Source organism: Pseudomonas sp. SWRI81 (assembly GCF_014268545.1).
Lineage (GTDB): Bacteria > Pseudomonadota > Gammaproteobacteria > Pseudomonadales > Pseudomonadaceae > Aquipseudomonas > Aquipseudomonas hamedanensis.
This window is the reverse complement of sequence record NZ_JABWQS010000014.1, coordinates 1-57,671: the sequence shown is the minus strand read 5'-3', so window position 1 is coordinate 57,671 and position 57,671 is coordinate 1. Positions and strand designations below refer to the sequence as shown.

Sequence of the window (57,671 nt, the reverse complement as noted above, 5' to 3'; positions counted from 1 at the left end):
GCCCACTTCGACGAGGCCAGCGACGACAGGCGCACGCGCAGACCGACCTGCGGCTTGACCTTCAGCGAGGCGGCTTCTTCGATTACCAGGCCGACTTCGGATTCTTTCTCGATCACGATAAAGACGTTGTGGCCAAGCTTCTGGCCCATCAGCGCCAGACGGATGAACTCGCGGTCCTTGTAGCCGTTGCAAACGATGGTGCCGCCCTTCGGCGCCAGTGCCAGCACGGCCAGCAGCTCAGGCTTGGAGCCGGCTTCCAGACCGATGGAAACATCTTTGGTGGCGATGATGTTTTCGATCACCGCTTCTTGCTGGTTGACCTTGATCGGGTACAGCGCGGTGTATTTGCTCTGGTATTCCAGGCGTTCGATGTTGGAATCGAAAGCGCCGGTCAACTGACGGACACGGTCTTGCAAAATGTCGGGGAAACGCACCAGCAGTGGCAGGGACAAACCGCTCTTGCGCAGTTGGTCGACTTGCTCGAACAGGTCGATGGGTGAGCTGCTCGGGCCGTTCGGACGTACTTCGACGCGACCGGCTTCATTGATCGCGAAATACCCGGCCCCCCAATGGCGGATCCCGTAAACGCTGCGGCTGTCCGCAACTGTCCATTGGCTGCCATCGTCTTTACGTGTGCGTCGTACGGACATCGAAGTCCCCTATAAAGAAGTCAGAGTGCGTCGCCTGAGGTGCAGGCCGGCGCAGTCTAAAGAATGAAAATGACGGTTCGTCAGTGCGGCGGTAGACCGCACTGACTGCGTGGAGTTTAGAAACCGTTCATGAACAGGCTCTGTGAAAACCATGGCGACGACGCCGGAATCGAGAACACTCGAAGCCGGATCAAGCCGCCGGAGGGTTTCACAGAGGCTGCTAGCCGCCGGACTTCTTCGCTTTGAAACCGTGCTTGATCAGCTCTGCCAAGAGTAGCTCGACGTGATCGCCCTGGATTTCGATGATGCCGTCCTTCAGCGCCCCGCCGGTGCCGCAACGTTTCTTCAACGTTGTCGCCAACTCTTTGAGCGCATCTTCGGCCAGGGGCACGCCGGTGATGGTGGTCACCGTCTTGCCGCCACGGCCCTTGCTCTCGCGTCGCACGCGGGCAATGCCGTCGCCGGCCGGGATCACGGTTTGTTTACAGATACAGGCGTCCACCGGCTTGCTGCATTCCGGGCAATGACGACCTGCGTCGGTGGAAAATACCAGGCCGCCCAGGGCGGCGAAGGATGCGGCTTTCTTGGCCACCGGCAATCCTCTCGGGAGGACAAAGACTGATCGCAACCTTGGGCAAGGTCAGCGACCGCGAAGCCCCACTCAGGCAGGGGCAGCGCTACTGCATCGGAAAGCTTTGAACGCTGGACTGAATATCTGTAGGCCAACCTCAAACTACTCGGTGCAGCTTGAAAAGGTCGCGCAGTGTAACGGCAAAAATCGCGATTGCTAAGTGCCAATCGGCGCCAATTCATGTGTTCTTTGCGACGCCGCTTTGCTGCGCCTTGAGATAGCGCTGCAACGCCGCCAGAGAGTCCGGGCAATAAGGCTTTTCGGTGATTTCCCGCATGACCTGCTCAACCGGAATGAATCGCGCTTCGAGGACTTCCTCCGGTTGCAGTTTCAGCGGGCCGTCCCACACGGCGGAAAACGCCGAACACCATAGGCGATTGCCGGTGTCTTCGAAGTAGAAATGGTCGTGAGCGGTGAGTTCGACGCCGCTGACGCCCAGTTCTTCCTCCAGCTCCCGCGCCGCCGACTCGGCGTAAGTTTCATCGGCCTGGACCATGCCACCCGCGGCGACATCCCAGTAGCCGGGATAAATCGCCTTGCTCAAGGTGCGCCGGTGGACGCACAGCTCACCGGCGGAATTGAACAACATGATGTAGGTGCCGCGACCGATCAGCCCGCGCTCGCGCAAATCGGAGCGCACCAAGGCGCCGAGCAGGTTGTCCTGCTCGTCGACCCAGGCGATCTGTTCGGCATCCGAAGCGGCGCGGTGCTCGGCCTCTCTGGCTTGTTGGTCCACGTATCAGCCCTGATTGAGCAATTGGCGCAAATCGATCACGGCAGCGTTAGCCCGGGAAATATAGTTGGCCATGACCAGCGAGTGGTTGGCCAGAACGCCGAAACCGCTGCCATTGAGAATCATCGGGCTCCAGACCGGCTCCTGCGAAGCCTCCAGTTCGCGGATGATCTGACGCACGCTCACGGTCGCGTTCTTCTTCGCCAGCACATCGGCAAAGTCAACCTCGATGGCACGCAGCAGATGCGACAGTGCCCAAGCCTGACCGCGCGCTTCGTAGAACACGTTGTCGATCTGCATCCATGGGGTCTCGACGACTTCTTCGTCAACCTGCGGCACTTCGCCGACGGCCGGGACTTCGGTTTTCAGCGCAGTGTTGAGCTTGACCCGTCCGACGCTGGCCGACAGCCGCTGCGACAGCGAGCCGAGACGGGTACCGACATCGCCCAGCCAGTTGTTCAAGTTGTCGGCGCGGGCGTAGAACAGCGCGTTTTTCTGGCTCGGATCCGACAGGCGCGCCTGGTAGCGACTCAGGGAGTTGATGCCTTCCTGATACTCCGACTCGCTGGACGGCAGCACCCAGCTCTTGTTGTCGAAGTTGAAGCGCGGTTCAGCCTTGGCCAGATCGGCGTCTTCGGCCGACTGCGATTGCGAACGGGCAAAATCCTTGCGCAGGGCGCGGGTCAGGTCACGCACCTGCACCAGCACGCCGTATTCCCAGCTCGGCGTGTTGTCCATCCACAGGCCCGGCGGGAAACGATCGTTGGAAATATAGCCGCCCGGCTTGTTCAGCAAAGTGCCGGCGACGGTCTTCAGGGTTTCGACCGTCGTGTAGCCGACCACCATCTGCTTGCCTTCCTTCTCGGCAGCCACTTGGGCATTTTGCGCGACGGGAAACAGTTCCGGCTCCTGACTCCAGTACCAGCCCAGGGCAATGGTCACCAACAGATAAATGCCTACCAGCGTGGCCAGCGCCCGGCTGAACAGCAGCCCGCCCACATAATTGCGGGTGGCCGACTTCGGCTCGGCGGCACGTTCAGGCGCGCTGCCCGCGCGGTTTTTCCAGTCCAGCATGGCGTTATCCTTTCGATCACTTGGGTTCAACGGTTCGACCACAACCATACAACATCGTGCTAAGGCCTAGCACCCGCCGCTAAAGATAAGCCGCAAATCGTGTGGACGAATGACGCTTCGCGCCGGACTAGGGGTTTCCCTTATATCCGGACCGCCGCTCGCCGCCTGGAGGGGATGCCGGACACATCCGAAATACGTGTTCGAGACACCGCTGCGAGGTTTGCACATCACCGACGCAAGCCTCCGGTTCATGGGCCTTTGCGCGACGTAAAGGTCGAAAATGAAACCGCTCGGTCAGAAACTGAATCGTACCGCGCAGCAGATTATTGACGTACGACACTCGTCTAAGGGAAAAGAGGTGCTAGCATAGAGCCACCAGTCGATCTCAGCATGCAGCCTAACTAGTAGTCAGGATATGACCGAGCCAGAAGACCCCAGCCGTGAGCGTCTCAAGCAGCACTTTGCCCAGCGGGTAATTCATCAGGCACGTCAGATTCTTGAGATATGGCAGCGCCTGCAACGCAGCGAGTGGTCCACTGTCGATCTCGCCGAACTGAGCGAGGCGAATCTGCGCCTGCTGCGTTTTGCCGAGCGTTTCGAACAGCCGGAACACACCCAGTTGGCGCACCACATCAGCCAGTCGCTGCAAGCGGTGGACGCCAATCGCGGCCGCCTCAGCAGCGGCCTGATCACCGACCTCAATCGTTTGATGCAGCGCCTGTCACGCACCGGTCTGCGCCACGGCGACCAACTCGACCAGACGTTTTTGCCGCCGCTGCGCAAACCGATCTACGTGATGCTGCAGGATCACGACCGCGCCGAACGGCTGGCCAAACAACTGGAATTTTTCGGCCTGAGCGCGCAAGCGCTGGACAGTGTCGCGGCGTTCCGTTCATCCATGGTCGAGCGTTTACCTGCCGCCATTGTCATGGACGTCGACTTCAGCGGCACCGGGGTCGGCCTGAAACTCGCGGCCGAGGCCCAGGTGGGTCTGGAAGAACCCTTGCCGCTGTTGTTCTTCAGCCTGCACGAAACCGACACGCCGACCCGTCTCGCCGCCGTGCGCGCGGGGGGCCAGGAATTCCTTACTGGCACCCTCGAAGCATCGAGTCTGCTGGAGAAGATCGAGGTGCTGACCTGCGTCGCCCAGTACGAGCCTTATAAAGTGCTGATCATCGACGACTCGCGCGCCCAGGCCCTGCACACCGAGCGCCTGCTCAACAGCGCCGGAATCGTCACCCGTACCCTGATCGAACCGATTCAGGCGATGGCCGAGCTGGCGGATTTCCAGCCCGATCTGATCATTCTCGACATGTACATGCCGGCCTGCACCGGCACCGAGCTGGCCAAAGTTATCCGCCATAACGACCGCTACGTCAGCGTGCCGATCATTTACCTGTCGGCCGAGGACGACCTGGACAAGCAGCTCGACGCCATGAGCGAGGGTGGCGATGACTTCCTGACCAAGCCGATCAAGCCGCGACACCTGATTACCACCGTGCGCAACCGCGCGGCGCGGGCGCGCAACCTCAAGGCGCGGATGGTTCGCGACAGCCTCACCGGCCTCTACAACCACACACACATTCTGCAATTGCTCGAAGACTGCTCGTTCCGCGCCCGTCGCGAGAACAAGCCGCTGAGCTTTGCCATGCTCGACATCGATCACTTCAAACGGGTCAACGACAGCCACGGCCATCCGATGGGTGATCGCGTGATCAAGAGCCTGGCGTTGTTTCTCAAGCAGCGCCTGCGCAAGACCGATTTCATCGGTCGTTACGGTGGCGAAGAGTTCGCCATTGTCATGCCCGATACCGATATTGAAGCTGCGCACAAGGTGCTCGACGAGATTCGCCAGCGCTTTGCCGAAATCCACTACCCGGCACAGCCGCAGGATTTGTGGTGCACGTTCAGCGCCGGCGTGGTGGAAATGAGCGATGACTGCGACAGCCTGATGATGGCCAGCCAGGCCGACGAGGCGCTGTACCGCGCCAAGGGTGCCGGCCGCAATCGGGTGCAGACCGCGCGACACTCAAAGCAAAGTGCCACCTTTTCATCGGAATCCACTGATTCGGTCATAACCTTGTAATAGAACCGCAATAAATTCAGGCGCTTACCATTTCTTGCCGTTGGTAGCCGTCATGCGCCTGAAGTTGCTCACCAATCTCAATACCCTGCTGCTCGTCGCCGTGTGCCTGGCACTCGGCGCGACGCTGTGGTGGTCGCAAAAAGCGCTGGAGCGTCCGTATCTGTTGATGGAGCGCTATCTGGGGTTGTCGCAGCAATTGCAGAATGAGGTCGCACGCAATGTCGAGGATTACCTCGCCAATGGCGACGCCTTGCGCTTGAGCAGCGCCGCCCAGGCCATCGAAGCGGTGCAGAAGGAACTCGGCGAACTGCCGCCAGCCCTCGCCGACACCCTGCGCCCGAGCCTGACGAGCCTTCAAGCGTTCAGCAAAAGCGACTTGCTCGCCGCCGGCAAACTGGCGGGCGACCCGCAGGCGCTGTTGCTACAGGCCGAGCGTGAACTGAGCGCCAGCCTCGACCAGCTCAGCGCGTACGCCAACGGCAATACAGCCTATCTGGCACCGCTGCTTGCGGCTTCGCAGCATCTGGGCAAACTGTCGCTGGCGCGAGACAAGCTGGTCAGCAGCGGGCGCAGTGAACTGGCCGCCGATGTCGAGCGCGAGGTGAACAACATGCGCGCCCAGGCTCAGGCGATTGATGCCCTGCCCTTGCTCGGCGTGGTTGCCGACAATCAATCGAGCAGCGACGATTTCGCCGCAATGATGGGCATCGAGAACACCGAAAAAACCGCTGCCGAAGACGCCGGCGTCGCTCTCAAGCGCGAGTTGAACAGCTTGTTGAGCCGTTATCCGGCAGAACTGGCACGCACCCGCGAACAGATCCAGAAGCGCGCCGAGCTCAGTGCCGCCACCCACGAAAAACTGGCCACGGTGCAGCACGCCATCGCCGGCCTGGAACCGGTGGTACGTGCGCAGCACGGGCAGATCCAGAGCGAAGTGCGCTTGATGCAAGGCGTGATGATCGGTCTGATTCTGCTGATCGCATTGCTGATCGACACTTTGCAGCGGCGCCTTGCCCGCACCCTGACCCACCTCGCCCCGGCGCTGTCGGTCTGGGCCGATGGCGATTTCAGCCGCGACATTCAACTGGGCAAGACCAATCGCGAATTGCAGGACATCGAAGCCTCGCTCAATCGCCTGCGCGCCTATCTGGTGGATCTGGTCGGGACCATTCGCGGCAATGCCGAACAAGTGGCGGGAAGCAGCCGTACTCTCGCCGAATTGAGCCACGACCTGCACAGCGGCGCTGAGCACCAGGCCGGCGATACCGCGCTTATTCGCGACTCGCTCGGCGAACTGGAGGCGACCATCCAGCAGGTTGCCGGCGATGCGCAGCAGGCCGCCGACGCCAGCCGTCACGCCGGGCAAGCGGTTGAACACGGCCAGCGCGTGATTGGCTTGAGTCTCACCGGTTTGCATGCGCTGGTCGGCGAAGTTCAGGGCAACGCGCAGATGATCGAACACTTGGCACAAGAGTCAGCAACCATCGGTGGCGTATTGACGGTGATTCGCTCGATTGCCGATCAGACCAATCTGCTGGCCTTGAACGCGGCGATCGAAGCGGCGCGCGCCGGCGAAATGGGCCGGGGTTTCGCCGTCGTCGCCGAAGAGGTGCGCTCGCTGGCACAACGCACCGCTGGCGCGACTGCCGAAATCCAGACGCTGATTGCCGGGCTGCAAACCGCCGCCCGCCAATCGGTCGAAGGCATGCGTGCGCAAGTCGAACACGCCGAAGCCACAGCCAATCAGGCGCAAGCGGCGGACGGCGCGCTGGACAAAATCGTCGGGGCGATTCAAACCATTGCCGACACCGCCGTGCGCATCGCCGAGGTCACCGCGCAGCAGAGTGGCGCGGTCAGCGAGATTCGCGATCACAGTGAGCGCATTCATCAGTTGGGTGGGGACAACTTGCTGCGGATCGGTCAGGGACGTGAACAGGGCGAGAATTTGCTGGTGTTGGGTGGACGATTGCATACAGCCGTTCAGGCCTTCCGCGTCTGATACACCGCTTTCGCGAGCAGGCTCACTCCTACAGGGGATACGCATTACAAATGTAGGAGTGAGCCTGCTCGCGATGGCATCAACCCAGACACCGCCGATCCCGCAGAATGACCGGATCTGAAATCACGGTCACATATCTCGCGCAAACATCGCCCATCGTGCGGCCTTTTGCATGGAACTGGACAGTCATAAAGGCTTTGCGGCATAGTCGCCGGGTTCTGACGACTGCTCATTGATAACAAGGACAATGCAGATGGCAACACTACTGGTGCTGCACGGCCCCAACCTGAACCTGCTCGGCACCCGCGAACCGGGCACCTATGGGTCGACGACCCTGGCGCAGATCAATCAGGATCTGGAACGCCGCGCCCGCGAAGCCGGCCACCATCTGCTGCATCTGCAAAGCAATGCCGAATACGAATTGATCGACCGCATTCACGCCGCGCGCGGCGAAGGCGTGGATTTCATTCTGATCAATCCGGCGGCTTTTACGCACACAAGTGTCGCATTACGTGACGCGCTGCTGGGAGTGAGCATCCCATTCATCGAAGTGCATTTGTCCAACGTGCACAAGCGCGAACCTTTCCGCCATCACTCCTACTTCTCCGATGTAGCGGTAGGAGTGATCTGCGGCCTTGGCGCCAGCGGTTACCGACTGGCCCTGGAGGCCGCACTAGAGCAGCTTGAAAACCAGGCAACAGCTTGAACGACAAGCGTTAAACGCCCCTGACCGACCCTTGGGAGTTGATGATTCATGGATATCCGTAAAGTTAAGAAACTGATCGAATTGCTGGAAGAGTCCGGCATCGACGAGCTCGAGATCAAGGAAGGCGAAGAGTCCGTACGCATCAGCCGTCACAGCAAGACCCCGGCTCAGCAGTACTACGCGCCAGCACCGATGCAGGCTCCGGCCGCTGCACCGGTTGCAGCCGCTCCAGTCGCTGCCGCCGCCCCGGCTGCCGCTGCCGCCCCAGCGTTGAACGGCACCGTTGCCCGTTCGCCGATGGTCGGTACGTTCTATCGCAAATCTTCGCCGACCTCGCCGTCCTTCGTTGAAGTCGGCCAGACCGTGAAGAAAGGCGACACCCTTTGCATCGTCGAAGCCATGAAGATGATGAACCACATCGAAGCTGAAACCAGCGGTGTGATCGAGTCCATCCTCGTCGAAGACGGCCAGCCGGTTGAGTACGACCAACCGCTGTTCACCATCGTTTGAACTGCGGAGAGCCTTTGATGACTGCGAAGTTGGAAAAAGTTCTGATCGCGAACCGCGGTGAGATCGCCCTGCGGATTCTGCGTGCCTGCAAAGAGATGGGCATCAAGACCGTCGCCGTTTACTCCAAGGCCGACAAAGAGCTGATGCACCTGGGTCTGGCAGACGAATCCGTCTGCATCGGCCCGGCGTCCGCCGCTCAGTCCTACCTGCACATCCCGGCCATCATCGCTGCTGCTGAAGTGACCGGCGCCACCGCCATTCACCCAGGCTACGGTTTCCTCGCGGAAAACGCCGATTTTGCCGAACAGGTCGAGAATTCCGGCTTCGCCTTCATCGGCCCGAAAGCCGACACCATTCGCCTGATGGGCGACAAGGTTTCGGCCAAGCACGCGATGATCGAAGCGGGCGTACCGACTGTTCCAGGCTCCGACGGCCCATTGCCGGAAGACGAAGAAACGGCGCTGCGCATCGGCCGTGAAGTCGGTTACCCGGTGATCATCAAAGCCGCCGGCGGCGGCGGTGGTCGCGGTATGCGTGTGGTGCACAAGGAAGAAGACCTGATCGCCTCGGCGAAACTGACCCGCTCCGAAGCGGGTGCAGCGTTCGGCAACCCGATGGTCTATCTGGAAAAATTCCTCACCAACCCGCGCCACGTCGAAGTGCAAGTGCTGTCCGACGGCCAGGGCCACGCCATCCATCTGGGCGACCGCGACTGCTCGTTGCAGCGCCGCCACCAGAAGGTTCTCGAAGAAGCGCCGGCACCGGGCATCGACGAGAAGGCGCGTCAGGAAGTCCTGGCTCGCTGCGTCAAGGCGTGCATCGACATCGGCTACCGCGGCGCCGGTACGTTCGAGTTCCTCTACGAGAACGGTCGTTTCTACTTCATCGAAATGAACACCCGTGTTCAGGTGGAGCACCCGGTTTCGGAGATGGTCACCGGTATCGACATCGTCAAGGAGATGCTCAGCATCGCCGCTGGCAACAAGCTGTCGTTCACTCAGGATGACGTGGTGATCCGCGGTCACTCGCTGGAGTGCCGGATCAACGCCGAAGACCCGAAGACCTTCATGCCAAGCCCGGGCACGGTCAAGCATTTCCACGCCCCAGGCGGCAACGGCGTTCGCGTCGATTCGCACCTGTACAGCGGTTATGCCGTACCCCCGAACTACGACTCGCTGATCGGCAAGCTGATCACTTACGGCGCGACCCGCGACGAAGCCCTGGCCCGCATGCGCAACGCCCTGGACGAAATCGTGGTCGACGGGATCAAGACCAACATCCCGCTGCACCGCGATCTGGTTCGCGACGAAGGCTTCTGCAAAGGGGGCGTGAACATTCACTACCTCGAGCACAAGCTGGCCAAACAGTCGTAAGGCTGCACGCGAAGTAACTAAAAAACCCGATCCGGCTGGATCGGGTTTTTTTATGGGAGCTCCGCCTGCAAACAGCGCGTTACTACAGCAGTACCAGCGCGAAAGCCTGGTCGTGAATCATTTCGGAGGTTACCGCCTTGCCATTCTTATCAACCACGACGCCGGGACGGTTCTCATACAGCGGCGTGCTGGCAACGCGCGCTTCAACCCTCAATACGCGCTGTGACAAGTTGTCCGCGGGCATGTGCGCTGGTAACGTGTGGGCAGCCCTCGATAATGGATTGTATAACCCGCGAACTGAATCCATGGAATGCTTGAACACTGTTGTGACCCCATTGCGCAGATTCAGCGACACGCCGAAAGTATTCCCCACGCAGAGAGAATACGACCAGTAATCCCACGTAGGCCGCACGCCGTTGCGTCGCAATTCGCTTCTGATCACCCCGCCGATATCACCACCGAACAGCCAGTCCCCGCCCACGAGGGTCGCACGAACATCCTTCGCTTCTCCGCCTATGCGCTTCACCACATCGTCGACCCGTGCCTTGATCAACGAACGAATATTGTGATCGATATGAATGACCGCGCCGATCTTCGTCGCCGGGTTGTACAACGATGCAACCACACACGTCTGGGCATTGACTGAAAACAGATAATTGTCCGCAGCTCCGTCGACCAGCTTCGCCACCACAGCTTCGCCCTGCAACGCGCCCCTGACCGGATCCGGACTGACACGCCCGGGAAAAGCCTCGCGCAGATCCGTGATGCTGCCCAGGTTGCGAACGGTATCATTCCCGCCTCTGAGCCCAACCCGCTCATGTGTCCACTTGCCACGCGGCGTCAGGCGTATGGGCCGATTGTAAATGGCGTTCGGGCGCTGGGCATCAATCAGACTCAGACCGTCGAAATGAGGGTTTTTCTTGACCTGGTAATATTTACCCTTGTGACGAATGTAGTACGCCGGTTGAGCTTGCGTCGTGCTGGGTGCACTGCGCCAGGTACCAAAAAAGACACTATCGTCGGTCACCCGCTGCAGCCGTTCGGGAGCCTTCGCAACCGCCTGTTTAGGCTTGAAGCGCACCTCTCGCACCATCGGCAAGGTTTCTTTCGTTCTTGCCGGTGCCCCGCTCTTCAGGCGCTCGGCCAGTAATGATATGGGCCTTACCGTCTGCTTCAGGCTTCTGAGTGCTTGCCCGAGGAGTTTGATCGCACTGCCCGCGCCGACCATGGCGAACAGAGCTCCCCAGGATGCTTCCAGCCAGTGCAACAGTGCTGCGTCTGTATCGCCCTCCTGATGAGCGCCAAGGGCTTGAGTGACGCTGGCGGCAATAAACGCGGCATCCAGCAGCAAAGCAAAGGGCGGGAAAACGATGCAAAAAGGCGCTGCTGCGAACACCAACCCCTTGACTACCTGCTTTTCGATCACCTCGGCGCGACTGGTGGTGATGTCTGCTACGTCAGTGACCGCCCGTTCAATGCAGGCATTGAACTCTCCCCGGCAATCACCCACACGCTGCCACTCGTATAGCGTATCGACGTGCATGTTCTTCGCCGTCAGTGCCCGCAAATAGCGCGAAACGGCTTGCCGCGCGCCCGCGGCCACTCGCGACATTACGTAGTCATTCAGCGCGCCTGCCGTTTCCCCGCAGAAACTCTCATATCGGCGAAACGTCACGCCATCGGGAGCGTCCGGCATGTAAAGCCAGCTAGCCGCATCAGGGTCAAACCAGACAAAAACATAAACCCCCAACACGATATGCCCACGAATCGCGAACCGGAACACGCCGTCATGGGCCACGATACTGGCTCCCGAGCCCCGCCCGCTCGGCAACTCCCCATTGCTCAACCGGGAGACTTGCCGGACCAGCGCAATGTAAGCCGTCTCAAGTATTTGATTTTTACTTCTGGCGACCCGCAGATCACGGTCCATTTTCGACAGCAACACATTGCGATAGGCATATCGGCGACTGTCATAGGCCGGATCGCCCGACTCGAGATATTTGCCGCGGATCTCCTTGGCGTAGGCGTCTCCCAGATACGCCCTGCGCAGATACAGCGCCAGCTCAGCACTGCGCAGCTGACTCAGGTCCTGGCCGACAGACGAGCGTACGCCGCGATCCGGATGGTTGATCCCCCTGTTTTCATCGTATCCGTAAATGGCCAGATCGAGCAGACTGGAGACTTTCGACTTGTAATCATTGCCGGGCTCACTGTGATCAATCAGGACCGTGGCAGGATCAACCGGCTCCAGCACATTGCGGCTGCGCAGATACGGTGTAATCGCTTCGGCGATGGTGCGTTTGGCAAAATCGACAAAGACCTCGTAGCCGGTCAGCAGCTCACTGAGAACCTGCTGATGAACCTCTAACTCCTGATTAAGGCTGCTGATGCGTCGTCGTGCCTCAAGCCCAAGCGCCGCGTACCAGCCTGGCGAGTGGTCCTGCTCAACCTGCTCGAGATTGTTTGCAAGGCCCATTTGCGCGGCGTCACCAACGCAATCGACGAACGTCTTTGTGCCGCGCCTGATGTCGCGGCTCATGCCCCACAAGCGAGGGTCGTTCGACACACTGAACAGATACGCCCGCGCTTTATCCCCGGTTGCCGGCGAGAGCTGCCGCAACAGATATTCACGACCGGACTCGGTCTGGGTCCATCCCCACAATTCACCGCTCAACTCCACAAGTGAAGGCAGCCGGACCCACTCCTGGCCGTCTGGCTTGTTGGGCGCATACAACAGCAGATCGCTAACACCGCCGGCAGCTTCTTCGCGATAGAACAGCAGCAGATCGGCACACTTCATGCCGTTGGGCAGCGTCAAACCGCAGACGCGCAAACGGGTTACCGACGCCTCGCCATCCCATACCTGTTCGAGACGCTCATGGTCGGCGACCGATAAATGCCCGGCACACCGGGCAACAAAAGCACTTTGCTTGAGTCGCTGCGAAAACCAGGCGCTCAATGCCTCTTTTACGTCTTCGCGCTTGTATTGCCGAACGAGCTCGTGGTGGTAGTCCGTGGGAAGATCCTGCGTCGCCAGCATGTCGGCAATGAAGGGCGATTCCAGTGGCTGATTACGCAGAGGCGTGTCACTGGCCAACCCCGCCACCGAGGCGAAATCCCGACCAATCGGCCCGCCGGCGAGCAGCTCGGTCAGGCTTCGGTTCTGCGTCCGCTCACCAACCGCCGAACGCCACGCCAACCGCACCAGGGTCGTGTCCGGTTCGACCTGCATGTCCAACTGCAACTGGATGAAGTCGATGGCTCGCTGTCGAGCGTAGGCCTGCAACGAACCGTAGCCCTCAAGCAGGTTGTCGAGCACGGCCTGGGCTTGCATGGTCTGTTCTTGATGGTCATGAAGCAAACGTCGATCGGGTTCCTTCAACACTCGCAACCAGTGCGGCAATTGCTCGAAGGCCAGCGCCTCGATAATTTTGCGCTCCCGGGGCGATGCCAGTGAGGTCAATCGATACCGGCGCGCGCCACGCGCCTGGATTTTTTCAATTCTGTCGCGCAGTCGAGCTGCCGTCAGTCCGGCAAGCTGCTCGGGATGGAAGAGTTTTTCGATGTCATCGATATATCGCTGCAGCTTGCGCTCGATCATACGGTCGAACCGTGGCTCCAGCTCCTTGGTCTGCCAGTGATCATGGAGATACTGCTTGTACTGCTCAAGACAATACGCAGCGACCGTATCAACGGTGCGGATGACCGTCTCTCGGCGATCGGCAGGTAACCCCGGGTCCGCCCCTCCGGGCCAGCGATAAGGTGCGTCCCTGACGGCGACGAAGATCAGCGGTTTGCCGTCTATGAGCTTTTGCAGCACGGCATCGACAAGGGAAATGACGAAACCCGGATCGATAACCCCATCAGGGTAATGAATGCGCAATTCGATCAATGCGAAGTGTTCAATCGCTTCCAGCAAGGTCATTTGGCTACCGAGGCGCTTGTCCGTCATCACCTGCCAGCGTGTCACCCGCAGCAGCACTTCCTGCGCTGTCCCCGCCGGCTCAGTCGTTGTCGGCAACGTGTCGCCTGCAATCCCTTGTTGATCCGTCATATCGCCCAGTCCTTTATGCCTTGAAGTGAGCCCTCACTCTATTGGCCGCCCAGCCGCCTGCGGCCATACATATGTATATCGAACCAGGGAATCTGTAACAGCAGACGGCCGTGTCCACTTTGCCGGCGACCTGGCGTAAACTGCGCGCTTTTGCAGCTTCGGGCTGCCCCACAGATTTTTTCAAAGGTGCCCGCCATGCCTTGGCTGCAAGTCCGTCTCGCCATCACTCCGGAACAAGCCGAAACCTACGAAGACGCGTTCCTTGAAGTCGGTGCCGTCTCGGTGACGTTCATGGACGCCGAAGACCAGCCGATCTTCGAGCCGGAACTCAACACCACCCCGCTGTGGTCGCACACTCATCTGCTGGCCCTGTTCGAAGGCGGCACCGAAGCTGCGCCGGTCCTGGCCCACCTCGAGCTGCTGACCGGCGGCCCGCTGCCCGAGCACCACAGCGAAGTCATCGAAGACCAGGACTGGGAGCGCAGCTGGATGGACGGCTTCGAGCCGATGCGTTTCGGCCAGCGCCTGTGGATCGTGCCGAGCTGGCACGCCGCGCCGGAACCCGACGCGGTCAATCTGCTGCTGGACCCGGGCCTGGCGTTCGGCACCGGCACCCATCCGACGACGGCACTGTGCCTGGAATGGCTTGACGGTCAGGACCTGAAAGGCTGCAACGTGCTGGATTTCGGCTGCGGCTCGGGAATTCTGGCGATTGCCGCGCTGCTGCTCGGCGCTAAAGAAGCCGTTGGCACCGACATCGACGTGCAGGCGCTGGAAGCTTCGCGCGATAACGCCGGGCGCAACAACATCGCCGACGAGTTGTTCCCGTTGTACCTGCCAGAGGATCTGCCGCAGGTTCAGGCTGACGTGCTGGTCGCCAATATTCTCGCCGGCCCGCTGGTGGCCCTGGCGCCGCAATTGTCCAGCCTGGTCAAGTCCGGCGGGCGCCTGGCACTGTCCGGCATCCTCGCCGAGCAGGGCGAAGAGGTCGCGGCGGCTTATGCGCAGGACTTCGACCTCGACCCGATTGCCAATCGCGATGGCTGGGTGCGCATCACCGGGCGTCGGCGCTAAAATGACCGCTTGCCTGAACCGGATCGCCGCATGACCGACAGTTTCGTCACCCAGTGCCCGCATTGCCAGACCAGCTTCCGCGTCAACCATGCTCAGTTGAGCGTGGCCCGCGGGGTGGTTCGCTGCGGCTCTTGCCTGCAAGTGTTCAACGCCGCCAGGCAGTTGCTCGAGCAACACGCCGGCAAGGATCCGGTGGCACCGTCGGTAGCCCAACCCGCTCCGGCAGCGCAACCACCGGCCGTCGACACAAGCGCACCGCGGGCGATCAGCCAAAAGCAATGGAGTGCCTCGGAGCTGGACCTGGACAGCCTCGATCTGGACGAGGAACTCGCCCGCCTCGAACAACGCGAGATCCAGCCGATCAGCGAATTCGGCCGCCCGCGCGAAGACGCCTTGAGCGCCCGCCGCGACAGTCCGGAACCGGACGAAGCCGTCTGGCCGGACAGCCTGTTCAGCGAACCTGCCAACGAACGTCCGCAAGACCTCGACAACGCCCCGCCGTCGGCGGAGATCGAGCCGGTCAAATCCGCGCGCACGGAACCCTCGCTGTCGCTGGAGCCGGTGGACCTGGATGACGAGCCGGCGATCCCGCAACTGCGCCTGCACGATCCGATCGATCCGAACGCCCGTCGCGAGCGCCTGTCAGCCGACGAAGACGACGACTTGCCCGCGATCGAACCGCAGCGCAAGAAACGCGGACGCGCCGAGCCCGGCGTCCGCGCCGAAGTGCTGCAAGACCTGACCGACGACCCGCTGCAACTGGACTGGCAGAAACGCCGTTCGCCGTGGGGTCGGCGCCTGCTCTGGCTGGTGCTGGTCGTGCTGGCAGCCGGCGCGCTGGCCGGCCAGTACATCGCCTATCACTTCGACGAACTGGCGCGCCAGGATCAATACCGCCCGTGGTTCCAGCAGGTCTGCCCGCAGATCGGCTGCACCGTGCCATCGAAGGTCGACATCGCCAAAATCAAAAGCAGTAACCTGGTGGTGCGCAGCCATCCAGAGTTCAGCGGGGCGCTGGTGGTCGACGCGATCATCTACAACCGCGCCACATTCTCCCAACCGTTTCCACTGCTTGAGCTACGCTTTGCCGATCTCAACGGTCACCTGATCGCCAGTCGCCGCTTCAAGCCCGGCGAATACCTCAGCGGCGATCTGGAAGGCCTGGCGGAAATGCCGCCGCAAACACCGATCCACATCGCGCTGGATATTCTCGATCCAGGCCCGAAAGCGGTGAATTACAGCCTGAGCTTCCACTCGCCCGAGTGAACGGCTGGACCGGCTCCGGATTGACGGCGGTTTTCTGACTGCACCCCATGCAACCAAACCGCTGGCGATAACGGAATAACTGTTCAGATTTTGTTCAATTGAGCCTTTAACCAGTCATCGAGAGCGGGTATCATGCCAACCCTTTTTCGAACTCTCATGATCCGGCCCCACTTCAGGGAAGTCCTATGTCGGCGGTACGCATCGGCCCATACACATTGCAGAACGGCTTGATTCTCGCCCCGATGGCGGGCGTCACCGATCAGCCCTTTCGTCAGCTGTGCAAGCGTCTGGGCGCAGGGCTTGTCGTCTCGGAAATGGTCACCAGCGACATGAGCCTGTGGAACACCCGCAAGTCGCGCATGCGCATGATCCACGAAGGCGATCCCGAGCCACGCTCGGTACAGATTGCCGGTGGCGATGCGCAGATGCTGGCGGATGCGGCCCGGGCGAACGTCGAGCTGGGCGCGCAGATTATTGATATCAACATGGGTTGCCCGGCAAAGAAGGTCTGCAACAAGGCCGCCGGTTCCGCGTTGTTGAAAGACGAAGCACTGGTGACCGAGATCCTGCAGGCCGTCGTGGCGGCAGTCGATGTGCCGGTCACCCTGAAGATCCGCACGGGCTGGGATCGCGACAACAGGAACGGCCTGACCGTGGCGAAAATCGCCGAACAGGCCGGGATCACCGCGCTGGCCGTGCATGGCCGCACGCGCGCCGATCTGTACACAGGGGAAGCGGAGTACGACACGATTGCCGCGATCAAGCAGGCGGTGTCGATTCCGGTGTTTGCCAATGGCGATATCGATTCGCCGCAAAAGGCCCGTTACGTGCTCGACGCGACCGGTGCCGATGGCCTGCTGATAGGCCGTGCCGCCCAGGGGCGGCCATGGATTTTTCGCGAGATCGAGCACTTCCTGCGTACCGGCGAGCAATTGCCGGCACCGGAGCTGATCGAAGTGGAACACATTCTGCTTGAGCATCTGGCCGCCCTTCACGCCTTCTATGGGGACGTGATGGGCGTGCGCATTGCCCGCAAGCATGTGGGCTGGTATCTCGCAACCTTGCCGGGCGCCAGGGAGTTTCGCGCCCGTTTCAATCGTTTGGATGGTACGGAAACACAATGCGCCAACGTTCGGGAGTTCTTCGCCGAGCGTTACAAGAGCCTGACAGGGGACGAAGAAGGGGTGGCCGCATGACGATGATGACCGAGACTTTAGTGAGTGGAACAGCACCCGTGAGCGACAACGTGAATTTGAAACAGCACCTCAATACGCCGAGCGAAGAAGGCCAGACCCTTCGCGGGAGTGTCGAGAAGGCGCTGCACAATTATTTCGCCCACCTTGAGGGCGCGTCCGTCACGGACGTGTACAACCTGGTGCTTTCCGAAGTCGAGGCGCCCCTGCTCGAAAGCGTGATGAACTACGTCAAGGGCAATCAGACCAAGGCCAGTGAGCTGCTGGGACTGAACCGCGGCACACTGCGCAAGAAACTCAAGCAGTACGATCTGCTGTAAGCATTCAATCAAACCAGAAAGGCGCCCGCGTAAAAAACGGTCGCCTTTTTTGCTGACTTCCTTTGCTTTTGATGGAAATTGAGATGACCGACCAGACTACCCGCCTGCCGATCCGCCGCGCCTTGATCAGCGTTTCCGACAAGACCGGGATCCTCGAATTCGCCAGGGAGCTTGAAGCCCTGGGCGTCGAGATCCTCTCCACCGGCGGAACGTTCAAGTTGCTGCGCGACAACGGCGTTGCCGCAGTGGAAGTCGCGGATTACACCGGTTTCGCCGAGATGATGGACGGCCGGGTGAAAACCCTGCACCCGAAAATCCACGGCGGCATCCTCGGTCGTCGCGGTATCGACGACGCGATCATGAGCGAGCACGGCATCAAGCCGATCGATCTGGTGGCGGTCAACCTCTATCCGTTCGAAGCCACCATCAACAAGCCAGGCTGCGACCTGCCGACCGCCATCGAGAACATCGATATCGGCGGCCCGACCATGGTCCGTTCCGCAGCAAAAAACCATAAAGATGTAGCGATCGTGGTGAATGCCAGCGATTACGCCGATGTCCTGCAAAACCTCAAGGCCGGTGGCCTGACCTACGCCCAGCGTTTCGACCTGATGCTCAAGGCCTTCGAACACACTGCCGCCTACGACGGCATGATCGCCAACTACATGGGCACCGTGAATCAGGCGGCCGAAACCCTGACCACCGAAGGTCGCAGCGAATTCCCGCGCACCTTCAACAGCCAGTTCATCAAGGCTCAGGAAATGCGCTACGGCGAGAACCCGCACCAGAGCGCGGCGTTCTACGTTGAAGCCAAACCTGCCGAAGTCGGCATCGCCACCGCGACCCAGCTGCAAGGCAAAGAGCTGTCGTACAACAACGTGGCCGACACCGACGCTGCGCTGGAATGCGTGAAGAGCTTCGTCAAGCCAGCCTGTGTGATCGTCAAGCACGCCAACCCGTGCGGCGTCGCTGTCAGCCCGGACGCCGAAGGCGGTATCCGTCAGGCCTACGAACTGGCCTACGCCACCGACACCGAGTCGGCCTTTGGCGGCATCATCGCCTTCAACCGTGAACTGGATGCCGAGACCGCCAAGGCGATCGTCGAGCGTCAGTTCGTTGAAGTGATCATCGCGCCATCGGTCAGTGAAGAAGCCCGCGCCATCGTCGCGGCCAAAGCCAACGTGCGCCTGCTGGCCTGCGGCGAGTGGTCGGCTGACCGCGCTGCTGCCTGGGACTACAAGCGCGTCAACGGTGGTCTGCTGGTACAGAGCCGCGATATCGGCATGATCAGCGCCGATGACCTGAAAGTCGTGACCAAACGCGCCCCGACCGAACAGGAAATCCACGACCTGATCTTCGCCTGGAAAGTTGCCAAATACGTTAAATCCAACGCCATCGTCTACGCCAGGAACCGCCAGACCATCGGTGTCGGCGCCGGCCAGATGAGCCGCGTCAACTCGGCGCGCATCGCTGCAATCAAGGCTGAGCATGCCGGTCTGCAGGTTGCCGGATCGGTGATGGCCTCCGATGCGTTCTTCCCGTTCCGCGATGGTCTGGACAACGCGGCCAAGGTCGGCATTACCGCCGTGATCCAGCCGGGTGGCTCGATGCGTGACGCTGAAGTGATTGCTGCTGCTGATGAAGCCGGTATCGCCATGGTGTTCACCGGCATGCGCCACTTCCGTCACTGATTCAACCGGAACGAAATGTGGGAGCGGGCTTGCTCGCGAAGGCGGTGTATCAGTCAAAGCTGCATCAACTGACAGGCCCATTCGCGAGCAAGCCCGCTCCCACATAAAGCGCACCTGCGGCGTCTACAGAATTTGAGGTTTTTGAAATGAATGTTTTGATCATTGGCAGCGGTGGCCGTGAACACGCCCTGGCCTGGAAAGTGGCTCAGGATCCGCGCGTGCAGAAAGTCTTTGTTGCGCCGGGCAACGCCGGTACCGCCATTGAAGCCAAGTGCGAAAACGTTGCCATCGACGTACTCGCTCTTGAGCAACTGGCCGACTTCGCCGAGAAAAACGTCGCCCTGACCATCGTCGGCCCGGAAGTGCCGCTGGTCGCTGGCGTGGTCGATCTGTTCCGTTCCCGTGGCCTGGACTGCTTCGGTCCGACCGCCGGCGCTGCGCAACTGGAAGGGTCGAAAGCCTTCACCAAGGATTTCCTCGCCCGTCACAAGATCCCGACCGCCGATTACCAGAACTTCACCGAGATCGAGCCGGCCCTGGCTTATCTGCGTGAAAAAGGTGCGCCGATCGTGATCAAGGCCGACGGCCTGGCTGCGGGCAAAGGCGTGATCGTTGCCATGACCCTGGCCGAAGCCGAAGACGCCGTGCGTGACATGCTCGCCGGCAATGCGTTCGGCGATGCCGGTTCGCGCGTGGTCATCGAAGAATTCCTCGACGGCGAAGAAGCTTCGTTCATCGTCATGGTCGACGGCAAGAACGTCCTGCCGATGGCCACCAGCCAGGATCACAAACGCGTCGGCGACGGCGACAGCGGCCCGAACACCGGCGGCATGGGCGCTTACTCCCCTGCCCCGGTGGTGACCGCCGACGTGCATCAGCGCGTGATGGACCTGGTGATCTGGCCGACCGTGCGTGGCATGGCAGAAGAAGGCAATGTCTACACCGGTTTCCTCTACGCCGGTCTGATGATCGACAAGGCGGGCAATCCGAAGGTCATCGAATTCAACTGCCGCTTCGGTGATCCGGAAACCCAACCGGTGATGCTGCGGCTGCAATCGAGCCTGGTCTTGCTGGTCGAAGCCGCACTGGCACAAGCGCTGGATAAAGTCGAAGCACAGTGGGATCCGCGTCCGAGTGTCGGCATCGTGCTGGCCGCTGGCGGCTACCCGGGCGATTACGCCAAGGGCGCAGCGATCAACGGCCTGGAGGCTGCCGCGAATCTGGAAGGTAAAGTCTTCCACGCCGGTACCGCATTGAAGGACGACAATGTCGTCACCGCCGGTGGTCGCGTACTTTGCGCCACCGCCATGGGCGCAAGCGTCAGCGAAGCCCAGCAGCAAGCCTATAAACTCGCGGCGGCCATCGACTGGCAAGGCTGTTTCTACCGCAAGGACATCGGCTACCGCGCCATTGCCCGTGAACGTGGCGAAATCCAGGAATAAGATGTCCACCTCGCCCGGCGCGCAATGCCATTGCTCGCCGGGCTGTTCCGCCGTCGCGCATCGTTATATTCTGGCTTCAACCTACGAAGGGATCTCGCCGTGCGCTGGCTCAGGAATGCCATAAGCTTCACCGTCACTTTGCTGACCCTGCTCTGCATGCTCCCGGCCCAGGCCGCCCAAGGCAGTGGCTGGTCGGTATTGCTTGACGATCAGGGCAGCCTGCAACTGAGCGATATCCGCTCCCCTCGCTACACCAATCAATTCAGCCCCATCGATCTTGAGCGCCTCACGGCGGCCGAACCCGAGGGGGCCTTGTGGCTGCGTTTCAGGCTGGCACCGGGCAAGCATGAACAAGTGCTGCGCATCTTTGCCCCTGACCTGTCACAGCTCAATCTTTACGTGCTCGACGGCGACAAGCTGATCGAGCAACGCAACACCGGCACCGACCAGCCACAGGCTGAGCGGCCCCTGCCGAGCAGCGACTTCATGCTGCCGCTGCCGCTGAGCGACAAGCCCCTCGACGTTTATCTGCGCATGGTCTCCGACCATCAGTTGCGCCCGCACATCACCCTGCAGTCGGCGGTGGTCAGCGCGGCCAGTCAGACCCAGACGCTGGTGTTCGGCCTGCTGTTCGGTTGTCTGGGCATGCTGTTGCTGCACAATCTGGTGCGCTACGCCTATTCCCGCTCGCGCAGCAGCCTGTGGCTGGCGGTCTGTGAAGGTCTGCTCGGGTTGAGTCTGCTGCTGTTGCTCAATCTGGCCGGGCCGTGGTTGCCGAACTGGCATGCGTTGCAGACACCCGGCGCCTATCTGGCGTTGCTGCTGACCGCTCCGGCCGGGCTGATGTTCGCCTTGCGCTTCTTCTCCCCGCTCGGGCCGCACCCGCTGAACAAGCTGTTGCTGACAGACATTGTGCTGATCGTGACGTGCAGCCTGCTGTTGCTGTTCGTCAACACGCTGCCGCTGAACATCATCACCTATGCGCTGGTGGCGCTGGCAGGCCTGAGCATGTTGCTGGTGGGGTTCTACCACTGGCAGAAAGGCTACCGGCCGGCGCGTCTGTTCGTCGCGGCGATGGTGGTGTTCAACATCGGCACGCTGATCATCCTTCCGGCGTTGCTGGGATTGACCCTGGTCGCGCCGCAAGGCCTGATCATGACGTTGATGGTGTTCATCTGCATCAGCGGCCTGCTGATGAGCATCGCCCTGGGCGAGCGACAGCGCAGCATCACCGAAAGCCGTTTCAGCATCAGCCGCGACCTCGCCGCGAGCAATGCCGAGATCAACGCCAAAGCCGAATTCCTCGCCAAGATCAGCCACGAAATCCGCACCCCGATGAACGGCGTACTGGGCATGACCGAGTTGCTGCTCGGCACGCCGCTCTCGGTCAAGCAACGCGACTACGTACAAACCATCCACAGCGCTGGCAACGAACTGCTGACCCTGATCAACGAGATCCTCGATATTTCCAAGCTCGAATCCGGGCAGATCGAACTGGACGACGTACAGTTTGACCTCAACGCCCTGATCGACGACTGCCTGAGCATCTACCGGGCCAAGGCCGAGCAGCAGAACGTCGAGCTGATCAGTTTTATCCAGCCACAAGTGCCGCGCGTGATCAGCGGCGATCCGACGCGCCTGCGCCAGACCCTGCTGAGCCTGCTGGAAAACGCCCTGAAAAAAACCGACGAAGGCGAAGTGCTGATCGTCGTCGCCCTCGATGAGCGCAGCAGCAAGCCGCGCCTGCGCATCGCCGTGCAGGACAGCGGCGTGCCGATGGAGGCGGAAGAACGCGATGCGCTGATGCACGCCGAGCTGCACAGCAAACACTTTCTTTCGGCCAATCGCCTGGGCGGCAATCTCGGCCTGGTGATTGCCCGGCAACTGATTCGCCTGATGCACGGCGAGTTCGGTATCAAGAGCGGCGCCACGGCGGGCAGCACCTTGTGGCTGACCCTGCCGCTGGACCCGGACCGCCTGGAACACCCGACCTCGGATCTGGACAGCCCGCTGCAAGGCGCACGGGTGCTGGTGGTCGACGACAACGACACCTGCCGTAAAGTGCTGGTGCAGCAATGCAGCGCCTGGGGCCTGAATGTCAGCGCCGTGCCTTCGGGCAAAGAAGCGCTGGCGTTGCTGCGCACCAAAGCGCACCTGCGCGACTATTTCGACGTGGTCCTGCTCGACCAGAACATGCCCGGCATGACCGGCATGCAGCTTGCGGCCAAGATCAAGGAAGACCCGAGCCTTAACCACGACATTCTGCTGATCATGCTCACCGGCATCAGCAATGCGCCGAGCAAAATCATCGCGCGCAATTCGGGGATCAAGCGCATTCTGGCCAAACCGGTGGCCGGCTACACCCTCAAGACCACCCTCGCCGACGAACTCAACCAGCGCAACAAAGGTCAGGTGGTATTCCAGCCGCAAGTCGTCACGGCCGCCACCGCCGCCAAGGTGCCAAGCGACTTCCGCATCCTCGTCGCCGAAGACAACACGATCTCGACCAAAGTGATTCGCGGCATGCTCGGCAAGCTCAACTTGCAACCTGATACCGCCAGCAACGGTGAAGAGGCGCTGCAAGCGATGAAGGCCCAGCGTTACGATCTGGTGCTGATGGACTGTGAGATGCCGATCCTCGATGGTTTCTCCGCGACCCAGCAGCTGCGGGCCTGGGAAGTCAGCAACCAGCGCATCCGCACGCCGATCGTCGCGTTGACGGCGCACATCCTTGCCGAACACAAGGAACGCGCGCGTCAGGCGGGCATGGACGGGCACATGTCCAAACCCGTCGAGCTGTCGCAGTTGCGCGAGCTGATCGAACACTGGGTCGCGCAACGCGATCAGCAGAATCGAACAGCATCGACCTTCTGAATGAGTTCGCGCCGCCCTTCGATCAGATGTCGAGGCTACTCAGGTATTTGAGCGAGCCAGACACCACTGACTTTTTTACCTTTTCCCGAAACTGGGCGTAATGCAAAATGTTGAAGGTAATGACAGCAATCTGTTCAACGCTATTGTGGATAATTGCCGGATTGCCACCGAAGAGAAAACCGCTGACCTGTTGCCTGACCTGAAATTGCCGGTGATAAATGCCCATCTGCACTTTGTTCGGGCCGCTCGGGAGGCAGGGAATCATTTGAAAGTAGCCGACATTGCCGCGCAGGCTTGTGTCCTCGAACAGTTTGAGCGCCGATGTGTTGCGCTCCATGGCCAGCAGCGCACGCCGCACAGGCTCGGAATACGCCTAGCCGATGACAGTCTCGATGCCTTGGACTGCCTGACCGGCCATCCGAGCACCAGACGGTGTCAATGCAGTTGGTTTCGGCACGTCCCACCCGATAACCCTGAGCACGTTCCTGTAGTACGTGAACCAGTCCCCCACCAGCCCATCCCGTAACGCCGCTCGCGTCGCGTTTTGCGCAAAAGCGGTGCTCATGTAGATGTCCTCTCGCTGGGATGCTTGCACGCCGTTGGCGAATGCCACGACGCTGCCTCCCACCACCGCAGCCTGCGGCGCAATCAGTTCTGTCATGGTGTAATTTCCTTTGGCAACGTCAATACCGCCACACTGCCGGCAAGCCTGTCCGCGACTTTCCTGGCAATCGCATCGCGCGCGACCCCATACCGGGTCTCGGAAAGGTTCGCCCGGGCGTGATGCACCTGAACCGGACCTTGAATATCGCCCGCTTGATAGATCTGTTGAAATGGATTGGGGGTTAACGCTTCTCGCGTCTTGAACTCGACGTAGACGCTTGTGATCGAGGTGGGAGAATCCGCGCAAATAACCAGCAAACGCACCGGCGTCATCGTCGCTGGCAAATCGCTCGAACCAGCCGCTGCAGGCTTGTTCATGTAACTGTGCAGCCGTTGGAGGGCCGCGTCGTCGCTCGGCAATTGTGCAATCTTCGCCAGGATGGTGGCCATTACACGCTGTTGCAGCGGCGCATGACGGGGCAACGCCACGGTAAACAGTTGCAACGCCGTTTCTGCAGTGGTGCTGTTGATCTGCCACGTTTGTTTTGATTTTTGCTGGCGCAGCCAGAAATCATCGAGAACCTGCACGTAAGCGCTGTACCAATTGATATGCAGATTATTCTCGGCCTGTTTATTGGCCACCAACTGCGCCAGCAACGTCGCCTCGATCAACTCACTGTAAACTTCCTGCCCTTCATGCTCAGGAACTATCAATATACACGCACCGACAACCAGAGTTGAATACTCGCTCTCCATATTACTTCCTCCCCAACAAAAAAAAGGCAGTCATCATGACTGCCTTTTTTAATTAATCAGATGTCATATTCTTCGATCTTCGACACAACGTTAAGGCCCAGCCTGTTCTTGATTGTCTCGCGAGCTGCATTAGCGACCAAGGTGTTCTTTTCAAACACCGTTTCGCCGCGGTACAACTTCACGTCACGGACATCTACATCCACAAACAGCACTTTGGTCGAAGTGTTACGGCGCAGAAAACGAACCGCTCCAACCGCCATGATGGCTTCGCCGTTTACTTCGGTGCACGCGCCTGCCGAAATACCGCCTACGCCATTGTTCAGCACATTGCGCTCATAAAGGGTCAATGCGGTATCACGTTTCGTCAGAGCGGCGATCGCGTCTCCCGCCACCTTCAGCATCAGCGCCGTCGAAGGGCCTGGCAGGGCAACGCCAGCAATGACCGAGCCGAGGATTTCGAGCACCAGCTTGTCCATCCGGACACTGGTGCCCGAGATTTGCAGATCGCTGTAGTATTTGCTGATAGGCGTCCAGCCCGCACTGGTCATGACGTCGCGGAACAGCATGTACCACTCTCGCCCTTGATCTTCGCGAGGGTATTTCTTGTTAGCGACAAGGCTGGCGAAGAGAAAGGCGTTTTGTGCGTCGGATCGGTTTTCACCACTGATGTTTCCCGAGAAGGACAAGATACCTTCGCCGACAATGGAGCCCTTGGTCGGGGCCTCTACAGCGTCGCCTGAGTTCAGCCCAAGCGAAGCACTGCGACTTTGAATAACAAACTCTTCGTCAATTTCATAGCATTGCAGATCATTAACGCAATTGGCTACATAGCTTTGTTGCAGCACTAGACTATTCACTTTTATTTCCTTATTTATATTTAAACAAGCCCTCATGAACTTGCAAAACAACAATAGCCAAGCCCCCCACCACTGCACAAACAAAAACATGTAACACCCATTATCAAAGCCCCCCCCTGCACAACTAACAAAGACTAAAAAGCAGCGGACCTGTTCATTTAAAAGCCGATACCCCAAGCCCTTGCGCGACTGATAGACTCCAACCCACTCACTACTTGCAGCGAGACAAGGCCATGCTTCATGTGCTGTTCAGCGTTTACCTGAAGATGCTGGTGCTCTACAGCCCGTTCTTCGTATTGTCCTGTTTTATCAGCCTGACCCGTGGGTATTCGCGCAAGGAGCAACGGCGCCTGGCCTGGAAGGTTGCGGTGGCAACCCTGGTTTCAAGCGTTTTGCTGTATTTGTTCGGACGAGTGATTTTCGATGTGTTCGGCATCACCGTGGATGCGTTTCGCATCGGCGCCGGCAGCGTGCTGTTCATTTCGGCGCTGGGCATGGCCCAGGGCAAACCGGCGGTGCAGGCTGATAATGTGCAGCAGGACGTGACCATTGTGCCGCTGACCATTCCGTTGACGGTGGGCCCCGGCACCATCGGCGCACTGCTGGTGATGGGCGTCAGCCAGCCGCACTGGGACGACAAACTCACCGCGATCATGAGTATTGCGCTGGCAAGTTTCACAGTGGGCGTTGTGCTGTATCTGTCCAATCGTATCGAGCGGATTCTCGGCGACCAGGGCTTGCAGATTGTCAGCCGTTTGATGGGGTTGTTTGTCTGTGCTTTAGCGGCGCAGATTATCTTTACTGGAGTGAAGGGTTATCTGGTGCCTTGAGCGCTGGCACAGCGCAACGCCGCAAACGGAAACGTTTGCGGCGTTTGGTCGAGCAGTGCATGAGACCTCAGCGCAGCGCTTGCACCACCGCTGCCAGGCTCGCGATCGATTCATCGCCGCGCACGGTTGCAAAGGCCTTCAGCCCGTCAGCCAGTGCGAAGATGACTTTTTCACCGGCTATGCCGACGGCCATTTCCAGTGAGTCCTGCGCAATAAAGTTGCGCACGATCAGACTGCGCCCGGTGTCCGGATCGGTGAGAACCACATTGGCTTCGACCCGCGACAGCAGCCAGTGCCCGCACGCCTCCAAACCAAGATCCAGCAGGCACGGTTCTGTCGTTGCCGCCGCGCCGGGACGCCGCACATCGACCACGATGCACGCCAGACGCTGCCAGTCCTCTTGCGAAATCCGGTAACCGACCGTTTGCGCACCGTAGGTCAGCAGCAGCGTGTCGATGCCTTCGGGCAGCAATGCCGAAACCTCTGTGAGTTCATCGCCCACCTCTAGTGCCATGACCTCTTCGTCGCGATGCGCATAACTTTCCGGCAGCCAGACGTGTTCTTTCGGATCTGCGGTGAAAATCAATTGATCGACCGGATCGAACAGCAGCGGAGATTCAGCCCCGCGCGTGCCGAGGAAAACCGCCCACTGCCCGTCGCTGCGACCCGAGAGAACGAACAGATGATCAAGCTCCGCAACGTAGTAGGCGTAGCGGTCAGCAAAGCGCTCGACTTGCAGGACCGGCGCGTGATCATGCCCGCTAAGCAGGGTTCTCAAGCGTGCGCGCAATTGCTCCTCAGTCTGCTCAGGCATCGACGACCAACGGTTTTCCACGCCGATGATCCTGGCAGGCTGGTTATCCAGCAACTGCAGGTTCACGCCGTCGCGGGTTTGCGCGATCAATGCTTCCCCCTGTCGTTGCACTTGAGTAAAAACCCATTGCGGCCAGACCTTCTGCGCCTTGACCAATTGCCCGGAATCGAGCAGTCGATGACCCGACGCAAAAGCCCCGTGCAGCGCTTCGATGGTGACCAGCGGCTGGCGATAAAGCTGCCCCGCTGTCACATCGAGCAACCAGACCGCGTCTTTGTCAGGCGTCAGACCGAGTAGCGATAACTCCCTGGCGTGACCAAGATCGGCCAGCGCGACTTTCTCCTCGATGCACCACGCGGCCAGCAAAACATCACCGCTGACACCGCTCAGGCCAATGATCGGGAATGGCGACGCTTTGTATTCTTTGGCCAGCGCAGGTAACGCACTCAGCCAGTCAGGATTGCGCCCGAGCCAATGCTGACCCACTCCCGCGAATCTGAGGATCCCGGGGTTGTCCTTGCGGTCGCGCCATTGTTCGTCGCTCCTGTTAGTGAGAGGGGGCATTGCGTACTCAAGTGCAACCGCATCCGGTATAGAGGCAGCAGGAGGCACGTCGATAATGTCGATCTCGTACAGTCGACCGTCAGCCTTGGTGGCGATGTAGTGTTTGTCGGTCTGGGTAATCTCGACCACATCGCGTTCGATGACCACGTTTTCGAAATAGCCGACACGGGGTTCGATACCGCGACTGAGCGTCCGGTCTTGTTTGCTGTAGAAGAGCACCGCACTGTTTTGCGGGTCGGAAGGCAGGAGTATCTGCATGTCCTCGGGCCAACCGAGGTTATGCTCGGCCTGGCAACGCTTGCCCGTCCTCATGTTGATCCAGGCCCGGTCCCACACCCGCGATACTGCGTAGCCTTCGACGAAAATGAACGGCGCATAGGACCATTCGCTGACTTGCACAGTCTTGCCCGCCGTTGCGTCCTCAAAGGGGACATCAATGTATCGAAGTGCTGCTTGCGGCTGGAAACTATAGTTCTCTGACGAGAACCTGACTTTGCAGCCGGTCAGCTCAACAGCCTGCTCGGTTATCCGGTATTCAACAGTGGTCACGCCATAGAGATCGCTCCCTGCAAGCTTTTGCGAGACATGCAACGTGCCATCGGCAGACTGCCGGCATTCGACAATGGTTGATCCTTCCTGCGGATTCTTCAAACGGTAGCACTGCACGACAGTTCCGGTGAGCGCATCGGCCCGCCAGACGGTTGCATGGTCCGGATGGTAAAACCACGCATGGCGTGGGCTCACGCCTCCCAACATCAAGCCCTCGTTGACGTCCTTGGGCAGATTGCGCGCATACAGCAGCCGATCCCTTGCCGTGTCGTAATAAGCCGTGGTGAAGACCGGCTGACTCGCTGAATTGAACGGCACCCGAAATTTGAGCAACGGCACATAAGCCGGGATCGATCGCTTGTTTTTCACCTGATCGCGCAGGTAGAGCAGAACGGACGGCGGGATTGCGCTGGGCGTCTGGCCCGCAGAACCGACCTGAGCCGACGCTTTTTCCGAGTCTTTTGCATAGTCGAGCGTGATGGCGACAAGGTGCAGGCTGCGGCTCAGCCAGTCGATCCGGAACAGCCCTTCGGCCAGTTCGATAAAACCGTCGAATCTGTTCAGCGCGATACCATCGACGCGGAGTCCCGGCGCGCTATCGATGCTTTGCGCTGGCTTTTCAACGAAACGGATTTGCGCCACCCGCACCCAGAGCGCCTGCACCGTCCAGGTGACCTGTTCCCAGCCGTGTGCCTGGTCAAAGTTTACGGCCACCAGGCCTGGCGTGAGGCGGATATGGTATTGCCCTTGCGGCGCAATCACCTCGTAAGAAATCTTTGCCTTCCACTCCGGCGGCAAATCCGGAACCACCAACTGGCGTACTGGCTCGGCCAATTGCACCTTGACGGTCGTGGGCATATAGACCGGGTACAGTTTGTAAAGTATGTGCGGCAACGAAGGCGTGCTGAACAGATAGAACAACCGGTTGCCGTGGGCGTCGTATTCCAGTTGTTGCGCCAGCGTGTCGTGCAACTGCGGATAGCGGGTGACAGAAAAAGGTGCGTACCCGGCACTGCCCAGCTGATATTCATAACCGTAATAGCAAGTTGGCGAACATGGCAGCACGACAACTTCGGGCAAAGTTCCCCAGACGCTGCCGACTGCGGGGCGCTGGAATGCACGGGGGATATTGATAGAGTTGTGTCGGTTAGCCGGATCGCTGTCGAACTGCGGCAACTCCAGGGGACCGCCCTTCCAGGGATAAAACTTCTGCCCATCGAACTTGACCCTTCTGTCCAGCAGGTTGAGCTCGGTGATCACCGCTTGAGGCGGAAACTGCAGGACTGATCCGCTGGACTCATAGGACAGTTGATAAGCGTTATAAATTTCAGTCAAAAGCATGCCAATGCCGGCAGCCTTGTCCATGATCTGCCCAAGATTGCTGGCGATGGCGGTCGCACCAATGCCGATACCCAGCAGCGGTATCGACAACGATGCCGCCACCGCCCCCACTGCTCCGCCCACAGCCAGTGCGGCCACATCCAGGCCCAATGCTGCCACGTTGAATGCCAGCGACGTGGAAAACCGCGAACGCTGCTCGTGATTTTCGGCCAGCGCCAGGTTGTAGATATCGAAGCCGATATTGGCCACGGAAAAGGCTACACCGATACTCGTAGCGGCACGCGCCGCCAGCCGCCCGGCCAGAGAAGCCTGGCGCAACGCTTGCTCCCCGGACACCACCTGACGCACCAACCGGCCGATCTGCACCACGTCGCTGACAACGCCAAACCCCAGTTGCGCATAACCGACGTACACCTGAACCTGAAGGGCGACCGCCAGGGCCGGCGGGCCGTCACTGCCCTGATAATCGCGATGACGCATTTCAGTGATCAACGCCTGGATCGCAAAGGCAAAACTCAAGCGGCTGCCACCGTCGGCCTCTCCCGCGGCCCCTGGCTTACCCGCCACGGCGTTGATCAGTTGACCGAGGTGTTTTTTGATACGGCTGAAACGCGCGTCTCGGGTCACGACCTCAAGGGTATTGAGCGGGTTGCGCGAGTCGACCAATGTCACGCTGTAGCCGCCATCATCTGCAACCTTGACGGTCTCAAGCAGAGGCAGATATTCCCGCCCGACGGCGTGTTCGCTGCGCAATTGCCGGGTGGCCTGATCGAACTCGCCGGCCCAGTAGCGCGCATCCAGTTGCGCCAGGCTCTGGCCCATTCGCGAGTTATCGTCAAGCGAGCGCGTCCGTGCGACAGCCTGCTTCTCCCACACGGTCGTGGTTTGCAGGTCGGTGGCAGGAGTGCTCTGCAGGAACCGGTCAACCCGCAGGTTCGACGACAAAACTTTTTCGGCAATCGCCGTGGTGTTCAGCTCGATTACATTAAATGACGGATTGCTCGCATCGGCCAGTCCATAGAGCCTGGCGATTTCTTTCTGATTGGCGCCGAGGCTGGCCTGCATGCCTTGTTGCAGTTGCTCGACCGAGGAAAATCCGTAGAGCGCAAAGTTCGGATCATACAAGCGATAAACCGTCGCGCCCGCGAGCGAGATTTTCGCCACCAGCAATGCGTGATTACCGGTGTCTAGCAACAGGACGGCTGGCGCCGTTTTGCCCTCTAGCGTTTGCATGACGCGGTGCAAATCGTGTGTGCCACGGGGTTGGCCAACTTTATCGAACGCGGTGGTCTGCAGCTCATCCAGCGTCAGCAGCAGCGCGCGCGCATCGGCGTCGTCTGGCATCAGGCTGGCATTCGCCACCCGGCCGATCACTGCGCGTTCGGCGGAATCACCGGCCGTCAGTGCCGCGGCCATCAACAAGGCCAGCGGATAACAACGCCGGCCCGGATCGCCAGAGGTCATCATCAACAGGTCCTGGGGCACCTGCCGCGCGGAAACGGCACCGGCCTTGAACAGGGCTTCACGCACCTGCCCGCCGCGCTTGAAAATTTGCCGGTGGTATTCGCGTTGCGCGGTGCGGTTGATCTGCCCGATGCGCTCCCCCCACTGCTGCACGGTGAGTGGTTCATTCAAGGCACGCACCTTCAGCTCCCGCGCCGTTTGCGTATCAGACGCCAGACCACGGGCAAGCCCGGCCTCGAACATCGGTGATTTGCCCTGACGGAGGAGGTTTTCGATGGCGTTGTAGCGGGCGAACAAGCCGCCGGTTTCGGTGCGCCGGGCGAGGTCCACGGCCGCTTGCCAGGCGCCGGCAAAACCTGCGGCATCCAGACTGTCGGCCGCGAATATCGCGCCGAGCATGACGCGCTGACGAGGGCTGAGGTGTTCCGGGGTCAGTTTGCCGTTGGCCAACTGAGTCAGCAGTTCGTTGACATTGCTCGCGGTCTCGGCACCATGAGAAACTGGCAGCTCGCCTTGCGGTTGCGCGAGGATTTGCTCGCGGACATCAAAGCCGATGGAAAAGGCTTTATCAAAGCGGACATCGCCACTCAACTTCTCGGCCATGGCGCGAATAAACGGCTCGCCCAACTGATCCGTCAGTTGCTGCAGCACCGTTGTCAGCAGCACCGGTTTGCCTTCGATGACGGGCCAGCCTTGTTTAAAGATGAGGGTCTGCTGCTTCAACAACTCTGCCAACTGACCGGCATAGCGAGACTTGAGTTTGCCGGCTTGCCATTTTTCCTGCTCGTTGACCAGCCATTGATCTTCGTCGGCATTGACAGTCCAGCCAGATATCAACTCCTCTTCGGTCTGAACGTTATAACCATCAGCCAGCCTCAAGTGTTCTTGAATGTTGACTTCATCGCGCGGCAGAAGATGGGTTTCTATAAAGTTCTTTGTGCCAGTAATCGCCGCACCAGGTCCCGTAAGAGCGATAGTGCCTCGTGCGCCAATGCGAATGCCGTCACGGTAGTAACCGATAATCGCCTCGCCCAACTTGCCGAGAAACTGCTGCTGTGTATACGTAAGTTGCGCTTTCTCGATTTTCTCGCTCATCACCTTTTCTATAACGTCGAGCATTCCATCGGTCTGCGACCAATCAACCGCTGACGCGGTAGCCAAATGCTGCACAGCATCGAGGCAGTCATAGTTAAACCGGACCAACTCCATCACGGCGAGCGTCATGCCGCTTTGCGGCTGCGCCAATAGATGAGCATTCATTTCTCTATCAAATTGAGTACCCATACGCAAACCATGGGCAGGACTGAACACATCAACCGGCGCGACAAATATCTGTTCGATCCCTGGTTTACTACGCGCAAAAGCGAGAAGCGCATCTTTGTCCCTGGTGGGCAAGGTATCCGTTCGATCGGCATAGCGCAGACGATCACGACCCGGCATCAATGTCTCATCGTGGTTAAGTAAAAGCTGCAATAGACCAAGTCGCTGTTTCTCGTCATACCCACTGATATCAACATCGCCAGGTTTTTCAGCCAGCGGCGGCAAGTAATCCATGTCACTGTAACGACCGCCCTCCAGATACAAGGCTTGCAACCGCACAACATCGCTCGCCGCCGCAAAGTTGCCGCGCATGCCCACTTCGCGTTGATAGACATCGGCTAAAAAATGCCCGGCGAATTCGTGACGGACATCGCGCAGCAGCAAGTCGTTACCGATCATCGCCTGATGAGTCTGCAAACACTGCTGGCGGAAGGCTTCAAGGGTTGTCCGGTCTTTACCGTAAGCGCGAACCATCAAGTCAATCCGGGCCTGGTCTGCCTTGCCTTGCCAGCGGGGGTGCTGCAAGTAGGCAAACATCTGCTGTTTCAATACCCGTGCACGGTCTTCGATCATTTGCGACAGCACATCCGCCCGGCTCACCTTATCGCCTCCGGACTCCATCGCATGGGCTCGCGCGCTATCATGAATCACCCGATTCATTTCAAAAGCCAGCAACGCATCGCTGTCATACCAGAGGTTGAACCGGTAACCCTGAGGTTCCAGCACCCGGCGCCAGACGTTCATGTAATCGCGCTGGATAGCGCCCACTTGACTGCCGCCAACCCAGACGAAATGCATGATTTTTGGCACTGGCTGGGGGGCGTCAGCGAGAATACTCAGCGTTGCAGACAGGCGAGCAATGGAGTCCTGCAATTCGCTTCGCACTTTATTGATCGCCGGCGGCACGGGCGATGGCTTGCGCGATAACAATAACTCGAGGCTCTCCCGAAACAGGCTGAGTGCCCGAAGTTTATCGGCCATGGTTATTGGCTGAGACAAACTTTCAAACAGCGCAGTCAGCGACCTGTACTCGACAGTGTCAGCAAACGCCTGGAATTCCTTTTTCAGCGCCGCGTAATCCTCTATCGAAAAAATATTGAATTGCTGCACATCCGCGCTTTTAACCGCCATGAACTTCGCCCTTGATCTGAATTAAAGTCCGGACCAAGTTATTGCGCCATCAACCACATTTCAAACAGCAAACGACTCAATTGATTACGTGAGAAACAAGTTACAACAACTGCACCAGCTCAACGAACGATCCTGCAACTTATGCGCACTAGCAGATTATTTCCAAGAACAAAAGAAAGCGCGTTCCAGAGCGAAACGCGGCTTCAATTTGAATATTGGCACACAAGCGGGACATTCGACTGGATGTCACGCCACAGTTACTTGCTTACAAATGGCCTTGGGCGCACGGCTCAGGAAACAGGCTTCTGTCCATACCAGCGCGGCGTGTAAACCCACTCCCCGCCCGTTGCGCGAGCGAAGGTGCACGTCGTCGACGATCCAATCAGCACCATGGTGCGCATGTCCACCTGATCGGCAGTCAATGCGCCCAACGTGGTGGTGCGCAAGGTCTGGCCCGGGCGTCCAATGTCGCGTCCCAACACCACCGGTGTTTCCGGCCGGCGGTGCTGCGCGACGATCTCCAGCGCGCGGCCTAATTGCCACGGACGGGCACGGGAGATCGGGTTGTAGAACGCGAGGGCCAGATCCGCTTCGGCGGCCAGGTCCAGGCGTTTCTCGATAATCGACCAGGGCTTGAGGTTGTCCGATAGCGACATGACGCAGAAATCGTGGCCCAGTGGCGCGCCGGCCTGTGCAGCGGTCGCGAGCGACGCGGACACACCCGGCAAAATCTCCAGATCGACACGGTGCCAGGCGGGATCGTCCGACTCATGCAGCGCTTCGAGCACCGCCGCGGCCATCGCGAACACGCCCGGGTCACCGGACGACACCACGATCACCGAGCGCCCTTCGGCAGCCAGCCTGAAGGCGTGGCGGGCGCGCTGCATTTCTTCGCGGTTGTCGGTGCAGTGCTGCACCTGATCGTCGCGGAACGGGCCGGCCATGCGCACGTAGGTTTCATAACCGAGCACGTCGGTGGCGCGGGCCAGTTCGGCTTTCACCGCCGGCACCATCAGCTCGGCGGCGCCGGGGCCCAGGCCAATCACCGCGAGACGACCGCGTGGACGGCCGATTCGCGACACGTCCAGCGGTTGCTCGGCAATCGCCACCGCGAAATTTTCAATGCCAATCACGTTCGCTTCAGGCACTGCGACACGCGCTAATGCCTGAAGATCGCTTTGCGCCGCGACGAAGCGCAGCGGCACGCCCAGTTCAAGCGCAGCCTGGTGCACGTTCGCCGAAGCCATGTCGGTATCGGCCGCCACCAGGCAGGCCAGTGCCGGCACGGCGACATTTGCCTGCTGCAACGCAGTGCGAACGGCGTTCGGCAGGTTCGCCACTTCAGCACTCACCGCCACCGCGACACTGCGCGGGTAGATCAGCAGTTCGTTGGCACTCGCCTCACGTTCGGCGCTGCCGACATGGATCGAGCGCTGCGCCTGTGGATCCTGCGGCAACTGCGCCTGATCCAGCCACGGCGCCGCGCCCTCGATGCGCACGCTGTGTCCGGCCAGCAGGTCCGAGACAAAGCGCTTGCCCGACTCCAGATCCGCCAGCGCATAACCGCTCGGCGGATTGAGCAGGCAGGTGCCGAAGCGCAACTCACCGCTGGTGGTGATCGCCGGCGCGACTTGCAGCGCGGCCGCGATATCACGCGCCATGACGTTGACCCCGCCCAGCCCGCCGAGCAACGGCACCACCGCGCTGCCGTCTTCGGCTATCGCCAGCACTGCGGGTTCGGCGCCCTTCTCCAGCAGCAGCGGCGCCAGCGTGCGGATGACGATGCCCGCCGCACACAGGGCAATGATCGGCGTGTCCTGCTGATACAACGTGCGCAGGGTCGCGCCAAATTCCTGATACGAGCAATCGGCGCCGTCGACCCGCCCGGCGAGGCCGTGGATCTGCGCCGCCGGATAGACCTGCTGGATGCGTCGGGCCGTGGCGAGGCTGCCTTGGCCGAGAATGACGATGGCGGGAGTCGATTGGCTCATCAACCTTGCCACCGTTCGCCCGGGACGATGATCAGCGAGAAGTACGGCGACGACATCGGCTCGACCTGATCCAGCGGCACGATTTTCTGGTTGGCCATGGTCGCGCGCTCGACGTACAACGCACGTTCGGCCAGACCCAGTTCTTCAAGCACCTGACGTACTTTGGGGAAATTGCGCCCCAGCTTCATGATCACCGCAGCATCGGCATCGGCCAGCCGTCGTTTCAGGTCTTCGTGGGGCAGCACACCGGACAGCACCGACAGGCTCTGATTGCGATACACCAGCGGCGCGCCGAGCACCGAAGCACCACCGAGCATCGAGCATACGCCGGGCACCACTTGCGCTTCGTAACGCGTGGCGAGGCGGTCGTGCAGATACATATAGGAACCGTAGAAAAACGGGTCGCCTTCGCAAATCACCGCCACATCTCGGCCAGCGTCCAGATGCGCAGCCACGGCCACGGCCGCTTCGTCGTAGAAATCGCTGATCACTTGTTCGTAAGACAGCGGCGCCGGCAGCGCTTCGGTGGTCACCGGGTACACCAGCGGCAGCAGGTTCTGCGCATCCTGCAGGTGCGCTTCGATGATGCCGAAGGCGTTGCCCTTTTTGCCCTTGGCAACGAAGTACGCCACCACCGGCGATTCGCGCAGCAGGCGCAAGGCTTTGACCGTAATCAGTTCCGGATCACCGGGACCGACACCCAGGCCAATCAAACGTCCTTTTGCCTGCATCATTCGATCTCCGTGGCGAGGGCATTGACGGCGGCGGCGGCCATGGCGCTACCGCCCAGACGCCCTTGCATGATCACGAACGGCACACCCCGGCTGTCGGCAGCCAGGGCCGCTTTCGACTCGGCGGCACCGACAAAACCCACCGGAAAACCGAGAATCAGCGCCGGTTTCGGTGCGCCGGCATCGAGCATTTCCAGCAAATAGAACAGCGCGGTCGGCGCATTGCCGATCACCACCACGCTGCCCTCCAGGTGCGGACGCCACAGCTCCAGCGCCGCTGCCGAGCGGGTGTTGCCCAGTTCGCGAGCGAGCTCTGGCACGCTGTCGTCGCGCAAGGTGCAGATCACTGGGTTATTGGCCGGCAGGCGCGTGCGGGTTACGCCTTCGGAAACCATACGCGCGTCGCACAGAATCGGCGCACCGGCGGCCAACGCAGCGCGCCCGGCCTGGCCCGCGCCCTCGGAGAATTGCAGACTGTCGACGGCCTCGACCATGCCGCAGGCGTGGATCACTCGCACCGCGAGTTTTTCCAGATCGGCAGGGATGCGCGCCAGATTGGCCTCGCGGCGAATGATCGCGAAGGAGTTGCGATAGATCTCCTGACCGTCGCGGATGTAATCAAGCATCAAGGGGGCTCCGGGAGCGGGCGTCGAGCAAAGCTGCGGCCGCTTCAATAGTAAGATTGCGTGCGTGCAACGCGCCGAAACCGGGCGCGTCTGCATTGCGAAAATAGAGGTCGTAATGACCGGGGGTTACTGCCAGCAACGTCGCCGGCGCGCAGTGGGCCGCGGCGCAGGAGCGTGAGCAGCCCGAGAGGTGCACGCTGAGCCCCGCCGGTAGCCGAGACGCCAGTTGGCGAGCATCCTGTTTGGTGTTGGCCAGGCCTTTGCCACAGCCATCGGCTCCGGTGCAGGCAATCACGCGTGCCAGCGGTTCGGCTGAATCAATCAACAGACCCAGCGCCTGCAATTGATCCAGCACCTTGTCGGTATCGGTCGTCTGCACGTTTGGCACCAGCAGGCTTTGCCACGGTGTGAAACGCAGGCTGCCGTCGCCGAACTGACGAGCCAGTTGCGCCACGCCGCGCAGCATCGCCGGATCGAGTCGCCCCAGTGGCGGCACCGCGCCGACGTAGCACCGACCATGCGCGTTTTGTTGATGCGCGCCGATGTGCAGCGCGTCTGCCGAAGTCGAGCGCTGCCAGTTGCTGATCGGTTTGACTGGCACCCGCTCGCGCAACTGGTCAAGGAATGCGAGCCTTGGTAATTCGTCGAGCAGATGGCGCATGCGCGTCTGCTCTGGTCGGGCCATGTCGAGGAACCCTTCGAGCACGGCGACCACCAGCGCGTGGCCGTTATCCAGCGTCACCGCGCCCAGTGCGCGATCCGTCGGGCAACCGGCCAGACCAAACGCCCAGAGGACTTCGCCCTCACGCTCGAACGCCGACAGCCATAGATCATGGGGATGTTCGAGCATCGCCAGCGCTTCACCGCCGTCCAGTTGCACGGCGAACTTGGCGCTCAGCTCATGGAAGCGCGGATGGCTTTGCAAGGTGTCGAGGACTTGCTCCGCGAGCGGGCGCGTGTCGATACGCATCTGCCGGTCGACCCCGGCCGTGGGGCTGAGCATCAGATTGCGCACATCGTCGCCGGCAGCGTTCTTTGGCCCTAGGCCCGCGGCGAGCAAACTGGCGATCAGTGCTGCCGATTGCTCACCGATCCCGCGAATCTGCAGATTGCCGCGATTGGTCGCTTCGATCGCCCCGCCCGCAAACTGCTCGGCGGCGGCAGCCACGGCCTCGGCTTGAGCGGCGCTGATCGAACCGCCATCGAGCTTGATCCGGCAGATGCCGCCGTCCAGTGCCTGGACGATACGCAGCAACCCCGGGCAGGCCGAGGGGCGTAAGGCGGTGGACATCGGGCGTTCGTTCAAGGGGCTGACCGGTTGTGTGGCGAAGGCGCTTCGCGGACGAAGGCGCGGTATTATGCCTGCTTTGTCCGGCGGCATGAAAAGTCTGCCCGTCGGAACGGCATGTTTAGAGGAATATAAATGTCACCCTGGCTGACGATCGTGGGAATCGGTGAAGACGGCTTCAAGGGCCTGGGCAAAAACGCCCGGCGCGCCCTGCTGGGCGCCTCGCGGATCGTCGGCGGCCGGCGCCAGCTGGATTTGCTGCCGCTGTGCATCCGTGGCGAACGGCAGTTGTGGCCGAGCCCGTTTTCCCTCGCGCCGTTGCTGGAATCGCGCGGCGCGCCGGTCTGCGTGCTGGCCAGCGGTGACCCGATGTTCTACGGCGTCGGCGCCAGCCTGGCGCGTCAGGTGCCGAGCGATGAGATGCTGATTCTGCCGGCCCCCTCGTCCTGCTCGCTGGCCGCGGCGCGGCTTGGCTGGCCATTGCAGGAGGTGACGATTGTGTCGCTGGTGGCGCGACCGCTGGCGGCGCTCAATGCACAACTGTTCAGTGGCGTGCGTCTGTTGCTGCTGAGCAATGACGGCAGCACCCCGGCGGCCGTTGCGCAGTTGTTGCGTGAGCGCGGCTTCGGTGCCAGTCGCATGAGCGTTCTGGAGCATCTGGGCGGCGATGCCGAGCGACGTTTCGATGCCACAGCCAACCAGTGGACTGACACGCCGATTGCCGACCTCAATGTGATTGCGATCGAGTGCCTGGCCGACACCTGTACCCCGCAACTGTCGCGCCTCGCCGGCCTGCCCGACTCAGCCTTCCGGCACGACGGCCAACTGACCAAGCGTGACGTGCGCGCCATCACCCTCGCCCGTCTTGCGCCAACTCCCGGCGAACTGCTCTGGGACGTCGGCGCCGGCTGTGGCTCGATCGGTATCGAATGGATGCGCGCCCACGCAGCCTGTCGGGCACTGGCTATCGAGGCCGACGAAGGCCGTCAGCAATTGATCGAACACAACCGCGATGCGCTGGGTGTACCCGGCCTGCAACTGGTTCGCGGCAAAGCCCCGCAAGCGCTGGCCGGACTGGAGCGCCCGGACGCCATTTTCATCGGCGGTGGCGTGACCCGCGAAGGCGTGTTCGAGACTTGCTGGGAACAACTCAAGCCCGGCGGCCGTCTGGTCGCCAACGCAGTGACCCTGCAAAGCGAAATGGCCCTGATGCACTGGCGCGATCAATACGGCGGCGAACTGACCCGCGTTCATGTCGCCCAGGCGCAGCCGCTTGGCGAGTTCGACACTTGGCGCCAGGCATTGCCGATCACCCTGCTCGATCTGGTCAAACCTCTCGATGCGTGACGAAACCGCCGAACACCCCGCGCCCCTGCGCAGTGGCCTGACCACCGGCAGCTGCGCCACGGCCACCAGCCTTGCCGCCGCGCGCCTGTTGCTCACCGGCGAAGGCGCTGATGCAGTGCACATCACTCTGCCCAAGGGCAAGCAGGTGCAAATGCGCCTGGAGTTCTGTCGCCTGAGCGAGGACGGCGCCGAGGCCGGCACGATCAAGGATGCCGGCGATGACCCCGACGTCACCCACGGCGCCCTGCTCTATTCGCAGGTGCGGCTGAGCGCCGAGCCGGGGACTCGCTTCAACGCGGGCGTCGGTGTCGGCACAGTGACGCGACCGGGTCTGGTGCTGGGCGTCGGCGAACCGGCGATCAACCCGGTGCCGCGCAAAATGATCGGCGACCATCTGGCCTTGCTGGCTGCTGAAACCGGCTACGGCGGGGGCTTCGATGTCACGGTCAACGTCGAGGGCGGCGAAGAGCTGGCGCTGAAAACCATGAATCCGCGCCTGGGCATTCTTGGCGGCTTATCGATCCTCGGCACCAGTGGCATCGTCCGGCCTTTTTCCTGCGCGGCCTACATCGCCTCGATCCATCAGGGCATCGACGTGGCGAAAACCAACGGTTACCTGCACATCGCCGCCTGCACCGGCAACGCCAGCGAAGACACCATGCGCAGGGTCTACAACCTGCCGGAAATCGCTCTGATCGAAATGGGCGACTTCGTCGGCGCGGTGCTCAAGCATTTGCGCAAGGTGCCTGTGGATAAACTCAGCCTGTGCGGCGGCTTCGGCAAAATCAGCAAACTGGCGGCCGGGCATATGGATCTGCATTCGCGGCATTCGAGCATCGATTTGCCGCAACTGGCGCAGTGGGCGGCGGCGATTGGCGCGGACGCAGCGTTGCAACAGTGCATTCGTGAGGCCAATACCAGTCAGCAAGCCTTGGCCATGGCCAGTGCGGCGGGGGTCGCTTTGGGTGATGAGGTGTGCCGCCATGCCTTGAACTTCGCCCGCAGCGTGGTGCCGGCGCAGGTGCAGGTCGAGGTGTTTGCAATCGATCGCCAGGGCGGGATTGTCGGGCATGCCGGAGGTTTTGCATGAAGCGGATCTTGCTGCTGGGCGGTGTCACTGAAGCGCTGGCGATTGCTCGCACACTCGGCCCGGAACACATTTACAGCCTCGCCGGTGTTGGCCGCGTGCCAACCGATCTGGTCTGTCAGGTTCGGGTCGGCGGCTATGGCGGCGCCGAGGGTCTGGCGCAGTTCATAGTTGAAGAAGGCATCGACCTGCTGCTCGACGCCACCCATCCCTACGCCGCACAAATCAGCGCCAACGCCGCCCGCGCGGCGCAACTCACCGGTATCCCCTGCTGGGCCTTGCGCCGCCCGGCGTGGCAACCGCAAGCGGGCGATGACTGGCGCGAGGTGGCCGACTGGGCCGAACTGATCGCCGCCCTCGCACCGTTCCAGCGACCGCTGTTCACCCTCGGCCGCGAACCACTGCAACACCTCGACGAAATCCCCGCCCACCAGTTCTGGACCCTGCGCGCCCTCGACGTCTACCCCGGCAACGCACGTTGCGAAGTCATCGGCGCACGCGGGCCGTTTCTGCTGGAAGACGAGCGAGCACTGTTTGAACGCCGGCAGATCGACGTGCTGATCAGCAAAAACAGCGGCAGCACCGCGACCGAGCCGAAGCTGGACGTGGCACGCGAGCGCGGGGTGCCGGTGCTGGTGTTGAAGCGGCCGGGGTTGCCGCGGGTTGATCGGGAGTTTCGATCTGTGTCTGAAGTCCTCGCTGCCCTCGCAACCTTCAATCGTATTTAAATCAGTCGTACCGTCACTCCGGTGTACATAGATCATCTGGACGACACAGACCATTGTAGGAGTGAGCCTGCTCGCGATGACGTCAGCACAGCCAGCACCTCATTGCCTGACACACCGCTATCGCGAGCAGGCTCACTCCTACAATTTCCCGGGTTCGACTGAAGACCTGACCTGAATGATAAATGAGAGCAACGATTCGATTCGCCAGCGAAGACGTCTGGTCTTCCGGCACATGACTTGAATCCTACAAACGCGCCGGACACTGCCCACAACAACTTAACGAATCACTGACTATCGGCAGTCAGCGTCCACCTCTAGGCTCGACGTCTTCGATTCCAAGGGCGTACATATCCAATGTCACAAGAATTCGCCCGTTTTGACGCCGCCGAGTACCTCAAAACTCCCGAGGACATGGCGGCATATCTAGATGCCTGTTTTGACGATGATGAAGGCGACGGCGTCCTTATCCGTGCAGCGCTCAATGACATCGCCCGGGCTCAAGGCATGACACAAGTGGCGCGGGATGCAGGTTTGGGCCGCGAAAGTCTTTATAAAGCGCTGAGTAGCACTGGCAATCCCGAATTCGCAACTATCATGAAAGTCATGAAGGCTCTCGGCTTGAGATTGCATGCCGTAACACTTTAAAAGCACTGCGACACCAAACCGCACGACGCTTTTTTACTTATCGGCGCTGATCAGGCTAAATGGGCCGCGCCTGATCGCCCACCCAACGGACCTGCCCCATGAACCGACGCCGGTTAGCATTTGCCTGGACCGCCTGCTTTGCAGTGCTGTTCAACATGCTCGCCATGCCGATGAGCGGGGCGATGGCGCAGACGGCCAGTACACCGGTCGGGCAAATACTCTGGAGCAGTTTCTGCACCGGCAGCGGGATGAAGATGGTGGCGATCGACATCGGCGCCACCGATCAAAAGGCCCCGGCAAACGACAGCCATTCGAACATGCAGCATTGCTGGTGTTGCTCAGGCTCGGCGCCGCTGGTGGCGCTGCCGGGGCATTCGCCGCAGTTGTACTTCGCCCGATTCGAGAGCAATCGCAGCGTCGCGCCCGTCTCGCTGCAAGCCCCGACACCGCGCCAGCAATGGCCGAGCCTCAATCCCCGCGCTTCCCCTCTGGTCTGATTTGTTCGCGCAATCACCTGCGTTTCAAATCGTTCCGGAGAACTGCCATGTTCAAGAAACTCGTCGTCCTCGCTGCGCTGTTGCTGCCGGCGTGCTTCGCCCACGCCCACGAATACAAAGTCGGTGCGCTGGAAATCGCCCATCCATGGTCGCAAGAGCTGCCGCCGAATGCGCCGACCGTAGCCGCCTATTTCATCATTCACAACACCGGCAAAACCGCTGACCGACTGCTCGGCGTCGACTCGCCCATCGCCCCCGAAGCGCAACTGCACGAGCATGTCATGCAGGGCGATCTGATGAAGATGCAGCAAGTGCCGGGCGTGGACATCGCGCCGGGCGGCACCGTGACGTTTGCGCCGATGGCTTATCACGTCATGCTGCTCAACCCGACCGATCGCAGCCAGCTCAGCGACGGCAAACGTTTCCCGATGACCTTGCATTTCGACAAGGCCGGTGACGTTACCGTTGAGGTCGCCGTGCAGAAGAAGCCACCAGAAAGCGCCCAGGCCCACGTGCACGCTCAGTAACCGAACCGGCTGACTTCGCCCATGCGTGCGCTGCGCATCAGGCCATTCACGCAACGCCGTCAGGCTCGACACCTGAGCGGCGGCAGCTGGATCGCCCTGTTCGCCATGTTGATGATCTTCATCGGCCCACTGATTTCTCAGTCGATGCCGATGGATCAACACGCCTCGACATCAATGCCAATCAGCCCGGACATGTCGATGGACATGCCGGGCATGGACCACAGCGGCCATGACGCCAAGCCCGCTGCCGAGCATTGCCCGCCGCAATCCTCGCATCATGTGCTCTGGGAAAAGTGCGGCTATTGCAGCCTGCTGTTCAATTGCCCGGCACTGACCGGCGGCGGCGACTTCATCGCCTTCAACATCCCGCCGCTGAATACCTTCACCGCGCCCTCGCCGCGTCTGGGCCATGCCCGCCAACCCTTCTTCCCCGGCGCTCGCACCCGCGCCCCGCCCATCGCCGCGTAAACCCGCACCTTTGATTGCACACGGTTGAGAAGACAGCTCCAGGCTGCCGGCCGTGTTGTTGACGACTGTTCGATGGAAATTGTCATGTCCAGGTTTACTGCTGTTTCACGCGTGGATTCTGCCCGCGCGTTTTTTGCCGCGAGCGAATCGCCGATTCGTTTCAGGCACGCGACTGCCGCTCTTTGCGGCGTACTGCTGGCGCCATTGGCATTGGCCGATGATCACGCCGCGCACCGCGACGAGCTGAGCCCGACGGTGATCACCGCGATCGCCCCGAGTTCGCCGCTGACCATCGTCACCAACCCCAAGGACCCGCGCCAACCGGTGCCGGCCAGTGACGGTGGCGACTATCTGAAAACCATTCCCGGCTTCGCCCTGGTGCGCAATGGCGGCACCAATGGCGATCCGGTGCTGCGCGGCATGTTCGGCTCGCGCCTGAACATCCTCACCAACGGCAGCATGATGCTGGGTGCCTGCCCGGGCCGGATGGACGCGCCGACTTCTTATATCTCCCCGGAAACCTACGACCAGCTCACCGTGATCAAAGGCCCGCAAACCGTGCTTTGGGGACCGGGCGCATCGGCCGGCACGGTGCTGTTCGACCGGGAGCCGGAGAGCTTCGGCGAACTTGGCACTCGGGTGAATGCGAGCATTCTGGCCGGCTCCCATGGGCGTTTCGACAAAGTTGTGGACGCTGCTGCCGGCGGGCCGCTGGGCTACGTGCGGGTGATCGGCAACACCGCGCAGTCCGACGATTACCGCGACGGCAACAACGACATCGTCGCCTCGCGCTACGACAAGTGGAACGGTGACATCGCCCTCGGCTGGACGCCGGATGCCGACACCCTGATCGAACTCACTGCCGGCAAGGGCGACGGCGAGGCGCGCTACGCCGGGCGTGGCATGGACGGTTCGCAGTTTCTGCGCGAGAGCCTCGGCCTGCGCTTCGAAAAGTCCAATATCACTGACGTGCTGGAGAAGCTCGAAGCGCAGGTCTATTACAACTACGCCGACCACGTGATGGACAACTACACCCTGCGCACGCCGTCCGGCACCGGCATGATGGCGGGGCCCATGGCGTCCAACGTCGACCGCCGCACCCTCGGCGCACGCATCAAGGCGACCTGGCGCTGGGCAGACATTGAGCTGATCACCGGTCTCGATGCGCAGACCAACGAGCATCGCCAACGCAGTGCCATGGGCATCGATACCTACAAGCACCTGCCCTACAGCAAGGACGCCGATTTCCACAACTACGGTGTGTTCAGCGAAATGACCTGGTACGCCGCCGAGCGTGATCGCCTGGTCAGCGGCGCGCGGCTCGACCGAGCCTCGGCCAGGGATTATCGGCAGAGCATCGGTTCGGGGATGATGGCCCGCGCCAACCCGACCGCCGACGATACCCGCGCCGATACCCTGCCAAGCGGCTTCGTGCGCTACGAGCATGACCTGGCCGACAGCCCGGCCACGCTTTACGCGGGCCTGGGACACGCGCAACGCTTCCCGGATTACTGGGAGCTGTTTTCGCCCAAGTCCGGCCCGACCGGATCGCTCAACGCGTTCGATTCGATCAAACCGGAAAAGACCACACAGCTCGATTTCGGCGTGAACTACAAAAGCGCCGGACTCGAGGCCTGGGCCTCGGGCTATCTCGGCGTGGTGCGCGACTACATCCTGTTCGATTACACCCCGGGAATGATGGGCATGAGCACGTCCCGCGCCGAGAACATCGACGCGCGGATCATGGGCGGTGAGCTCGGTGCCGCTTACAAGCTCAGCGAACGCTGGAAGGCCGATGCGACCCTGGCCTACGCCTGGGGCAAGAACAGCAGCGACGGCACGGCCCTGCCACAAATGCCGCCGCTGGACGCACGTTTCGGCCTGACCTACAGCGAAGACCACTGGAGCGCCGGGGCGCTGTGGCGCGTGGTGGCCGCGCAACACCGCATCGATCAGAACAAGGGCAACGTGGTCGGCAAGGATTACGCCCAGAGCTCGGGTTTCGGCGTGTTTTCGCTCAACGCTGCCTACCGGATCAACCGGCACTGGAAGGTCAGCAGCGGCGTCGACAACCTGTTCGGCAAGGCTTACGCCGAACACCTGAACCTGGCCGGCAACGCCGGATTCGGCTACCCGGCCAACGACCCGCAAGCGATTAATGAACCGGGGCGCACGCTCTGGACCAAAGTGGATATGAGCTTCTGATAGTCAACCCCACCCCATGTGGGAGCGGGCTTGCTCGCGAAGGCGGAGTGTCAGGCGACATCAATGTTGAATGTGCCGCCGCTTTCGCGAGCAAGCCCGCTCCCACAGGGAATGCGATGTTGCAACCTGAACGAACAACGAAAAGAACCAAGCCTAGCGGAGCACACGTGATGCAAAAGCCCCAACCGAATTTCTACAACCTGGCCTGGCGTTGGCATTTTTATGCCGGTCTGTTCGTCGCGCCATTCATGGTCATGCTGGCGCTGACCGGGATCATTTACCTGTTCAAGCCGCAGCTCGATTCATTGATGTACAGCAGCCTGCTTGAAGTGCCGAGCGGGCACCACACCGTGCCGGCCGATGACTTGCTGCAACGGGTCAAAAACGCTTATCCACAAGGTCAGGTAACGCAATACCTGCCCCCGCCGAACGCCGAGCGCAGCGCGCAATTCGTGGTGAAGAATGCCGGCCACGAACTCAACGTGTTCGTCGATCCCTACCACGGCGACATCCTCGGCGAGCAGGATGCCAAGCAAAACCTGCAAGCCATCGCCCGCGCGATTCATGGTGAATTGATGATCGGCACCGTCGGCGATCGCCTGATCGAAATGGCCGCCGGCTGGGGCGTGGTGCTGGTGGTGTCCGGTCTGTTCCTGTGGTGGCCGCGCGGTCAGGCCGCCGGCATTCTGTGGCCACGGCTGAACAGCCGCGGCCGCGTGTTATGGCGCGATCTGCACGCGGTCACCGGCTTCTGGGGCGCGACCTTGTTGCTGCTGATGCTGCTCAGCGGCATGACCTGGACCGGCTTCTGGGGCAAGCAATACGCGCAGGTCTGGAACGTGTTCCCGGCGGCGATGTGGGAGAACGTGCCGACCTCGGACATCGAAGCCCGCAGCCTCAACAGCACCACTCGCCAGACCGTGCCCTGGGCGATGGAAAACACACCGATGCCGATGTCCGGCGACCACGCCGAACACATGGCCCACGGCAACGCCCACGCCGGTCCAGCCGCCCCCGACGTCAGCCTGCAAGCGGTGCAGGACATCGCCAGCGAACGCAAGGTCGAACCCGGCTACAGCATCACCCTGCCGACCACCGCCACCGGTGTGTTCACCATCGCCGTATTCGCCGACGACCCACGCAACGACGCGACGCTGCATGTCGATCAGTACACCGGCAAGATCCTCGCCGATGTGCGTTTCGAGCACTACGGCACGGTCGCCAGAGCCACCGAAATCGGCGTGATGCTTCACGAAGGCAAAATGTTCGGCACTTTCAACCAGATCGTCGTGCTGCTGATTTGCCTGATGATCCTGCTCAGCGCCGTCAGCGGTGTGGTGATCTGGTGGAAGCGCCGCCCCGAAGGCAAGTTTGGCGTACCGCCGCTGCGCCATGATCTGCCGACATGGAAAACCGGCGTGGCGATCATGCTGGTACTGGCCGTGGTGTTTCCGTTGGTGGGGGCTTCGCTGGTGGTGGTGTGGTTGCTCGATCGGTTTGTGCTGCCGCGAGTCGCCCGGCGCACGGCTGATATGCCACGCTGAGATAAGTGGAGCGGGCCGTTTCTACTGCCCGCTCCAGCGTTTTTATGCAGACTTACAACTCATCGCGCAGCCTGACAGGCCCCGGAGTCGGGCTCTGCTGACGTCGGGTCCGCCAGGTGTTGCCCATGCGGCCGGTCTGATGCCAGTAATGGCCGGCCACCAGCACCCTGAAATCACCCAGTTCCATAAGCCGTGCCAGAAACTCCCCGGGACTGAGCCGGCTTACCCAGCGTCCGCCCTCAAACGTGACGGCCCGGGTCGACAACAGATTTTTTTCCGCCTGCGAATACACAGGGGTGTACTTGAGCAGCACGCCATGCGGTGTCGAATAGTAATAGTCCTGGATACTCAGGCCTTTCTCGACAGGCTCGTGGGTATGCGCAAGCACCAGCGCAGGCGAGGCGAAATTCGCGTACACCTGATCGGCATCCGGCACCAGCAGGGTGTTGCCTGAGACGTGGAGTTGATGGGTGGCCACCAGCGCATATCCCGCAGGATAACGCGGCGCCGGGTTACGCCAACTGACGGCAGAATCTGCCCCGGTGCGGATTATGCGCACGAGCGGATTTTCGTCGCCGACGACATAAACCATCGGCTCCAGTGGCACAAATCGGCCGCTGGAGCGCTGCGCCAGAACCGCGCCCTCGTAACCGGTGTCGACCACGGCGTCATCCGTTCGCTGATGGGCATAGCGAGCTGCGTCGTCGGGATGATGGAATATCGGCCCCAGCGCCGGAACCGGATGGTCCCGCCAGCGTTGCTCGGCGCGGACATCGACCTGACGCGGCTGCCAGTCTTGTGCCACTTGGCCATGACGTGACCAGTATTCGCTGGTCTCGATCACATCGAGCTGGCCGGCGTGGGCCATCCGGCGCAGATAGTCGGCAAACCGGAAGGTGCCGCTGGCAATGTCACGCTCATCGGCCGCCGCCTGCTCCATCGATACAAAGGCGTTGGGGCGCAACTCGATCTGGCCGAAGCGGTCGTGGAACTCACCGGGTTCGAACGCATGGAGTTGCAGGCGCAAGAGCGCGCCGTCGGCGCAGGAGAAATAGATGGGCCTGTATCCCTGTGGCGTATTGGCCTGCGCACACGCCCGCTGCACGTCGCTTGGGGGGAAACAGAAATACTGCAAATCATCGTTCGGCGCGCCAAGAGCCGGCAGTGCCGAGCGCAGATAAATCCCGTACAGGGCAAACCCTTCAGTGAGCTTGCCTTGCTCGAATACCCGATCAAGTGCCAGCGCCGACTTTTGCACTTCGACTGGCAGGCTGGCGATGTACAAACCCTGCGGCGAGCAAGAGATGAAACCGAAGGTTTGGGTGTCTCGACTCAGCAAAGCCTCGTGAACATACCGCGCAGCCGCATCGGCCTGAACAAATGCCGGACTGCACGCCGGAGCGCTCGTGGCTTTGCTGTAACCCGACGGCGGCGGCAGGCTGATCGAAGAGGTCGGCCACTCGTTCACCGTACCGGGCATGCCCCACAGCAAACTGCCGACCACCACATGCAGATGACCGGCCTTGGCCAGAGCGTCGACCCACGCAGAGGGCAGCAACTCACCACTGTGAATGCATTGTTTGATTTTTTTCGCATCGAACGACTCAGGCACAGCCTGGTACTCGGCGAGGGTAAACAGAAAATCAATGAATAACTGATCCCACAGGCCCGGCTCATAACGAATCAAGGCACCGTCCGGCGCGAACAGGTATTCACTCAAGTGCCTGTCCCGCAGGTGCACAAATGCCGAATACAGCGTGTGGACCGAGAGCATGTTGGCGTAGATCTGCTTCTCCACTGACGACAACAGCACTGAAAGTTCTCTGGCGACTCTTGAGCGATAACGTGCGATCACCTGGCAGCCTGCCGGAAACGAGCCGAGTGCCGGATTCTCCTCCGGGTAGATTTCGCCGATGTCAAAATCCTCCCGGGATATTTCGATGGGCGTGGTCGCGACATACAAGCCGTCGGTCCTTTTCAGGATTACGCCGCCATAAGGCTTATGCGTCATGCCGGGTATAAGCCCTTTGGCATATACCGCCGCGTCATCGGCGCTTTGAAACACCGGCGTCAGCGCCAGGCGTTGCGGGTAGGCACTTGGTTGCCAGTCGGTCGTGACAAGGCCCGCCCTGTCCCAGCACCGGCTCGTGCGCATGACCGTCAGTTCGCCGCTGCTGCCGACGACCCGGACAAAGTCCTCTGCTTGCATCAGTCCTTGGACAAGATTGCGCTTGAGCGTGTCCAGCCGCAGCCGTGGTGAATCGTCATCAAACAGCGTGCTGGTCGTATGTTTTACATATTTGAGCAGGGCACCATCGTGGGTGGAGATATACAGCGCAGCCCTTGCCAATGGCGCGAGCGAGCGACGGCGCGCGTAATACACCGAGATCGCCAGATCGTCAGGCGCGATAAAGTGCTGCGCCAGCCAGACATCGGCAGCATTCGCCGGCACCTTTACCTGTTGGCGCGAGTAGAAGCAGGCGTGCAGGTGAAAGCCTTGCGGGTATTGGTACCAGGGTGGCGTTCGCTGCACACCGAACACGGCTTGCAGCTGGAATACGTTGTTGCGCTGGTCGCTGACGGGCACCAGTTCACTGGCAATGTAGGCTTCGCGATTGTCGTGCTTGAGGATGAAGCCGAACCACGGACGAGCCTGATCCTGTAGCCGCGTGTCGTGCGCATAGCGGTCCAGCGCCGCGTCATCGGCACTGGAGAAAATTGCGCCAAAGGACACCGGTTCAGGGCGCCTCAGGGTTAAAACCGCAGTCAGCAGCGGCGCAGACCACGTCGCCGCTATTTGCCCACGGCCGCCCCACAGAGTGTTGTCCAGCAGGGTCGTCATGCGAGCGGCCGCGGCCTGCTCGCGAATCAACGCTTCAGGCAGGACAGTGCCATTGTCCAATCCCGCCGCCAATGCACCGGGCTGTTCGGGCGTGCCCAGACGACTAGACAAATCGCGCGCCAACGCTGTTGCGGACGGTTGATAGCTGATCAGACTGTTTGGCGCGCCTGAAACATACAGCGCGATGTTGTCGAGCAACACCTGCCGGGTCTCTTCGACACTGAGCATCTGCAGACTCAAGGCAGCCTGCTGACGACTCCAGTGCAAACTTTGAACGTGCAACGGGTCGAGCCGCGACAAGGCTTCGTGGGCGACATACCGGGCATGCAACACGCAGTCATCGGGGAAAATCGACCGCCCGTTGCTGTCGAGGGGATAGAGCATACCCAGCCTCAGCGAAGCGATGTCACCTACCAGCGGCTCAGTCGCGACAAACCCTTGCGGGGTCTGAAACACGTAGCCGGCGCGCTGACGCTCGCGGCGCTCGCCAATCTGTTCGTGGGCATACCGCGCGGCATCGTCCGCCGATAAAAATGAGCGACTCAGCACCGGCCAGGGAAAGTCCGCGTATGGCGTCCAGTCGAGGTCGACCCGACCGAGCCGCGCCCACAGCGGGCTACCCCGCAGTACCTCAACGGTCCCGGCGAGGACCAGCATCGCGACAAATTCGCGCGGACTTAGGGCGCCGCTCGCCAGTTTCGCCTGCACGCCGCCATCGCCAATCGTTCCGTCGGCCTGGGCAACACTCAGCGCCGCTTCGATCGGGCTGCCGCTGAAGGTGTATTTCAGCATCGCGGCGTCCTTTGTCTGCAAGTACAACGACAACGGTTCGCCGGGGGCAGACAACTGCCGGCTTTTGCCATGGCAGGCGACGGCCCAGGCGATTGCCTGTGGCGTGAAGAAACTCTCGTATAACCACGGTTGGGTGGCAGGTAATTGCGCGCGGGGCGGTCCGGACGCGTCATAAAAACCCTCCAGCGCGTAACCGTCCGGAAGCTTCAGCTGACCACCCTCGCCGGGCGGAAACAACCGCGCAGGGTCCCACGCCGCCAGACCGGCCGGGCGTGCGAGTGTTGCGACGAACTCCTTGCCTGCACGTTTGCGCAGCACCAGACCCGAAGTCTGCGCGCCCTTGAGCTTCAACGCAGCCAGCACTGCCCGTTCGGCACTGACGCAGACGCGGGTCATCAGTGGCATCTCGCGCACCACGCCTTGGGCAAAGGCCTGGCCTGGTTGCCAGTCCGGCGGCACGACACCAACGGAGTGCCCCCAGTCGGCATTGGCAACGATGACTTTCAATTCGCCGACAGCGGCAAGTTTGTTGATGATGCTCATCACGTTGCGGGTCCAGGGTTCTGGGCCGGGACGCTCACCTGCTTCGTGCCAGCGGTAGTAATCCCGTTCCTGCGCCGAACCGCTCGACGAATATTTCAGCAAACTTCCATCCGGGCCAGAGAGATAACTGCTGCGAAAGTAAGCGCGCCCATCGACATCGCCCATGAAATCGCTACTGGAGAAAAAACCGAGAAAGAGCCGTACGTTCCGCTCATTCAGTTGCGGGTAGGCTTCGCCAATATCCTCGTGAAGGGCAGGATGGCTATGGAGGTTTGCCGCAAAACGGTAGCCCTTCGGCGGTTGCAGATCACCCGACGCATCGAAGTCGATAATGGTGCTCAGATCGAATGTCGTGGCCTCGCCTGATATCGGTGAGGTGGCCACGAATTTTCCATCCGGGCGAATCAGAATCACGCTGCCATATTCTTTATCGACCTTGGGTGGAATTCGGATATGCGCCCAATAAGCAGCATCTTCCTCTGACAGGAACGCCGGGCTCAGAGGAGGCACCCTGGATTTTCGCGGGGAACCCGCCGCACGGCCGAACCGGCCCGACACATCATTCATAAGACATCCTGCGCAAAAGAAATCGGCATACACATCGAATGAGTGTCTGCCCGTCCCGCGCGCAGGCTGCGGTAGATACTTATCGTTTCTGTATCGATTTGCGCGCCTGCGACCGGCGCCCCAATCTGGCGCACACCGTTGCACCAGCGCCCCCGCAATGTTCGTTGCTGGTGCGCGCCCTCTGCGCGCAACCGCTCTAAAACGACATTTTGCTGCCTGGACCCGACCGGGCACAGCCCTTGCAAAACACCCCTTCAGTCGTCCGCCTCTGCCAACCAGAAAAATTAAATGTTCACGGAGATCGCACAATGAAGCGTCGCAGTTTGATCAAGGCTTTCACACTCTCGGCAAGCATTGCCGCGATGGGCATGACCTGGACTGTCCAGGCGGCCGAAACCATCAAGGTGGGAATTCTGCATTCGTTGTCCGGGACCATGGCGATCTCCGAAACATCGCTCAAGGACATGGCGCTGATGACCATCGACGAGATCAATGCCAAGGGCGGCGTCAATGGCAAGCAACTCGAAGCCGTCGTGGTCGATCCAGCGTCGAACTGGCCGCTGTTCGCGGAAAAGGGCCGGCAACTGCTGACCCAGGACAAGGTGGCGGTGGTGTTCGGTTGCTGGACCTCGGTGTCGCGCAAGTCGGTGCTGCCAGTGTTTGAAGAACTCAACGGCCTGCTGTTCTACCCGGTGCAGTACGAAGGCGAAGAGATGTCGCCGAACGTCTTTTACACCGGCGCCGCGCCAAACCAGCAAGCGATCCCGGCGGTTGAATACCTGATGAGCGAAGAAGGCGGCAGCGCCAAGCGCTACTTCCTGCTCGGCACCGACTACGTCTATCCGCGTACCACCAACAAGATCTTGCGCTCGTTCCTGCATTCCAAAGGCGTGGCCGACAAAGACATCGAAGAGGTTTACACACCGTTCGGTCACAGCGACTACCAGACCATCGTTGCCAACATCAAAAAGTTCTCCGCCGGGGGCAAGACCGCCGTTATTTCTACGGTCAACGGCGATTCCAACGTGCCGTTCTATAAAGAGCTGGCCAACCAGGGCCTGAAGGCCACCGACGTACCGGTGGTGGCGTTCTCGGTCGGCGAAGAAGAACTGCGCGGCATCGACACCAAACCACTGGTGGGCAACCTCGCAGCGTGGAACTACTTCGAGTCGGTGGAAAACCCAGCGAACAAGAAGTTCGTCGCCGACTGGAAAGCCTATGCCAAGAAACACAACCTGCCGGGCGCCGACAAAGCGGTGACCAACGACCCGATGGAAGCCACTTACGTCGGTATCCACATGTGGGCGCAGGCGGTCGAGAAAGCCAAGTCCACTGACGTCGACAAGGTTCGTGAAGCGCTGGCCGGGCAGACGTTTGCCGCACCGTCGGGCTACACCCTGACCATGGACAAGACCAACCACCACTTGCACAAGCCGGTGATGATCGGCGAGATCCAGAGCGACGGTCAGTTCAACGTGGTGTGGCAGACCGAAGGCCCGATTCGCGCCCAACCGTGGAGCCCGTTCATTCAGGGCAACGACAAGAAGCCGGATTATGCGGTGAAGAGCAACTGAGTCACCGGGTGTCAGTCTTGCGCCTGGCGTGAGGCTGATGCAATTCCCAGTGGGAGCGAGCTTTTGTGGTGAGGGGATTTATCCCCGATGGGTTGCGAAGCAGCCCCAGCACCATCAGTGGCGGTGTATCAGTTCGATCGCGTCGACCGATATCGCGACTGCTTCGCAGTCGAACGGGGATAAATCCCCTCGCCACAAAGGCTCGCTCCCACAATGTCCGCGTCAAGGCGACTGACTATGCCCACTGCCCTTTACCGATTTATCTGCGTACTCGCACTTTTGCTGCCGATGTTGGCCCACGCCGGCGACGCCGAAGACTTCGTTGCGGCCAATCCCATGCAGCAGGCCAAACTGCTGGAAGCCTGGGCTGCGCAGCCCGACCCGGCCCGTATCGAATTGCTCAACGCCCTGCAGCAAGGCGAGCTGAGCATCGACGGTCAAACCAGAACCCTGCGCCTGAACAATCGCCTGCGAGGTCTGATCGACACCGCCATGGCCAGCCACCAATTGCTCGCCGCCGACGCCAAACTCCGTCTGAGCGCCGCGCAGCAATTGCAGAAAAGCGCAAAACCGGCACAGCTGAAATTTCTCGACCAGCAACTCGCCGCTGAGAAAGACGCAAGCGTTCACGCCGCCCTGAGTCTGGCGCTGGCCAATCTGCAATTGGTCGACAGCGACCCGGCAGTGCGTCTCGCCGCCGTGCGTCTACTCGGCGAAACCGGCGACCCGCTGGCGCGCACGCGCCTGGAAGGTCTGCTCGAACCCGGTGTTGAAAGCGATGCCGGCGTGCGCACGGCCGCCGAAACCAGCCTCGCCCAGGTCAAGCGCAAATTGCTGATCGGCGAAGTGCTCGGGCAGGCGTTCAGCGGCATGTCACTCGGTTCGATTCTGTTACTCGCCGCCCTCGGTCTGGCGATCACCTTCGGCCTGCTCGGGGTGATCAACATGGCCCACGGCGAAATGCTGATGCTCGGCGCCTACTCGACTTACGTAGTGCAGTTGATGTTCCAGCGTTACGCCCCGCAAGCCATCGAGTTCTATCCGCTGATCGCACTGCCGGTGGCGTTTTTCGTCACCGCCGCCATCGGCATGGCACTGGAGCGCACGGTGATTCGCCACCTCTACGGTCGGCCGCTGGAAACTCTGCTCGCGACCTGGGGCATCAGCCTGATGCTGATTCAGCTGGTGCGTTTGCTGTTCGGCGCGCAGAACGTTGAAGTGGCCAACCCGGCGTGGCTGTCCGGCGGCATTCAAGTGCTGCCAAACCTGGTGCTGCCGTACAACCGCATCGTCATCATCGCTTTTGCGCTATTCGTCGTCGTGCTGACCTGGCTGCTGCTGAACAAGACCCGCCTGGGTCTCAACGTGCGCGCCGTCACCCAGAACCGCAACATGGCCGCCTGCTGCGGCGTGCCGACCGGGCGGGTCGACATGCTCGCCTTCGGCCTCGGTTCGGGCATCGCCGGCCTCGGTGGTGTCGCACTGAGCCAGATCGGCAACGTCGGCCCCGACCTCGGTCAGAGCTACATCATCGACTCGTTCCTGGTGGTGGTACTCGGCGGCGTCGGCCAACTGGCGGGCAGCGTGCTCGCCGCGTTTGGCTTAGGGATCGCCAACAAGATTCTCGAACCGCAGATCGGTGCGGTGCTCGGCAAGATCCTGATCCTCGCGCTGATCATTCTGTTTATCCAGAAACGTCCGCAAGGCCTCTTCGCACTGAAAGGACGGGTGATCGACTGATGAACCAGCCTCTACTTGTCACCGCCACACAAAAGGCCGGGCCGAAAGTCACGTTTGCCATCGGTGGCGTAGTCCTCGCGTTGCTGATCGTCTTGCCGTTGCTGTCGCTGCTCGCGCCGGACCATGCCCTGCACGTTTCGGCTTATACCCTGACACTCGTGGGCAAGATTCTCTGCTACGCCATCGTCGCCCTGGCGTTGGATCTGGTCTGGGGTTACGCCGGTCTGCTGTCGCTGGGCCACGGTTTGTTCTTTGCCCTCGGCGGCTACGCGATGGGCATGTACCTGATGCGCCAGGCCGCTGGGGATGGCTTGCCGGCGTTCATGACCTTTTTGTCGTGGAGCGAATTGCCGTGGTACTGGACCGGCACCAGCAGTTTCCTCTGGGCGATGTGCCTGGTGGTGCTGGCGCCGGGTCTGCTGGCGCTGGTATTCGGTTTCTTCGCCTTCCGTTCGCGGATCAAAGGCGTGTATTTCTCGATCATGACCCAGGCCCTGACGTTCGCCGGCATGCTTCTGTTTTTCCGCAACGAGACCGGGTTTGGCGGCAACAACGGCTTTACCAATTTCCGCACGATTCTCGGTTTCGGCATTACCGAACCGGGCACCCGTGCGGTGTTGTTTCTGGCCACTGTGCTGTTGCTGGTGGCCAGCCTGTTCATTGGCTGGCGACTGGCGCAAAGCAAATTCGGACGAGTGCTGACGGCGCTGCGTGATGCGGAAAACCGCCTGATGTTCTGCGGCTACGACCCGCGCGGTTTCAAACTTTTTGTCTGGGTATTGAGTGCGGTGTTGTGCGGTCTCGCTGGAGCGCTGTATGTGCCACAGGTGGGCATTATCAACCCCAGCGAAATGTCGCCGACCAACTCCATCGAAGCGGCGGTTTGGGTCGCCCTCGGCGGGCGCGGCACTCTGATCGGCCCGCTGCTCGGCGCCGGCGTGGTCAATGGCATGAAGAGCTGGTTCACCGTGGCCTTCCCTGAGTACTGGCTGTTCTTCCTCGGCGCGTTGTTCATCGTCGTGACGTTGTACCTGCCCAAAGGCGTGATCGGTCTGCTGAAAAAACGAGGTGAATCATGAGAGTGACAGCGAGTGCTGAATTCATGCTGGAACCGGCGTTCTTTCCCGTCGAGCCGAACAAGGACGAGGGCACCAGCCGCGACTCGATCGGCCTCGGCCAGCGCGTCGGCCCGGGCCTCGACACCCGCCACGGCACGATCCTCACACTGGAAGACATCAGCGTCAGCTTCGACGGCTTTCGTGCACTGAACAATCTCAACCTGTACATCGGCGTCGGTGAACTGCGCTGCATCATCGGCCCCAACGGTGCCGGAAAAACCACCTTGATGGACGTCATCACCGGCAAGACCCGGCCCAGCCACGGCAAGGCCTGGTTCGGTGAAACCCTCGACCTGACGCAGATGAGCGAAGTGCAGATCGCCCAGTCCGGCATTGGCCGCAAGTTTCAGAAGCCGACCGTGTTCGAAGCCCTGAGCGTGTTTGAAAACCTTGAGCTGGCGCAGAAGACCGACAAATCGGTGTGGGCCAGTTTGCGCGCGCGTTTAAGCGGCGAACAGAAGGACCGCATCAGCGAAGTGCTGGAGACGATTCGCCTGACCACCTCGGTCAATCGCCAGGCCGGGCTGTTGTCCCACGGGCAGAAGCAGTTTCTGGAGATCGGCATGTTGCTGATGCAGGACCCGCAACTGCTGTTGCTCGACGAGCCGGTAGCGGGCATGACCGATGCCGAAACCGAGTTTACTGCCGAGCTGTTCAAGTCGCTGGCGGGCAAACATTCGTTGATGGTGGTGGAGCATGACATGGGCTTCGTCGGCTCGATTGCCGACCACGTCACGGTGCTGCATCAGGGCAGCGTGCTGGCTGAAGGCTCGCTGGAGCAAGTGCAGGAAAACGAGCGGGTGATCGAGGTCTATCTCGGCCGCTGAAGCGCAAACGCATTCCAAACTGTAGGAGTGAGCCTGCTCGCGATAGCGGTGTATCAGATACATAGACGTTGACTGACAC

General features: G+C 60.8%; 41 protein-coding genes (1 of these 41 running past the window's edge). 26 read left to right on the top strand and 15 right to left on the bottom strand.

The genetic code is table 11. The features are described 5' to 3' along the window. From speA to HU765_RS11570, 4 genes are all read right to left on the bottom strand, one after another. Positions 1-650, bottom strand: the 5' portion of a protein-coding gene (speA, locus tag HU765_RS11585) for an arginine decarboxylase (RefSeq protein ID WP_186547474.1). The gene continues 1,264 nt to the left of window position 1, outside the view; the window shows 650 of its 1,914 coding nt (coding positions 1-650); it begins with the start codon at positions 648-650; its stop codon lies beyond the left edge, outside the window. Positions 651-870: 220 nt separating this feature from the next. Continuing rightward, entirely contained in the window at positions 871-1,242 is a 372-nt protein-coding gene (locus HU765_RS11580) for a translation initiation factor Sui1 (protein WP_007914613.1), read from the bottom strand. A 217-nt stretch (positions 1,243-1,459) separates the two neighbouring features. Next, entirely contained in the window at positions 1,460-2,017 is a 558-nt protein-coding gene (locus HU765_RS11575) for an NUDIX domain-containing protein (protein ID WP_186620531.1), read from the bottom strand. A gap of 3 nt (positions 2,018-2,020) precedes the next feature. Then, the gene (locus tag HU765_RS11570; protein ID WP_186547478.1) at positions 2,021-3,088 is read right to left on the bottom strand and encodes a DUF2333 family protein; all 1,068 of its coding nucleotides are present in this window, start codon (positions 3,086-3,088) and stop codon (positions 2,021-2,023) included. Between the two features lie 415 nt (positions 3,089-3,503). On the opposite strand from HU765_RS11570, the gene gcbA reads away from it, so the two are divergent. The 5 genes from gcbA to accC all read left to right on the top strand — a co-directional run bounded on the left by gcbA (position 3,504) and on the right by accC (position 9,762). Next, positions 3,504-5,174: a diguanylate cyclase GcbA gene (gene gcbA / locus HU765_RS11565; protein WP_186620529.1), complete on the top strand. Its 1,671-nt coding sequence runs from the start codon at positions 3,504-3,506 to the stop codon at positions 5,172-5,174. Between the two features lie 52 nt (positions 5,175-5,226). Then, positions 5,227-7,173 carry a methyl-accepting chemotaxis protein gene (locus tag HU765_RS11560; protein ID WP_186620527.1) on the top strand — a complete coding sequence of 649 codons (1,947 nt, stop codon included), beginning with the start codon at positions 5,227-5,229 and terminating at the stop codon, positions 7,171-7,173. A gap of 253 nt (positions 7,174-7,426) precedes the next feature. Further along, positions 7,427-7,879: a type II 3-dehydroquinate dehydratase gene (gene aroQ / locus HU765_RS11555; protein WP_186547485.1), complete on the top strand. Its 453-nt coding sequence runs from the start codon at positions 7,427-7,429 to the stop codon at positions 7,877-7,879. A 48-nt stretch (positions 7,880-7,927) separates the two neighbouring features. Then, positions 7,928-8,389, top strand: coding sequence for an acetyl-CoA carboxylase biotin carboxyl carrier protein (gene accB / locus HU765_RS11550; RefSeq protein WP_007914603.1), 462 nt, complete (start codon positions 7,928-7,930; stop codon positions 8,387-8,389). A gap of 17 nt (positions 8,390-8,406) precedes the next feature. Next, the gene (accC, locus tag HU765_RS11545) at positions 8,407-9,762 is read left to right on the top strand and encodes an acetyl-CoA carboxylase biotin carboxylase subunit (protein ID WP_186547487.1); all 1,356 of its coding nucleotides are present in this window, start codon (positions 8,407-8,409) and stop codon (positions 9,760-9,762) included. An 82-nt stretch (positions 9,763-9,844) separates the two neighbouring features. Here the strand turns inward: accC and HU765_RS11540 are convergent, their stop codons facing one another. Beyond that, positions 9,845-13,816 (bottom strand): type III effector 1, encoded by a 3,972-nt coding sequence (locus tag HU765_RS11540; RefSeq protein WP_186620526.1) that lies wholly within the window; start codon positions 13,814-13,816, stop codon positions 9,845-9,847. A 195-nt stretch (positions 13,817-14,011) separates the two neighbouring features. Between HU765_RS11540 and prmA the strand changes: the two genes are divergently transcribed. The 7 genes from prmA to HU765_RS11505 all read left to right on the top strand — a co-directional run bounded on the left by prmA (position 14,012) and on the right by HU765_RS11505 (position 23,676). Further along, positions 14,012-14,890 (top strand): 50S ribosomal protein L11 methyltransferase, encoded by an 879-nt coding sequence (prmA, locus tag HU765_RS11535; protein ID WP_186620524.1) that lies wholly within the window; start codon positions 14,012-14,014, stop codon positions 14,888-14,890. Positions 14,891-14,920: 30 nt separating this feature from the next. Next, a complete protein-coding gene (locus tag HU765_RS11530; protein ID WP_186620522.1) occupies positions 14,921-16,156 on the top strand; it encodes a DUF3426 domain-containing protein in 1,236 nt (411 codons plus the stop codon). A 185-nt stretch (positions 16,157-16,341) separates the two neighbouring features. After that, complete coding sequence (gene dusB / locus HU765_RS11525) at positions 16,342-17,352, top strand: tRNA dihydrouridine synthase DusB (protein WP_186547495.1); 1,011 nt, start codon at positions 16,342-16,344, stop codon at positions 17,350-17,352. Continuing rightward, entirely contained in the window at positions 17,349-17,669 is a 321-nt protein-coding gene (gene fis / locus HU765_RS11520) for a DNA-binding transcriptional regulator Fis (RefSeq protein WP_003221275.1), read from the top strand. The genes dusB and fis overlap by 4 nt, the downstream gene beginning before the upstream one ends. Before the next feature lie 83 nt (positions 17,670-17,752). Beyond that, positions 17,753-19,360: a bifunctional phosphoribosylaminoimidazolecarboxamide formyltransferase/IMP cyclohydrolase gene (gene purH, locus HU765_RS11515; RefSeq protein ID WP_186547497.1), complete on the top strand. Its 1,608-nt coding sequence runs from the start codon at positions 17,753-17,755 to the stop codon at positions 19,358-19,360. 146 nt (positions 19,361-19,506) lie between these two features. Continuing rightward, positions 19,507-20,802 (top strand): phosphoribosylamine--glycine ligase, encoded by a 1,296-nt coding sequence (gene purD / locus HU765_RS11510; protein WP_186547499.1) that lies wholly within the window; start codon positions 19,507-19,509, stop codon positions 20,800-20,802. 99 nt (positions 20,803-20,901) lie between these two features. Further along, positions 20,902-23,676: a response regulator gene (locus HU765_RS11505; RefSeq protein WP_186620520.1), complete on the top strand. Its 2,775-nt coding sequence runs from the start codon at positions 20,902-20,904 to the stop codon at positions 23,674-23,676. Between the two features lie 22 nt (positions 23,677-23,698). Here the strand turns inward: HU765_RS11505 and HU765_RS26800 are convergent, their stop codons facing one another. From HU765_RS26800 to HU765_RS11490, 4 genes are read right to left on the bottom strand one after another with little or no spacing between them, the layout of a single operon-like run. Continuing rightward, the gene (locus HU765_RS26800; protein ID WP_238344693.1) at positions 23,699-24,013 is read right to left on the bottom strand and encodes a hypothetical protein; all 315 of its coding nucleotides are present in this window, start codon (positions 24,011-24,013) and stop codon (positions 23,699-23,701) included. A gap of 36 nt (positions 24,014-24,049) precedes the next feature. After that, entirely contained in the window at positions 24,050-24,337 is a 288-nt protein-coding gene (locus HU765_RS26795) for a hypothetical protein (protein WP_238344692.1), read from the bottom strand. Next, positions 24,334-25,035, bottom strand: a complete 702-nt coding sequence (locus tag HU765_RS11495; protein WP_186620519.1) for a hypothetical protein — start codon at positions 25,033-25,035, stop codon at positions 24,334-24,336. Before HU765_RS11495 ends, HU765_RS26795 begins: the two co-directional genes overlap by 4 nt. A gap of 56 nt (positions 25,036-25,091) precedes the next feature. Beyond that, positions 25,092-25,892 (bottom strand): hypothetical protein, encoded by an 801-nt coding sequence (locus HU765_RS11490; protein WP_186620515.1) that lies wholly within the window; start codon positions 25,890-25,892, stop codon positions 25,092-25,094. A 233-nt stretch (positions 25,893-26,125) separates the two neighbouring features. Between HU765_RS11490 and HU765_RS11485 the strand changes: the two genes are divergently transcribed. Then, on the top strand, positions 26,126-26,722 hold the full coding sequence (locus tag HU765_RS11485; protein WP_025111770.1) for a MarC family protein: 597 nt from the start codon (positions 26,126-26,128) through the stop codon (positions 26,720-26,722). 67 nt (positions 26,723-26,789) lie between these two features. Here the strand turns inward: HU765_RS11485 and HU765_RS11480 are convergent, their stop codons facing one another. The 5 genes from HU765_RS11480 to cobG all read right to left on the bottom strand — a co-directional run bounded on the left by HU765_RS11480 (position 26,790) and on the right by cobG (position 38,544). Then, positions 26,790-33,755, bottom strand: coding sequence for a TcdA/TcdB pore-forming domain-containing protein (locus HU765_RS11480; RefSeq protein WP_238344691.1), 6,966 nt, complete (start codon positions 33,753-33,755; stop codon positions 26,790-26,792). Positions 33,756-34,195: 440 nt separating this feature from the next. Next, positions 34,196-35,896 carry a precorrin-3B C(17)-methyltransferase gene (cobJ, locus tag HU765_RS11475; RefSeq protein WP_186620511.1) on the bottom strand — a complete coding sequence of 567 codons (1,701 nt, stop codon included), beginning with the start codon at positions 35,894-35,896 and terminating at the stop codon, positions 34,196-34,198. Further along, entirely contained in the window at positions 35,896-36,627 is a 732-nt protein-coding gene (locus tag HU765_RS11470) for a precorrin-2 C(20)-methyltransferase (RefSeq protein ID WP_186620620.1), read from the bottom strand. The genes cobJ and HU765_RS11470 overlap by 1 nt, the downstream gene beginning before the upstream one ends. Then, positions 36,627-37,253: a precorrin-8X methylmutase gene (locus HU765_RS11465; RefSeq protein WP_186620507.1), complete on the bottom strand. Its 627-nt coding sequence runs from the start codon at positions 37,251-37,253 to the stop codon at positions 36,627-36,629. The genes HU765_RS11470 and HU765_RS11465 overlap by 1 nt, the downstream gene beginning before the upstream one ends. Next, positions 37,246-38,544, bottom strand: a complete 1,299-nt coding sequence (cobG, locus tag HU765_RS11460; RefSeq protein ID WP_276569375.1) for a precorrin-3B synthase — start codon at positions 38,542-38,544, stop codon at positions 37,246-37,248. The genes HU765_RS11465 and cobG overlap by 8 nt, the downstream gene beginning before the upstream one ends. Before the next feature lie 132 nt (positions 38,545-38,676). On the opposite strand from cobG, the gene cbiE reads away from it, so the two are divergent. The 9 genes from cbiE to HU765_RS11415 all read left to right on the top strand — a co-directional run bounded on the left by cbiE (position 38,677) and on the right by HU765_RS11415 (position 47,589). Continuing rightward, positions 38,677-39,888, top strand: coding sequence for a precorrin-6y C5,15-methyltransferase (decarboxylating) subunit CbiE (cbiE, locus tag HU765_RS11455; protein ID WP_186620503.1), 1,212 nt, complete (start codon positions 38,677-38,679; stop codon positions 39,886-39,888). After that, a complete protein-coding gene (locus HU765_RS11450; RefSeq protein ID WP_186620501.1) occupies positions 39,881-40,978 on the top strand; it encodes a cobalt-precorrin-5B (C(1))-methyltransferase in 1,098 nt (365 codons plus the stop codon). Before cbiE ends, HU765_RS11450 begins: the two co-directional genes overlap by 8 nt. Continuing rightward, the gene (locus HU765_RS11445; protein ID WP_186620499.1) at positions 40,975-41,703 is read left to right on the top strand and encodes a cobalt-precorrin-6A reductase; all 729 of its coding nucleotides are present in this window, start codon (positions 40,975-40,977) and stop codon (positions 41,701-41,703) included. The genes HU765_RS11450 and HU765_RS11445 overlap by 4 nt, the downstream gene beginning before the upstream one ends. A 354-nt stretch (positions 41,704-42,057) precedes the next feature. Further along, the gene (locus HU765_RS11440) at positions 42,058-42,348 is read left to right on the top strand and encodes an addiction module antidote protein (RefSeq protein WP_186620497.1); all 291 of its coding nucleotides are present in this window, start codon (positions 42,058-42,060) and stop codon (positions 42,346-42,348) included. A 98-nt stretch (positions 42,349-42,446) separates the two neighbouring features. Further along, positions 42,447-42,845 carry a DUF2946 domain-containing protein gene (locus tag HU765_RS11435; protein WP_186620495.1) on the top strand — a complete coding sequence of 133 codons (399 nt, stop codon included), beginning with the start codon at positions 42,447-42,449 and terminating at the stop codon, positions 42,843-42,845. Between the two features lie 47 nt (positions 42,846-42,892). Further along, a complete protein-coding gene (locus HU765_RS11430; RefSeq protein ID WP_186620493.1) occupies positions 42,893-43,372 on the top strand; it encodes a copper chaperone PCu(A)C in 480 nt (159 codons plus the stop codon). A 21-nt stretch (positions 43,373-43,393) separates the two neighbouring features. Beyond that, entirely contained in the window at positions 43,394-43,840 is a 447-nt protein-coding gene (locus tag HU765_RS11425) for a DUF2946 domain-containing protein (RefSeq protein WP_186620491.1), read from the top strand. 84 nt (positions 43,841-43,924) lie between these two features. Continuing rightward, positions 43,925-46,045 carry a TonB-dependent copper receptor gene (locus HU765_RS11420; RefSeq protein ID WP_186620489.1) on the top strand — a complete coding sequence of 707 codons (2,121 nt, stop codon included), beginning with the start codon at positions 43,925-43,927 and terminating at the stop codon, positions 46,043-46,045. A 170-nt stretch (positions 46,046-46,215) separates the two neighbouring features. Continuing rightward, positions 46,216-47,589: a PepSY domain-containing protein gene (locus HU765_RS11415; protein ID WP_186620487.1), complete on the top strand. Its 1,374-nt coding sequence runs from the start codon at positions 46,216-46,218 to the stop codon at positions 47,587-47,589. 52 nt (positions 47,590-47,641) lie between these two features. Here HU765_RS11415 and HU765_RS11410 read toward each other — a convergent pair whose 3' ends face one another. Continuing rightward, a complete protein-coding gene (locus HU765_RS11410; RefSeq protein WP_238344690.1) occupies positions 47,642-52,333 on the bottom strand; it encodes a DUF4329 domain-containing protein in 4,692 nt (1,563 codons plus the stop codon). A 308-nt stretch (positions 52,334-52,641) separates the two neighbouring features. Here HU765_RS11410 and urtA point away from each other — a divergent pair, with 308 nt between their 5' ends. The 4 genes from urtA (at position 52,642) to urtD (ending at position 57,592) form a co-directional block, all read left to right on the top strand. Then, positions 52,642-53,907, top strand: a complete 1,266-nt coding sequence (urtA, locus tag HU765_RS11405) for an urea ABC transporter substrate-binding protein (RefSeq protein ID WP_186547534.1) — start codon at positions 52,642-52,644, stop codon at positions 53,905-53,907. A 237-nt stretch (positions 53,908-54,144) separates the two neighbouring features. Continuing rightward, a complete protein-coding gene (urtB, locus tag HU765_RS11400) occupies positions 54,145-55,647 on the top strand; it encodes an urea ABC transporter permease subunit UrtB (RefSeq protein WP_186620483.1) in 1,503 nt (500 codons plus the stop codon). Beyond that, entirely contained in the window at positions 55,647-56,726 is a 1,080-nt protein-coding gene (urtC, locus tag HU765_RS11395) for an urea ABC transporter permease subunit UrtC (protein WP_186620481.1), read from the top strand. The genes urtB and urtC overlap by 1 nt, the downstream gene beginning before the upstream one ends. 23 nt (positions 56,727-56,749) lie before the next feature. Beyond that, the gene (urtD, locus tag HU765_RS11390; protein ID WP_172834043.1) at positions 56,750-57,592 is read left to right on the top strand and encodes an urea ABC transporter ATP-binding protein UrtD; all 843 of its coding nucleotides are present in this window, start codon (positions 56,750-56,752) and stop codon (positions 57,590-57,592) included. Positions 57,593-57,671: the final 79 nt, after the last annotated feature.

Coding starts and splice junctions, on each gene's coding strand:
- HU765_RS11570 (WP_186547478.1), bottom strand. CDS start 3,088: ATGCTGGACTGGAAAAACCGCGCGGGCAGCGCGCCTGAACGTGCCGCC.
- gcbA (WP_186620529.1), top strand. CDS start 3,504: ATGACCGAGCCAGAAGACCCCAGCCGTGAGCGTCTCAAGCAGCACTTT.
- HU765_RS11560 (WP_186620527.1), top strand. CDS start 5,227: ATGCGCCTGAAGTTGCTCACCAATCTCAATACCCTGCTGCTCGTCGCC.
- aroQ (WP_186547485.1), top strand. CDS start 7,427: ATGGCAACACTACTGGTGCTGCACGGCCCCAACCTGAACCTGCTCGGC.
- accB (WP_007914603.1), top strand. CDS start 7,928: ATGGATATCCGTAAAGTTAAGAAACTGATCGAATTGCTGGAAGAGTCC.
- accC (WP_186547487.1), top strand. CDS start 8,407: ATGACTGCGAAGTTGGAAAAAGTTCTGATCGCGAACCGCGGTGAGATC.
- HU765_RS11540 (WP_186620526.1), bottom strand. CDS start 13,816: ATGACGGATCAACAAGGGATTGCAGGCGACACGTTGCCGACAACGACT.
- prmA (WP_186620524.1), top strand. CDS start 14,012: ATGCCTTGGCTGCAAGTCCGTCTCGCCATCACTCCGGAACAAGCCGAA.
- HU765_RS11530 (WP_186620522.1), top strand. CDS start 14,921: ATGACCGACAGTTTCGTCACCCAGTGCCCGCATTGCCAGACCAGCTTC.
- dusB (WP_186547495.1), top strand. CDS start 16,342: ATGTCGGCGGTACGCATCGGCCCATACACATTGCAGAACGGCTTGATT.
- fis (WP_003221275.1), top strand. CDS start 17,349: ATGACGATGATGACCGAGACTTTAGTGAGTGGAACAGCACCCGTGAGC.
- purH (WP_186547497.1), top strand. CDS start 17,753: ATGACCGACCAGACTACCCGCCTGCCGATCCGCCGCGCCTTGATCAGC.
- purD (WP_186547499.1), top strand. CDS start 19,507: ATGAATGTTTTGATCATTGGCAGCGGTGGCCGTGAACACGCCCTGGCC.
- HU765_RS26800 (WP_238344693.1), bottom strand. CDS start 24,013: ATGGAGCGCAACACATCGGCGCTCAAACTGTTCGAGGACACAAGCCTG.
- HU765_RS26795 (WP_238344692.1), bottom strand. CDS start 24,337: ATGACAGAACTGATTGCGCCGCAGGCTGCGGTGGTGGGAGGCAGCGTC.
- HU765_RS11495 (WP_186620519.1), bottom strand. CDS start 25,035: ATGGAGAGCGAGTATTCAACTCTGGTTGTCGGTGCGTGTATATTGATA.
- HU765_RS11485 (WP_025111770.1), top strand. CDS start 26,126: ATGCTTCATGTGCTGTTCAGCGTTTACCTGAAGATGCTGGTGCTCTAC.
- HU765_RS11480 (WP_238344691.1), bottom strand. CDS start 33,755: ATGGCCGATAAACTTCGGGCACTCAGCCTGTTTCGGGAGAGCCTCGAG.
- cobJ (WP_186620511.1), bottom strand. CDS start 35,896: ATGAGCCAATCGACTCCCGCCATCGTCATTCTCGGCCAAGGCAGCCTC.
- HU765_RS11470 (WP_186620620.1), bottom strand. CDS start 36,627: ATGCAGGCAAAAGGACGTTTGATTGGCCTGGGTGTCGGTCCCGGTGAT.
- HU765_RS11465 (WP_186620507.1), bottom strand. CDS start 37,253: ATGCTTGATTACATCCGCGACGGTCAGGAGATCTATCGCAACTCCTTC.
- cobG (WP_276569375.1), bottom strand. CDS start 38,544: ATGTCCACCGCCTTACGCCCCTCGGCCTGCCCGGGGTTGCTGCGTATC.
- cbiE (WP_186620503.1), top strand. CDS start 38,677: ATGTCACCCTGGCTGACGATCGTGGGAATCGGTGAAGACGGCTTCAAG.
- HU765_RS11450 (WP_186620501.1), top strand. CDS start 39,881: ATGCGTGACGAAACCGCCGAACACCCCGCGCCCCTGCGCAGTGGCCTG.
- HU765_RS11445 (WP_186620499.1), top strand. CDS start 40,975: ATGAAGCGGATCTTGCTGCTGGGCGGTGTCACTGAAGCGCTGGCGATT.
- HU765_RS11440 (WP_186620497.1), top strand. CDS start 42,058: ATGTCACAAGAATTCGCCCGTTTTGACGCCGCCGAGTACCTCAAAACT.
- HU765_RS11435 (WP_186620495.1), top strand. CDS start 42,447: ATGAACCGACGCCGGTTAGCATTTGCCTGGACCGCCTGCTTTGCAGTG.
- HU765_RS11430 (WP_186620493.1), top strand. CDS start 42,893: ATGTTCAAGAAACTCGTCGTCCTCGCTGCGCTGTTGCTGCCGGCGTGC.
- HU765_RS11425 (WP_186620491.1), top strand. CDS start 43,394: ATGCGTGCGCTGCGCATCAGGCCATTCACGCAACGCCGTCAGGCTCGA.
- HU765_RS11420 (WP_186620489.1), top strand. CDS start 43,925: ATGTCCAGGTTTACTGCTGTTTCACGCGTGGATTCTGCCCGCGCGTTT.
- HU765_RS11415 (WP_186620487.1), top strand. CDS start 46,216: ATGCAAAAGCCCCAACCGAATTTCTACAACCTGGCCTGGCGTTGGCAT.
- HU765_RS11410 (WP_238344690.1), bottom strand. CDS start 52,333: ATGAATGATGTGTCGGGCCGGTTCGGCCGTGCGGCGGGTTCCCCGCGA.
- urtA (WP_186547534.1), top strand. CDS start 52,642: ATGAAGCGTCGCAGTTTGATCAAGGCTTTCACACTCTCGGCAAGCATT.
- urtB (WP_186620483.1), top strand. CDS start 54,145: ATGCCCACTGCCCTTTACCGATTTATCTGCGTACTCGCACTTTTGCTG.
- urtC (WP_186620481.1), top strand. CDS start 55,647: ATGAACCAGCCTCTACTTGTCACCGCCACACAAAAGGCCGGGCCGAAA.
- urtD (WP_172834043.1), top strand. CDS start 56,750: ATGCTGGAACCGGCGTTCTTTCCCGTCGAGCCGAACAAGGACGAGGGC.